The organism is Pectobacterium hainanensis, assembly GCF_046237015.1.
Classification (GTDB): Bacteria; Pseudomonadota; Gammaproteobacteria; order Enterobacterales; family Enterobacteriaceae; genus JBJYIN01.
The window spans coordinates 173,014-230,390 of sequence record NZ_JBJYIN010000004.1; the positions used below are offsets into that span (position 1 = coordinate 173,014).

General features: G+C 46.6%; 56 protein-coding genes, 1 pseudogene, 1 riboswitch and 1 other annotated feature (2 of these 59 only partly in view). Of the genes and pseudogenes, 27 read left to right on the forward strand and 30 right to left on the reverse strand.

Annotation, left to right across the window (positions count from 1 at the left end; genetic code table 11):
- From ACKPVM_RS05700 to ACKPVM_RS05725, 6 genes are all read left to right on the forward strand, one after another.
- Positions 1 to 671, forward strand: partial view of a sensor domain-containing phosphodiesterase gene (locus tag ACKPVM_RS05700; protein WP_409307662.1) — the 3' portion only. It extends 1,501 nt beyond the left edge of the window; the window shows 671 of its 2,172 coding nt (coding positions 1,502-2,172); its start codon lies off the left edge, out of view; the stop codon is at positions 669 to 671.
- Positions 672 to 927: 256 nt separating this feature from the next.
- Positions 928 to 1,809 (forward strand): protease HtpX, encoded by an 882-nt coding sequence (htpX, locus tag ACKPVM_RS05705; protein WP_409307664.1) that lies wholly within the window; start codon positions 928 to 930, stop codon positions 1,807 to 1,809.
- A 334-nt stretch (positions 1,810 to 2,143) separates the two neighbouring features.
- On the forward strand, positions 2,144 to 3,310 hold the full coding sequence (ogl, locus tag ACKPVM_RS05710; RefSeq protein ID WP_409307665.1) for an oligogalacturonate lyase: 1,167 nt from the start codon (positions 2,144 to 2,146) through the stop codon (positions 3,308 to 3,310).
- A gap of 216 nt (positions 3,311 to 3,526) precedes the next feature.
- The gene (gene kdgR / locus ACKPVM_RS05715; RefSeq protein ID WP_409307667.1) at positions 3,527 to 4,318 is read left to right on the forward strand and encodes a DNA-binding transcriptional regulator KdgR; all 792 of its coding nucleotides are present in this window, start codon (positions 3,527 to 3,529) and stop codon (positions 4,316 to 4,318) included.
- A gap of 224 nt (positions 4,319 to 4,542) precedes the next feature.
- Positions 4,543 to 4,797, forward strand: coding sequence for a YebO family protein (locus ACKPVM_RS05720; RefSeq protein WP_409307844.1), 255 nt, complete (start codon positions 4,543 to 4,545; stop codon positions 4,795 to 4,797).
- Between the two features lie 126 nt (positions 4,798 to 4,923).
- Entirely contained in the window at positions 4,924 to 6,303 is a 1,380-nt protein-coding gene (locus ACKPVM_RS05725; protein ID WP_409307669.1) for an amino acid permease, read from the forward strand.
- Positions 6,304 to 6,400: 97 nt separating this feature from the next.
- Here the strand turns inward: ACKPVM_RS05725 and ACKPVM_RS05730 are convergent, their stop codons facing one another.
- Positions 6,401 to 6,835, reverse strand: coding sequence for an FMN-binding protein (locus tag ACKPVM_RS05730; protein ID WP_409307670.1), 435 nt, complete (start codon positions 6,833 to 6,835; stop codon positions 6,401 to 6,403).
- A gap of 512 nt (positions 6,836 to 7,347) precedes the next feature.
- Between ACKPVM_RS05730 and thrS the strand changes: the two genes are divergently transcribed.
- From thrS to ihfA, 8 genes are all read left to right on the forward strand, one after another.
- Positions 7,348 to 9,276, forward strand: coding sequence for a threonine--tRNA ligase (gene thrS, locus ACKPVM_RS05735; RefSeq protein WP_409307672.1), 1,929 nt, complete (start codon positions 7,348 to 7,350; stop codon positions 9,274 to 9,276).
- 3 nt (positions 9,277 to 9,279) lie between these two features.
- Entirely contained in the window at positions 9,280 to 9,822 is a 543-nt protein-coding gene (gene infC / locus ACKPVM_RS05740; RefSeq protein ID WP_409307846.1) for a translation initiation factor IF-3, read from the forward strand.
- 114 nt (positions 9,823 to 9,936) lie between these two features.
- On the forward strand, positions 9,937 to 10,134 hold the full coding sequence (rpmI, locus tag ACKPVM_RS05745) for a 50S ribosomal protein L35 (RefSeq protein WP_109054964.1): 198 nt from the start codon (positions 9,937 to 9,939) through the stop codon (positions 10,132 to 10,134).
- Between the two features lie 43 nt (positions 10,135 to 10,177).
- Entirely contained in the window at positions 10,178 to 10,534 is a 357-nt protein-coding gene (gene rplT, locus ACKPVM_RS05750; RefSeq protein ID WP_009112987.1) for a 50S ribosomal protein L20, read from the forward strand.
- Between the two features lie 75 nt (positions 10,535 to 10,609).
- Positions 10,610 to 10,734 (forward strand) — a sequence feature (Phe leader region).
- Positions 10,615 to 10,659 (forward strand): pheST operon leader peptide PheM, encoded by a 45-nt coding sequence (gene pheM / locus ACKPVM_RS05755; RefSeq protein ID WP_106120997.1) that lies wholly within the window; start codon positions 10,615 to 10,617, stop codon positions 10,657 to 10,659. Its footprint overlaps the feature before it by 45 nt.
- 97 nt (positions 10,735 to 10,831) lie before the next feature.
- Positions 10,832 to 11,815: a phenylalanine--tRNA ligase subunit alpha gene (gene pheS, locus ACKPVM_RS05760; RefSeq protein WP_409307673.1), complete on the forward strand. Its 984-nt coding sequence runs from the start codon at positions 10,832 to 10,834 to the stop codon at positions 11,813 to 11,815.
- Positions 11,816 to 11,830: 15 nt separating this feature from the next.
- Entirely contained in the window at positions 11,831 to 14,218 is a 2,388-nt protein-coding gene (gene pheT / locus ACKPVM_RS05765; protein ID WP_409307675.1) for a phenylalanine--tRNA ligase subunit beta, read from the forward strand.
- Positions 14,219 to 14,222: 4 nt separating this feature from the next.
- Positions 14,223 to 14,519 carry an integration host factor subunit alpha gene (gene ihfA, locus ACKPVM_RS05770; protein WP_009112984.1) on the forward strand — a complete coding sequence of 99 codons (297 nt, stop codon included), beginning with the start codon at positions 14,223 to 14,225 and terminating at the stop codon, positions 14,517 to 14,519.
- Between the two features lie 71 nt (positions 14,520 to 14,590).
- Here ihfA and ACKPVM_RS05775 read toward each other — a convergent pair whose 3' ends face one another.
- The 4 genes from ACKPVM_RS05775 to nadE all read right to left on the reverse strand — a co-directional run bounded on the left by ACKPVM_RS05775 (position 14,591) and on the right by nadE (position 18,795).
- On the reverse strand, positions 14,591 to 14,968 hold the full coding sequence (locus tag ACKPVM_RS05775; protein ID WP_409307678.1) for a nitrous oxide-stimulated promoter family protein: 378 nt from the start codon (positions 14,966 to 14,968) through the stop codon (positions 14,591 to 14,593).
- Between the two features lie 123 nt (positions 14,969 to 15,091).
- Complete coding sequence (locus tag ACKPVM_RS05780; RefSeq protein ID WP_409307680.1) at positions 15,092 to 16,810, reverse strand: ABC transporter ATP-binding protein; 1,719 nt, start codon at positions 16,808 to 16,810, stop codon at positions 15,092 to 15,094.
- A 114-nt stretch (positions 16,811 to 16,924) separates the two neighbouring features.
- Positions 16,925 to 17,839 carry an aromatic amino acid DMT transporter YddG gene (yddG, locus tag ACKPVM_RS05785; protein WP_409307850.1) on the reverse strand — a complete coding sequence of 305 codons (915 nt, stop codon included), beginning with the start codon at positions 17,837 to 17,839 and terminating at the stop codon, positions 16,925 to 16,927.
- A 131-nt stretch (positions 17,840 to 17,970) separates the two neighbouring features.
- Complete coding sequence (gene nadE / locus ACKPVM_RS05790; RefSeq protein WP_409307682.1) at positions 17,971 to 18,795, reverse strand: NAD(+) synthase; 825 nt, start codon at positions 18,793 to 18,795, stop codon at positions 17,971 to 17,973.
- Positions 18,796 to 19,021: 226 nt separating this feature from the next.
- On the opposite strand from nadE, the gene osmE reads away from it, so the two are divergent.
- The gene (gene osmE, locus ACKPVM_RS05795; protein ID WP_409307683.1) at positions 19,022 to 19,354 is read left to right on the forward strand and encodes an osmotically-inducible lipoprotein OsmE; all 333 of its coding nucleotides are present in this window, start codon (positions 19,022 to 19,024) and stop codon (positions 19,352 to 19,354) included.
- A 91-nt stretch (positions 19,355 to 19,445) separates the two neighbouring features.
- On the opposite strand, the gene ACKPVM_RS05800 is transcribed toward osmE, so the two are convergent.
- From ACKPVM_RS05800 to ACKPVM_RS05845, 10 genes and pseudogenes are all read right to left on the reverse strand, one after another.
- A complete protein-coding gene (locus tag ACKPVM_RS05800; RefSeq protein WP_409307684.1) occupies positions 19,446 to 20,840 on the reverse strand; it encodes an L-cystine transporter in 1,395 nt (464 codons plus the stop codon).
- Positions 20,841 to 21,117: 277 nt separating this feature from the next.
- On the reverse strand, positions 21,118 to 21,705 hold the full coding sequence (locus ACKPVM_RS05805) for a metal-dependent hydrolase (RefSeq protein WP_409307686.1): 588 nt from the start codon (positions 21,703 to 21,705) through the stop codon (positions 21,118 to 21,120).
- 618 nt (positions 21,706 to 22,323) lie between these two features.
- Positions 22,324 to 23,043 (reverse strand): oligogalacturonate-specific porin KdgM family protein, encoded by a 720-nt coding sequence (locus ACKPVM_RS05810; protein ID WP_409307688.1) that lies wholly within the window; start codon positions 23,041 to 23,043, stop codon positions 22,324 to 22,326.
- Between the two features lie 245 nt (positions 23,044 to 23,288).
- Positions 23,289 to 24,578 carry an ABC transporter substrate-binding protein gene (locus ACKPVM_RS05815; protein WP_409307690.1) on the reverse strand — a complete coding sequence of 430 codons (1,290 nt, stop codon included), beginning with the start codon at positions 24,576 to 24,578 and terminating at the stop codon, positions 23,289 to 23,291.
- Between the two features lie 15 nt (positions 24,579 to 24,593).
- Positions 24,594 to 25,721 (reverse strand): ABC transporter ATP-binding protein, encoded by a 1,128-nt coding sequence (locus ACKPVM_RS05820; protein WP_409307691.1) that lies wholly within the window; start codon positions 25,719 to 25,721, stop codon positions 24,594 to 24,596.
- A gap of 13 nt (positions 25,722 to 25,734) precedes the next feature.
- Entirely contained in the window at positions 25,735 to 26,640 is a 906-nt protein-coding gene (locus ACKPVM_RS05825) for a carbohydrate ABC transporter permease (protein WP_409307693.1), read from the reverse strand.
- Complete coding sequence (locus ACKPVM_RS05830; protein ID WP_409307694.1) at positions 26,633 to 27,523, reverse strand: carbohydrate ABC transporter permease; 891 nt, start codon at positions 27,521 to 27,523, stop codon at positions 26,633 to 26,635. The genes ACKPVM_RS05825 and ACKPVM_RS05830 overlap by 8 nt, the downstream gene beginning before the upstream one ends.
- A gap of 46 nt (positions 27,524 to 27,569) precedes the next feature.
- Complete coding sequence (gene pelW / locus ACKPVM_RS05835; RefSeq protein ID WP_409307695.1) at positions 27,570 to 29,201, reverse strand: pectate disaccharide-lyase PelW; 1,632 nt, start codon at positions 29,199 to 29,201, stop codon at positions 27,570 to 27,572.
- A 278-nt stretch (positions 29,202 to 29,479) separates the two neighbouring features.
- The gene (gene kduD / locus ACKPVM_RS05840) at positions 29,480 to 30,241 is read right to left on the reverse strand and encodes a 2-dehydro-3-deoxy-D-gluconate 5-dehydrogenase KduD (protein WP_409307697.1); all 762 of its coding nucleotides are present in this window, start codon (positions 30,239 to 30,241) and stop codon (positions 29,480 to 29,482) included.
- Between the two features lie 82 nt (positions 30,242 to 30,323).
- Positions 30,324 to 30,464 (reverse strand): annotated as a pseudogene (locus ACKPVM_RS05845) (5-keto-4-deoxyuronate isomerase); the annotation flags it as partial.
- 341 nt (positions 30,465 to 30,805) lie between these two features.
- Between ACKPVM_RS05845 and ACKPVM_RS05850 the strand changes: the two are divergent.
- Positions 30,806 to 31,141 (forward strand): cupin domain-containing protein, encoded by a 336-nt coding sequence (locus ACKPVM_RS05850; protein ID WP_409307851.1) that lies wholly within the window; start codon positions 30,806 to 30,808, stop codon positions 31,139 to 31,141.
- A 141-nt stretch (positions 31,142 to 31,282) separates the two neighbouring features.
- On the opposite strand, the gene hxpB is transcribed toward ACKPVM_RS05850, so the two are convergent.
- On the reverse strand, positions 31,283 to 31,948 hold the full coding sequence (gene hxpB, locus ACKPVM_RS05855) for a hexitol phosphatase HxpB (protein ID WP_409307699.1): 666 nt from the start codon (positions 31,946 to 31,948) through the stop codon (positions 31,283 to 31,285).
- Positions 31,949 to 32,042: 94 nt separating this feature from the next.
- Between hxpB and ACKPVM_RS05860 the strand changes: the two genes are divergently transcribed.
- Positions 32,043 to 32,591: a YniB family protein gene (locus ACKPVM_RS05860; protein ID WP_409307701.1), complete on the forward strand. Its 549-nt coding sequence runs from the start codon at positions 32,043 to 32,045 to the stop codon at positions 32,589 to 32,591.
- Positions 32,592 to 32,662: 71 nt separating this feature from the next.
- On the opposite strand, the gene ACKPVM_RS05865 is transcribed toward ACKPVM_RS05860, so the two are convergent.
- The 5 genes from ACKPVM_RS05865 to ACKPVM_RS05885 form a co-directional block, all read right to left on the reverse strand.
- Positions 32,663 to 33,523 (reverse strand): fructosamine kinase family protein, encoded by an 861-nt coding sequence (locus tag ACKPVM_RS05865; RefSeq protein ID WP_409307703.1) that lies wholly within the window; start codon positions 33,521 to 33,523, stop codon positions 32,663 to 32,665.
- 393 nt (positions 33,524 to 33,916) lie between these two features.
- A complete protein-coding gene (locus tag ACKPVM_RS05870) occupies positions 33,917 to 34,768 on the reverse strand; it encodes a metal ABC transporter permease (protein ID WP_409307705.1) in 852 nt (283 codons plus the stop codon).
- Complete coding sequence (locus tag ACKPVM_RS05875) at positions 34,765 to 35,628, reverse strand: metal ABC transporter permease (RefSeq protein WP_409307707.1); 864 nt, start codon at positions 35,626 to 35,628, stop codon at positions 34,765 to 34,767. Before ACKPVM_RS05875 ends, ACKPVM_RS05870 begins: the two co-directional genes overlap by 4 nt.
- Complete coding sequence (locus tag ACKPVM_RS05880; RefSeq protein ID WP_409307709.1) at positions 35,628 to 36,518, reverse strand: manganese/iron ABC transporter ATP-binding protein; 891 nt, start codon at positions 36,516 to 36,518, stop codon at positions 35,628 to 35,630. The genes ACKPVM_RS05875 and ACKPVM_RS05880 overlap by 1 nt, the downstream gene beginning before the upstream one ends.
- Positions 36,515 to 37,429 carry a metal ABC transporter substrate-binding protein gene (locus tag ACKPVM_RS05885; protein ID WP_409307711.1) on the reverse strand — a complete coding sequence of 305 codons (915 nt, stop codon included), beginning with the start codon at positions 37,427 to 37,429 and terminating at the stop codon, positions 36,515 to 36,517. The genes ACKPVM_RS05880 and ACKPVM_RS05885 overlap by 4 nt, the downstream gene beginning before the upstream one ends.
- A gap of 1,025 nt (positions 37,430 to 38,454) precedes the next feature.
- On the opposite strand from ACKPVM_RS05885, the gene ACKPVM_RS05890 reads away from it, so the two are divergent.
- The 3 genes from ACKPVM_RS05890 to rlmA all read left to right on the forward strand — a co-directional run bounded on the left by ACKPVM_RS05890 (position 38,455) and on the right by rlmA (position 39,827).
- Complete coding sequence (locus ACKPVM_RS05890) at positions 38,455 to 38,571, forward strand: DUF2627 domain-containing protein (RefSeq protein WP_109054991.1); 117 nt, start codon at positions 38,455 to 38,457, stop codon at positions 38,569 to 38,571.
- A gap of 39 nt (positions 38,572 to 38,610) precedes the next feature.
- On the forward strand, positions 38,611 to 38,820 hold the full coding sequence (gene cspE, locus ACKPVM_RS05895) for a transcription antiterminator/RNA stability regulator CspE (RefSeq protein WP_005968829.1): 210 nt from the start codon (positions 38,611 to 38,613) through the stop codon (positions 38,818 to 38,820).
- A gap of 194 nt (positions 38,821 to 39,014) precedes the next feature.
- Positions 39,015 to 39,827 carry a 23S rRNA (guanine(745)-N(1))-methyltransferase gene (gene rlmA, locus ACKPVM_RS05900; protein WP_409307713.1) on the forward strand — a complete coding sequence of 271 codons (813 nt, stop codon included), beginning with the start codon at positions 39,015 to 39,017 and terminating at the stop codon, positions 39,825 to 39,827.
- A 114-nt stretch (positions 39,828 to 39,941) separates the two neighbouring features.
- On the opposite strand, the gene mntP is transcribed toward rlmA, so the two are convergent.
- The 5 genes from mntP to manX all read right to left on the reverse strand — a co-directional run bounded on the left by mntP (position 39,942) and on the right by manX (position 44,202).
- Positions 39,942 to 40,514 (reverse strand): manganese efflux pump MntP, encoded by a 573-nt coding sequence (gene mntP / locus ACKPVM_RS05905; RefSeq protein WP_409307715.1) that lies wholly within the window; start codon positions 40,512 to 40,514, stop codon positions 39,942 to 39,944.
- Between the two features lie 7 nt (positions 40,515 to 40,521).
- A riboswitch (yybP-ykoY riboswitch) is annotated at positions 40,522 to 40,724 on the reverse strand.
- Between the two features lie 196 nt (positions 40,725 to 40,920).
- Complete coding sequence (locus ACKPVM_RS05910) at positions 40,921 to 41,379, reverse strand: DUF986 family protein (RefSeq protein WP_409307717.1); 459 nt, start codon at positions 41,377 to 41,379, stop codon at positions 40,921 to 40,923.
- 112 nt (positions 41,380 to 41,491) lie between these two features.
- On the reverse strand, positions 41,492 to 42,334 hold the full coding sequence (locus tag ACKPVM_RS05915; RefSeq protein ID WP_409307719.1) for a PTS mannose transporter subunit IID: 843 nt from the start codon (positions 42,332 to 42,334) through the stop codon (positions 41,492 to 41,494).
- A gap of 13 nt (positions 42,335 to 42,347) precedes the next feature.
- On the reverse strand, positions 42,348 to 43,145 hold the full coding sequence (locus tag ACKPVM_RS05920; RefSeq protein WP_409307720.1) for a PTS mannose/fructose/sorbose transporter subunit IIC: 798 nt from the start codon (positions 43,143 to 43,145) through the stop codon (positions 42,348 to 42,350).
- Positions 43,146 to 43,242: 97 nt separating this feature from the next.
- Entirely contained in the window at positions 43,243 to 44,202 is a 960-nt protein-coding gene (manX, locus tag ACKPVM_RS05925) for a PTS mannose transporter subunit IIAB (protein ID WP_409307722.1), read from the reverse strand.
- Positions 44,203 to 44,823: 621 nt separating this feature from the next.
- Here manX and ACKPVM_RS05930 point away from each other — a divergent pair.
- Positions 44,824 to 46,377, forward strand: a complete 1,554-nt coding sequence (locus ACKPVM_RS05930; RefSeq protein WP_409307723.1) for a TerC family protein — start codon at positions 44,824 to 44,826, stop codon at positions 46,375 to 46,377.
- Positions 46,378 to 46,478: 101 nt separating this feature from the next.
- Here ACKPVM_RS05930 and sdaA read toward each other — a convergent pair whose 3' ends face one another.
- From sdaA to pabB, 3 genes are all read right to left on the reverse strand, one after another.
- The gene (gene sdaA / locus ACKPVM_RS05935; RefSeq protein ID WP_409307725.1) at positions 46,479 to 47,843 is read right to left on the reverse strand and encodes an L-serine ammonia-lyase; all 1,365 of its coding nucleotides are present in this window, start codon (positions 47,841 to 47,843) and stop codon (positions 46,479 to 46,481) included.
- 139 nt (positions 47,844 to 47,982) lie between these two features.
- The gene (locus ACKPVM_RS05940; RefSeq protein ID WP_409307726.1) at positions 47,983 to 48,573 is read right to left on the reverse strand and encodes a CoA pyrophosphatase; all 591 of its coding nucleotides are present in this window, start codon (positions 48,571 to 48,573) and stop codon (positions 47,983 to 47,985) included.
- A gap of 56 nt (positions 48,574 to 48,629) precedes the next feature.
- Complete coding sequence (pabB, locus tag ACKPVM_RS05945) at positions 48,630 to 50,012, reverse strand: aminodeoxychorismate synthase component 1 (protein WP_409307728.1); 1,383 nt, start codon at positions 50,010 to 50,012, stop codon at positions 48,630 to 48,632.
- Positions 50,013 to 50,136: 124 nt separating this feature from the next.
- Between pabB and ACKPVM_RS05950 the strand changes: the two genes are divergently transcribed.
- The gene (locus tag ACKPVM_RS05950) at positions 50,137 to 50,379 is read left to right on the forward strand and encodes a YoaH family protein (RefSeq protein ID WP_409307729.1); all 243 of its coding nucleotides are present in this window, start codon (positions 50,137 to 50,139) and stop codon (positions 50,377 to 50,379) included.
- A gap of 41 nt (positions 50,380 to 50,420) precedes the next feature.
- Here the strand turns inward: ACKPVM_RS05950 and ACKPVM_RS05955 are convergent, their stop codons facing one another.
- The gene (locus ACKPVM_RS05955; protein ID WP_409307731.1) at positions 50,421 to 50,765 is read right to left on the reverse strand and encodes a RidA family protein; all 345 of its coding nucleotides are present in this window, start codon (positions 50,763 to 50,765) and stop codon (positions 50,421 to 50,423) included.
- 188 nt (positions 50,766 to 50,953) lie between these two features.
- Here ACKPVM_RS05955 and yoaA point away from each other — a divergent pair, with 188 nt between their 5' ends.
- From yoaA to rnd, 5 genes are all read left to right on the forward strand, one after another.
- The gene (yoaA, locus tag ACKPVM_RS05960; RefSeq protein ID WP_409307732.1) at positions 50,954 to 52,873 is read left to right on the forward strand and encodes a DNA repair helicase YoaA; all 1,920 of its coding nucleotides are present in this window, start codon (positions 50,954 to 50,956) and stop codon (positions 52,871 to 52,873) included.
- A gap of 130 nt (positions 52,874 to 53,003) precedes the next feature.
- Complete coding sequence (tsaB, locus tag ACKPVM_RS05965) at positions 53,004 to 53,702, forward strand: tRNA (adenosine(37)-N6)-threonylcarbamoyltransferase complex dimerization subunit type 1 TsaB (RefSeq protein WP_409307733.1); 699 nt, start codon at positions 53,004 to 53,006, stop codon at positions 53,700 to 53,702.
- Positions 53,703 to 53,807: 105 nt separating this feature from the next.
- A complete protein-coding gene (locus ACKPVM_RS05970; RefSeq protein WP_409307735.1) occupies positions 53,808 to 54,425 on the forward strand; it encodes a Slp family lipoprotein in 618 nt (205 codons plus the stop codon).
- 286 nt (positions 54,426 to 54,711) lie between these two features.
- Entirely contained in the window at positions 54,712 to 56,400 is a 1,689-nt protein-coding gene (gene fadD, locus ACKPVM_RS05975) for a long-chain-fatty-acid--CoA ligase FadD (protein ID WP_409307736.1), read from the forward strand.
- A gap of 96 nt (positions 56,401 to 56,496) precedes the next feature.
- On the forward strand, positions 56,497 to 57,377 hold the 5' portion of the coding sequence (gene rnd, locus ACKPVM_RS05980) for a ribonuclease D (RefSeq protein ID WP_409307738.1). It continues 244 nt past the right edge of the window; the window shows 881 of its 1,125 coding nt (coding positions 1-881); the start codon lies at positions 56,497 to 56,499; its stop codon lies off the right edge, out of view.

The window sequence follows — 57,377 nt, forward strand, 5'->3', positions numbered from 1 at the left end:
CGCTATTGCGTTGGCGTCACCCCATCAAGGGGTTACTGGGGCCGGGTGATTTTCTGACCGCTCTGGAGCATGGTCCCTGGGCTGAACGTGTTGGCGATTGGGTAGTGAAAACGGCCTGTGAACAAGCCGTTCGCTGGCGTAACGCCGGTGCGGAGAATTTTCGTATCAGTATTAACCTGTTTAGCGCTCAGTTTCGTTCAGGAATGCTGGCGCAGAAAATCGCGGATGTACTGGCAGAAACAGGGTTGCATCCGAGTGCACTTGAGTTGGAAATTACCGAGAATATCATCCTGCGCTATGACGAAAATATGCTGCAACCATTGAATGAACTGCGAAGTGCTGGAATCGGGATCGCATTTGATGATTATGGTACGGGGTATGCGTCATTGAGTATGCTGAAAAATTATCCGGTCACACGACTCAAGATCGATCAGACATTTGTGCGTACGATGTGTGATTCGCCATCAGATGCTGCGATTGTTCGTGCAATACTCTATCTTGGCAAAAGTTTCGAATTAGGCGTGATTGCTGAAGGCGTCGAAACGCAGGAACAGTGCGAACGTTTGAGAAACAAAGGCTGTGAAGAAGCGCAGGGATATTTATTTGGTCATCCCATGTCAGCGGAAGATTTTACACATTTGTTAAAGCTTGATATTCCCACGTTGGAATAATTCCCATACGTTCAATTTATCGGCGGCAGGGCGAGTTTGTGTTAGAGAACAGTGTGTATAGCCAGGCCGTTGATGTTTTTTGATGAATGTGTATCACCTATCCTGAATGGGAATGTGAAGCCGCTTGCCTTTTGAAAAGTGTAAAGTTATGTGGATTTAGTAACTGAAAAGTTAAGAATGCTTGAAAATGCCACGGCAACCCATACGATGTAGGTGTTGCAAACTTTATCTTTCTGCGAGAGGAAATCAGACTTTTATGATGCGTATTGCGCTTTTCCTGATCACCAACCTGGCGGTGATGTTGGTTTTCGGGCTGGTACTCAGCCTGACGGGAATTCGGTCCAGCAGTGTCCAGGGTTTAATGATTATGGCTGGGCTGTTTGGCTTTGGCGGTGCGTTTGTTTCACTGCTGATGTCCAAATGGATGGCATTGCGCTCGGTGGGCGGCGAAGTGATAGAACAACCGCGTAATGAAACGGAGCGCTGGTTGTTGGAAACTGTCCGTTCACAGTCTCAGCAGGCCGGTATCGTGATGCCTCAAGTCGCTATTTATCATGCGCCTGATATTAATGCTTTTGCGACGGGAGCGCGCCGTGATGCATCATTAGTCGCTGTGAGCACTGGCTTATTGCAAAATATGAGTCGTGATGAGGCTGAAGCGGTGATTGCCCATGAGATCAGCCACATCTCTAATGGTGATATGGTTACGATGACGCTGATTCAGGGGATTGTGAATACTTTTGTTATTTTCATCTCCCGTTTAATTGCGCAGGTAGCCTCCGGCTTTCTTTCCGGCAATCGTGATGATGGCGAGAGCAGTAACGGTAATCCGTTGGTTTATTTTGCCGTGGCAACCATTTTGGAACTGGTGTTTGGCATATTGGCCAGCATTATCACGATGTGGTTCTCCCGTTATCGCGAGTTTCACGCTGATGCCGGTTCTGCGAAATTGGTGGGGAGAGAAAAGATGATTGCCGCACTACAGCGCTTGAAAACCAGTTATGAACCCCAGGAAGAAGGGAGCATGATGGCGTTTTGTATCAACGGTAAATCTAAATCTTTCAGTGAATTGTTTATGTCGCATCCACCGTTGGATAAGCGTATTGAGGCGCTACGTTCAGGGGAATACCTGAAATAAAGTCCCACAATATACTCACCAAAGGCCCTGATTAGGGCCTTTTTTGATCTATGCCATTTCTCATTGCTGCAATATCAATATACCCGTCATACTTCAAGTTACCTGTGCGTTGTTGCGCGTGTATGAAGTTGTCTATTGAATTTGAAACAGTGGGTGAAAATAGAAAGAATGTTTTATAAAATAAAACCGCGATCACGGAAAAATGAAACATTGTTTCTATAATGTCAAATTACTTGATAATTCGCATGAAAGCGTATAGTTGAAATGATGAATTTTTCTGGTTATACGCTCGTGCAACGTCAGATTATTCATGAAAAGCGCTAAGGATTTACGGATGGCTAAAGGTAACAAGTTCCCCCTAACATTTCATTCCTATCAGGATTCTGCAACCGGCACCGAAGTTGTGCGCTTAACTCCTCCCGATGTTATTTGTCACCGCAACTACTTTTACCAAAAATGCTTTAGCAATGATGGCAGTAAGCTGTTGTTTGGTGGCGCATTTGATGGTCCGTGGAACTATTATCTGTTGGACCTGAAAACGCAAGAAGCAACACAGTTAACCGAAGGAAAAGGGGATAATACCTTTGGTGGTTTTCTTTCTCCAGATGATGATGCGCTGTATTACGTGAAGAATGTGCGTAATTTGATGCGTGTGGATCTTGAAACGCTGGAAGAGAAAACGATTTACCAGGTGCCTGATGACTGGGTTGGTTACGGCACTTGGGTAGCGAATTCTGATTGTACCAAGATGGTCGGTATTGAAATTAAGAAAGAAGATTGGAAGCCATTAACTGACTGGAAAAAATTCCAGGAATTTTATTTCACGAATCCATGCTGCCGTTTGATTCGCGTTGATCTGCTTACCGGAAAATCTGAAACTATTCTTCAGGAAAATCAATGGTTAGGTCATCCTATTTATCGTCCAGGTGATGATAATACGGTGGCTTTCTGCCATGAAGGGCCACACGATCTTGTTGATGCGCGTATGTGGTTTATCAACGAAGATGGCACCAATATGCGTAAGGTAAAAGAGCATGCTGAAGGCGAGAGCTGCACCCATGAATTCTGGGTTCCAGACGGTTCTGCGATGATTTATGTTTCTTATCTGAAAGACGATAGTAATCGCTATATTCGTAGTATTGATCCGGTCACGCTGGAAGATCGTCAACTTCGCATTATGCCGCCGTGTTCTCACCTGATGAGTAACTATGATGGCACACTGTTGGTCGGTGACGGTTCCGATGCTCCGGTTGATGTACAAGACGATGGGGGTTACAAAATCGAGAACGATCCGTTCCTGTATGTTTTCAATCTGAAAACAGGCAAGGAACATCGTATCGCACAGCACAATACATCCTGGAAAGTGCTGGAAGGGGACCGTCAGGTAACGCATCCACATCCTTCTTTTACACCGGATAATAAACAGGTTTTGTTTACTTCTGATGTCGATGGAAAACCCGCGTTGTATCTGGCTAAGGTGCCTGATTCTGTTTGGCAATAATCATCGTTAATAAACTGTGCCGTTATACTAACGGCACAGTATTTCATCTATAAATTTACTTACATATTAATTAGTAAAGTTATTGATCCTGATATTTATCAAAGTTACTTGATTATCGTTGTTGCTCCATTGCCATAATCAAAGCGTTCCCTTTATACTAAAACCATTGTTCTATTTTTTTTAAAACAAGAAAAACTGAGTAGGGTAACCACAAAAATGGCTATTGCAGATTTAGATAAACAACCCGATTCCGTGTCGTCCGTTTTAAAGGTTTTTGGTATTTTGCAGGCATTAGGTGAAGAGCGTGAGATCGGTATTACCGAACTCTCTCAACGTGTAATGATGTCTAAAAGTACTGTGTACCGCTTTTTGCAGACGATGAAATCCCTCGGCTATGTGGCGCAGGAGGGGGAATCAGAAAAATATTCGCTAACGCTTAAGTTATTTGAACTTGGCGCAAAAGCGTTACAGAACGTTGATTTAATTCGTAGCGCAGATATACAGATGCGCGAGCTTTCGACACTCACGCGAGAAACGATTCACCTCGGCGCGTTGGATGAAGATGGGATCGTTTATATCCACAAGATTGATTCCATGTACAACCTGCGCATGTATTCGCGTATTGGGCGTCGTAATCCGCTGCACAGTACTGCTATCGGCAAAGTGTTGTTGGCTTGGCGCGATCGAGGGGAAGTAGAAGAGATCCTCTCCACCGTCGAGTTTACCCGCAGTACTCCGCACACGCTTTGTACTGCCGACGCACTGCTAACCCAGATCGATCTGGTGCGTGAGCAAGGGTACGGCGAAGATAATGAAGAGCAGGAAGAAGGGTTGCGTTGTATTGCTGTGCCTGTTTTTGACCGTTTTGGGGTGGTGATTGCCGGCCTGAGTATTTCATTCCCAACGATTCGTTTTTCTGAAGAGAATAAACTCGGATATGTTGAAATGTTGCACACCGCAGCGAGAAACATCTCTGAGCAATTGGGATACCATGGTTATCCGTTCTGATGTGGGATTGTTTTAAATGAGATTGTTTTGAATGAGATTATTTTAAATTAGCCTGTCCTAGTGACAGGCTTTTTTATGGCAAAGGTATCGTAATACCAACATGAGATATCAGCAGAGTCTCGAACTTGTTGGACGCTCAGTGTTAAGATGAGCTTGCTGGCGGTAATTGACCGCTAGTCATGTCGGTCAGAATGTAAAGTGGAGTTGGTGTGAACATGCTAGAAATGGTTTTTATCGCGTTGGTTGCGTTACTGATTATTCTTATCTGGTTTTTTATTAACCGGGCGAGTGTTCGAGCGAATGAACAGATCAAATTGCTACATACTGTTGTTGAGCAACAGCGTCAGCAGTTGGAACTGTTAGAACTGCTGGTACCGCAGGAAATGCGAGGAAAAACGACAGAAGAAACGAGTGCTATATCAATTCAAGACCGTGATGATGACACGCTAGCGTTTAAAAACGTCATACCTGAGCGTTGATTACGGCATATGGCGATAGCAAGTGATGTGCGTCTATTTAGCTGAATTGTCGGCACACCTGAAACTTGTTTGAAAATTTATCCCTACATATATTGAAAAAAGCTTCATCGGAAGCACGGAAATGCTATGGCGAGTGAGCAGCAGGAGTTAGTGTTAAAACGCGGGTTAAAAAACCGCCACATCCAATTAATTGCATTGGGTGGGGCAATTGGAACTGGCCTATTTTTAGGTATATCCCAGACCATTCAGATGGCGGGGCCGTCGGTGTTATTGGGCTATGCTGTTGCTGGCATGATCGCATTTTTAATCATGCGTCAACTTGGGGAGATGGTTGTGGAGGAACCGGTTGCCGGTTCATTCAGCCATTTTGCCTATAAATACTGGGGCGATTTTGCAGGGTTTCTTGCTGGCTGGAATTACTGGGCCATGTTCATTTTGGTCGGTATGGCTGAGCTCACTGCCGTTGGTATTTATATTCAATACTGGTGGCCGGAGGTTCCAACCTGGGTATCGGCTGCCGTCTTCTTTGTACTGATTAATGCTGTCAATTTAGTTAACGTCCGCTTGTTTGGCGAAACGGAGTTTTGGTTTGCCATCATAAAAGTTCTGGCTATTGTCGGAATGATTGTTTTCGGTGCGTGGTTATTACTCAGTGGTAATGGTGGTGAAGAGGCAACAATTCGCAATTTATGGATTCATGGCGGATTCATGCCAAACGGCGCGAATGGGCTGATCATGGCGATGGCGGTGATCATGTTTTCCTTTGGCGGATTGGAGTTGGTGGGGATCACAGCGGCTGAAGCAGCCGATCCGCGTCGTTCCATACCTCAAGCGACCAACCAGGTTGTGTACCGCATTTTGATTTTTTATATTGGCGCGTTGTCAATTTTGCTATCTCTCTACCCATGGGGAAATGTCGTCAGCGGAGGAAGTCCGTTTGTGCTGATTTTCCATGCGTTGAATAGCAATCTGGTGGCTAACATTCTTAATGTCGTTGTATTGACGGCCGCACTGTCAGTTTATAACAGTGGTGTATATTGTAATAGCCGGATGCTTTATGGCCTTGCAAAACAAGACAATGCGCCGAAAAGTCTGGCAAAAGTCAATGCTCGCGGAGTGCCGGTACGCGCTATCGTACTCTCTGCGTTGGCGACTTCTGCTGGCGTCGCGATTAACTATTTGATGCCGGGAAAAGCGTTTGAACTACTTATGGCGCTGGTAGTTTCTACGCTGGTCATAAATTGGATCATGATCTGCCTTGCTCATCTTCGTTTTCGTAAGGCAATGATACAAAAAGGGATTGAGCCTGGTTTCAAAGCATTTTGGTATCCGGTGGGGAATTACCTTTGCCTGATTTTCCTGGCAGCTATACTGGTTATTATGCTGTTATCGCCTGGTATTCGTATTTCCGTTATTTTGATTCCATTCTGGATTGCTGTTATTTGGGGAGGATTTCTATTTTTGCGTAAGAAAAAAGCAAAATCAGCAGCATTGCAATCAAACTAAAGTGTAATAATCCCTATCCTGCATTTAGAAAAATGCAGGATAGGGGCATTTCCTCTTTGCAATAAATGACATATCGCCATTGCGATAGTAATGAAATTTATTCTATTTTGGCTGTTTCCTGATTGCCTGCTTTGGCGTTCCTGATTGCTGCGCCGGCCAATATTTTAAAGTCTTCCGTTGAATGTGTTGCGCCAGTTACTCCATCAACTTCTGCAACATTTTGTTTTTCAATCAAAGATTGGGGAAGCTTGACTGTGTAGATATCAGGCGATGTTCCCGTCGTAGCGTGCATTTTTTTGATATATTCTTTATCGCTTGTTTTCAGATGACCGTCAGATTCACTCGTATAATCAAATTTAACGTCGGTAATTTTGCCATCTTTATAGGTGAGTTCGAGGAAAGGTTTCCAGCCATGCTCGTCAAAGCCAATGGCTTCGGCTTTATAGGTGCCATCTTTAATGGCACTATCCGCGGCGAATACACTGACAGCAAAAAATGCGGTTAAAATGACAGGCAGCAATTTCATTTTCATGCTTTATTTCCTCTCTGAACAATAGGGAAGCGCGATGATATGAAGTCATTAAGAAACGATAATTGACTCTCAGGATGAGAATAGTGTTACGTTTTTTAAATTCAGTGTGCGAACTAACAGATTTACATAAAAACCATGCTTTAGTTGTGGTTTTTATGTGGGAATGGTGACTGCCAGGGGAATAAAACGATAGAAAACGGGGGCAGGGGAAAGCATGCCACCTGCATACTGATTTGTGTTTTCATTTCAGAAGTGGTTCGTGAGCGGATAACAAAAGTGCGCTTCCCTCGTTCGGTCTGCTGAGTCCGACTTTAACACTCAGAATATACGGTGTAATATTGGCGCGACGTTAGCTGTGTCACGCTGGTGGGCATTTTGAAGTATGCGCATCCATGTGTACATATTTCGCAGAGTATAGAGGAATAGCACGGTTAACATTCTGATGTTCAATAGTTAAATAGTTTTGTATGTGATCTTTCGTGTGGGTCACCACTGCAAATAAGGGAATTCTAATGCCTGTTATTACCCTTCCTGATGGAAGTCAGCGTCACTATGACCATGCGGTTTCTCCCCTTGATGTCGCGCTGGATATTGGTCCCGGTTTGGCAAAAGCCTGTATCGCGGGCCGTGTTAATGATGAGTTAGTCGATGCCAGCGACAAAATAGAAGCTGATGCGCAGTTGGCTATCATTACCGCGAAAGATGAAGCCGGTCTGGAAATTATCCGCCATTCCTGCGCTCATTTATTGGGGCATGCCATTAAACAACTGTGGCCGGATACTAAAATGGCAATTGGCCCGGTTATCGACAATGGTTTTTACTATGATGTTGATATCGATCGTACTCTGACTCAGGAAGATATCGATCTTCTCGAAAAACGGATGCACGAACTTGCTGACACCGATTACGACGTGATTAAGAAAAAGGTCAGTTGGCAGGAAGCGCGCGACGCGTTTGTGGCACGCGGTGAAACTTACAAGATTGCTATCTTGGATGAAAATATAAGCCATGATGATCGTCCCGGCTTATATCACCATGAAGAATATATCGATATGTGCCGTGGTCCCCATGTGCCGAATATGCGTTTCTGCCATCATTTTAAGTTGCAGAAAATATCCGGTGCTTACTGGCGTGGCGACAGCAAGAATAAGATGCTACAGCGCATCTATGGTACGGCGTGGGCAGATAAAAAACAGTTAGCGTCTTATTTGCAACGTCTTGAAGAAGCGGCTAAGCGCGATCACCGTAAGATTGGTAAACAACTTGATTTATACCATATGCAGGAAGAAGCGCCTGGGATGGTGTTCTGGCATAATGACGGTTGGACAATTTTCCGTGAGCTGGAAGCATTTGTACGCATGAAATTGAAAGCGTACCAATATCAGGAAGTGAAAGGTCCATTTATGATGGACCGTGTGCTGTGGGAAAAAACGGGTCACTGGGATAACTACAAAGAAGCGATGTTCACGACTTCCTCGGAGAACCGTGAATACTGCATTAAACCGATGAACTGCCCAGGGCACGTGCAGATTTTCAATCAAGGATTGAAATCATATCGCGATCTGCCGCTGCGTATGGCTGAGTTCGGTAGCTGTCATCGTAATGAACCATCGGGTTCTCTGCATGGTTTAATGCGCGTGCGTGGTTTCACTCAGGACGATGCGCATATCTTCTGTACGGAAGAACAGGTTCGTGATGAAGTAAACAGTTGCATCAAGATGGTGTACGACATGTACAGCACCTTCGGTTTTGAAAAAATCGTGGTGAAATTGTCTACGCGTCCTGAAAAACGTATCGGCAGCGATGAGATGTGGGATCGTGCTGAAGAAGATTTGGCCGCCGCATTGACCGAAAATGAGATTCCATTTGAATATCAACCCGGTGAAGGGGCGTTCTACGGACCAAAAATTGAATTTACCTTACATGATTGTTTGGATCGTGCCTGGCAGTGTGGTACGGTGCAACTCGACTTTTCGCTACCGGGCCGCTTAAACGCGTCCTATGTTGGGGAAAGTAACGAACGTCAGGTACCGGTAATGATTCACCGTGCCATTCTGGGATCAATGGAGCGTTTCATCGGTATTCTTACCGAAGAATTTGCTGGTTTCTTCCCAACTTGGTTGGCACCGGTACAAGCGGTGATTATGAATATCACCGATAGCCAGTCTGAATATGTCAGCGAATTGACCAGAAAACTGCAAGAAGCAGGCATTCGTGTAAAAGCAGACTTGAGAAATGAGAAGATAGGCTTTAAAATCCGCGAGCACACTTTACGGCGTGTTCCCTATATGTTGGTCTGTGGCGATAAAGAGGTGGAAGCAGGAAAAGTTGCTGTCCGTACTCGTCGTGGTAAAGACTTGGGGAGCCTTGATGTCAGTGAAGTGATCAGTAAGCTGCAGCAAGAGATTCGCAGCCGTAGTCTTCATCAATTGGAGGAATAAGGTATTAAAGGCGGAAAACGAGTTCAACCGGCGCGTCCTAATCGCATCAACAGAGAAATTCGCGCACATGAGGTACGCCTGACAGGCGTCGAAGGCGAACAGCTTGGCATTGTCAGTCTGAATGAAGCATTAGAAAAAGCCGAGGAAGCAGGTGTTGATTTAGTTGAAATCAGTCCGAACGCCGAGCCGCCGGTTTGCCGAATCATGGATTACGGCAAGTTCCTCTATGAGAAGAGTAAGGCCACAAAGGAACAAAAGAAGAAGCAAAAAGTTATTCAGGTCAAGGAAATCAAATTCCGGCCTGGTACCGATGATGGCGACTATCAGGTCAAACTACGCAACCTGATTCGCTTTCTGGAAGATGGTGACAAAGCCAAAATCACCCTGCGTTTCCGTGGTCGTGAAATGGCGCACCAACAGATTGGTATCGAAATGCTTAATCGCGTTCGTGACGATCTGAGTGAATTGGCAGTCGTCGAATCCTTCCCAACGAAGATCGAAGGCCGTCAAATGATCATGGTGCTCGCACCGAAGAAGAAACAGTAAGGCATTCAAGTAGCAAAACCGTATCGGTTTTATTTGGTGTTAACTGATAAATCCATGCGGTTTTTGTTCGCCTTATCTGATTCGTTTTATTAACAATGCGAAGTGGAAATAATAATGCCAAAGATTAAAACAGTACGCGGCGCCGCTAAACGCTTCAAAAAAACTGCTAAAGGCGGTTTTAAGCGTAAGCATGCTAACCTGCGTCATATTCTGACCAAAAAAGCGACTAAACGTAAACGTCATCTGCGTCCGAAAGGCATGGTCTCCAAAGGAGATTTAGGTCTGGTCGTAGCATGTCTGCCTTACGCATAAGTAACCTTTTTTTAATTCAGAATAAGACTTTAGGAGAGAGCATATGGCTCGCGTAAAACGTGGTGTAGTTGCCCGTGCACGTCACAAGAAAATACTGAAACAAGCGAAAGGTTACTACGGTGCTCGTTCGCGTGTTTATCGTGTTGCCTTTCAGGCAGTAATCAAAGCTGGTCAATACGCTTACCGCGACCGTCGTCAACGTAAACGTCAATTCCGTCAGCTGTGGATTGCACGTATCAATGCGGCAGCTCGCCAAAATGGCTTGTCTTACAGCAAATTCATCAATGGCTTGAAAAAAGCTTCTGTTGAAATTGATCGTAAGATTTTGGCTGATATCGCAGTATTCGACAAAGTTGCGTTCAGCGCACTGGTTGAAAAAGCGAAAGCAGCACTGGCGTAAGTCAGTTGAGAAAGGGAGCATTGGCTCCCTTTTTCGTCGGTTAAAACATCCTTTATTGATTACAGCAAGGTAATGCAAGCATGAATGCTGCTATTTTCCGTTTCTTTTTTTACTTTAGCGCCTGATATCCAGGGGGCTTTGCGCGTAAGAAAAGAAACGAAAAGTAGCGCTTAAGCCTCCCTAAGGGAGGCTTTTTTGTTTACAACGTTCGGTTTTTACTCCCGTTTTTAGTATGTTGGTAAAACGACATGCTTCAATCATGACCGTTGGCTGCATAGGCAGAAAAAGAGGAACACAATGCCACATCTCGCAGAGCTGGTTGCTAAAGCCAGAACAGCTATAGAAGAGGCCCAGGACATCGCCGCACTGGAAAACGTGCGCGTTGAGTATCTTGGCAAAAAAGGTCACTTAACCCTTCAGATGACCTCGTTGCGCGAGTTGCCGGCTGAGGATCGCCCTGCGGCTGGTGCCGTGATTAATCAGGCGAAGCAAGACGTGCAGGAAACGCTGAACGCACGTAAACAGGCCTTGGAATCTGCTGTATTGAATGCTCGTCTGGCAGAAGAAACCATCGATGTTTCATTACCTGGACGCACTATTGAAAACGGTGGTCTACATCCGGTCACTCGAACTATCGATCGCATTGAAACATTTTTCGGTGAGCTGGGCTTTTCTGTCGCGACGGGGCCGGAAATTGAAGATGATTATCATAACTTCGATGCGTTGAATATTCCGGGGCATCATCCCGCGCGTGCCGATCATGATACGTTCTGGTTTGACGCAAAACGGTTGCTCCGTACTCAGACTTCCGGCGTACAAATTCGTACGATGGAAAACCAACAGCCACCGATTCGTATTATTGCTCCTGGTCGTGTCTATCGAAATGACTATGATCAGACGCATACCCCAATGTTCCATCAGATGGAAGGGCTGATTGTTGATAAAAATATCAGCTTTACCAACCTGAAGGGAACGCTGCATGACTTTTTGCGTAATTTCTTTGAGGAAGATCTACAGGTTCGTTTCCGTCCATCCTATTTTCCGTTTACCGAGCCGTCCGCTGAAGTGGATGTGATGGGTAAAAATGGGAAATGGCTGGAAGTGCTAGGCTGTGGCATGGTGCACCCGAACGTTCTGCGTAACGTCGGTATTGACCCGGAAGTGTATTCTGGCTTCGCGTTCGGCATGGGAATGGAACGCTTAACCATGCTGCGTTATGGCGTGACAGACTTGCGCGCATTCTTCGAAAACGATCTGCGTTTCCTCAAACAGTTTAAGTAAGGCGGGTATATCATCATGAAATTCAGTGAACTCTGGTTACGCGAGTGGGTAAACCCGGCGGTTGATAGCGAAGCATTATCTGAACAGATCACAATGGCTGGTCTGGAAGTCGACGGCGTAGAGTCGGTTGCGGGGGCGTTCAACGGTGTCGTGGTTGGTGAAGTCGTTGAGTGTGCACAGCATCCTAATGCGGATAAATTGCGAGTCACAAAAATTAATGTAGGCGGCGATCGCTTGCTGGATATTGTCTGTGGCGCACCGAATTGTCGTCAGGGGCTGAAAGTCGCAGTGGCAACCATTGGGGCAATACTCCCCGGCGACTTCAAAATTAAGGCTGCCAAGCTGCGCGGTGAGCCGTCCGAAGGCATGTTGTGTTCATTCTCAGAATTGGGCATTTCCGACGACCATAGCGGCATTATCGAATTGCCACTGGATGCACCGATTGGCACGGACATTCGTCAGTATCTGCAACTGGACGATAAGGCGATTGAGATCAGTGTGACGCCAAACCGTGCGGATTGTCTGGGAATGATTGGTATCGCACGCGATGTAGCGGTATTGAATCAGTTACCGCTGATCGAACCTGAGATTCAACCGGTTGTAGCAACCATTCAGGATACTTTCCCAATCCATGTCGAGGCTCCTCAGGCCTGCCCTCGCTATCTGGGGCGCGTGGTTAAAGGCATCAATGTCAAAGCAGCCACACCGCTATGGATGCGTGAGAAGCTGCGTCGCTGCGGTATTCGTTCTATCGACCCGGTTGTGGATGTGACTAACTATGTTCTGTTGGAGTTAGGACAACCGATGCATGCGTTCGATCTTGATCGGTTAGAGGGCGGAATTGTCGTGCGTCAGGCGACAGACGGTGAAACGTTGACGTTATTAGATGGCAATAAGGCCAAGCTGAACACGGATACGTTGGTCATTGCCGATAAACAAAAAGCCTTGGCGTTAGGGGGGATTTTTGGCGGTGAGCATTCAGGTGTGAATGAAAATACACAGAATGTTCTGCTGGAATGTGCCTATTTTAATCCTCTCTCCATTACGGGGCGTGCCCGTCGTTATGGTTTGCATACCGATGCATCACATCGGTATGAGCGTGGTGTTGATCCTGCGTTGCAGTTTAAAGCGATGGAACGTGCAACCCGTTTGTTGATCGATATTTGTGGAGGGAACGTTGGTCCGGTCATTGATGTGACCAGTGAAGCCGATTTGCCTGCACGTGCGACCATTACGTTACGTCGTGAAAAACTGGATCGCCTGATCGGACATGTTATTGCGGATGAGCAAGTGATGGATATCTTGCAACGTCTTGGCTGTAGCGTGACTAAAATGGATGCGGGCTGGCAAGCGACAGCGCCAAGCTGGCGTTTCGATATGGAAATAGAAGAAGATCTGGTTGAAGAAGTTGCTCGTATTTACGGCTACGACAATATTCCGAATATTGCCACACTTGCTCCATTGACCATGACGTCTCATCGTGAGGCTTCGCTTTCTCTCAAGCGCGCTAAGACGCTATTAGTGGATCATGGTTATCAGGAAGCAATTACTTACAGTTTTGTTGACCCGAAAATTCAGTCGCTGATCCACCCAGGAGAGGACGCGTTAATCCTGCCTAGCCCGATCTCAGCTGAAATGTCAGCTATGCGTCTTTCCTTGTGGAGTGGTCTGCTGGGGGCGGTAGTTTACAATCAAAATCGGCAACAAAGCCGTTTACGTCTGTTTGAAAGCGGCCTGCGTTTTGTGCCGGATGCCAGTGCTGACCTGGGGATCCGCCAAGATTTCATGCTGGCGGGCGTGATTACGGGGACGCGCTATGAAGAGCATTGGGATCTGGCGCGCCAGGCTGTTGACTTCTATGATTTAAAAGGCGATTTAGAAGCCGTGTTGGCGCTGACAGGTAAGTTGTCCGATATTGAGTTCAACGCCGAAAGCAATCCAGCATTGCATCCAGGGCAAAGTGCTGCTATTTATCTGTGCGGGGAACGTATTGGATTTATTGGCGTTATTCATCCGGAACTGGAGCGTAAGCTGGACCTGAATGGTCGCACAGTGGTGTTCGAATTACTGTGGAACAAGGTTGCAGACCGCATTCTGCCTGATGCGAACGACATTTCTCGCTTCCCTGCAAACCGTCGCGATATCGCCGTGGTGGTGGCTGAAAATATCCCTGCGGGTGATATTTTAGCCGAGTGTAAGAAAGTTGGCGCAAATCAGTTAGTTGGCGTAAACTTATTCGACGTGTACCGAGGTAAGGGCGTAGCAGACGGCTATAAGAGTCTGGCTATTAGTCTGATATTACAAGATACCTCACGTACACTGGCAGAAGAGGAAATTGCCGCTACCGTTGCAGAATGTGTAGCAGCATTAAAACAGCGATTCCAAGCATCCTTGAGGGATTGAACCTATGGCGCTTACTAAAGCTGAAATGTCAGAATACCTGTTTGAGAAGCTTGGGCTGAGCAAACGGGATGCCAAAGAGCTAGTCGAGCTGTTTTTTGAAGAAGTTCGTCGCGCTTTGGAAAATGGTGAGCAGGTTAAATTGTCTGGTTTTGGCAATTTTGATTTGCGAGACAAAAACCAACGTCCGGGACGTAACCCAAAAACTGGCGAAGATATTCCGATTACGGCGCGCCGTGTGGTCACGTTCCGTCCGGGGCAAAAGCTAAAAAGCAGGGTAGAGAACGCCTCTCCCAAAGAGTAAATGTGATAACTAAAAAGGCCGCGTAAGCGGCCTTTTTCTTGTCGATGCCCCGTCCTGGGTAGAACATCTTGCTATTCGGTCGTTTTTCTTATGTTTTTTGATACTTTCTCTTTCTTTTCTGGACAATCGGGGACTGGACGATGATCGTCAATCAAATGACGGATCGCTAATATCGGGTGGTGAAGTAACATCCTGGGGCCAGACCAACGCATAATCGCCTTGATTTCGTCGCGTCTGACGGGCTGATAACAATGGATGGGACAATGTTTACATGCAGGCTTATCTTCCCCAAAATAGCAACGTTCGAGGCGATTGGTAGCATAATCAGACAGGCGCTTGTATTTATCAGGATCACCCTCTACGGGGTGGTGTTTTTCGTATAATTCGATCATTAATCCAACGGTATGGATTTCTCGTCGTCTGTATTTCCCCAGCGGTTTTCTAGCCATAGTCATCATTTATAATGAATTGGTAATTGATGTATTTTAAATGCAATTTATTTGGGTTGAAACCATTAACATCACATCCAGGAAAAATAGGAGGCGGCGAGGGGAGATCCCCCGCCCAAAACACTATACGTACCCGAACTGGGCTTGGTGGAGTTGGGCATAAACGCCACTATGCGCCATTAATGCTTGATGGCTACCTTGTTCAAGGATACCTCCGTTATCAACAACGACGATGCGCTCTGCGTTTTGAATCGTCGCCAGTCGGTGTGCAATAACCAATGTCGTGCGCCCAGCTGAAAGTTCGCTGAGGGATTGTTGGATAGCCTGCTCGGTTGCGGTATCCAATGCAGATGTGGCCTCATCGAGAATGAGAATAGGCGGATTCTTCAGGAAAATTCGGGCAATCGATAGCCGCTGTTTCTGCCCACCTGAAAGCTTAACGCCTCGCTCTCCCACGATCGTATCCAGACCGTCAGGTAACGTCTCAATCAATTCATCTAATTTGGCTCGCTGAGCTGCTTGCATAATTTCTTCGTCGCTCGCGCCCAGTTTTCCATAGGCAATATTTTCACGAATTGTGCCACCAAAGAGGAATACATCCTGTTGTACGATGCCGATTTGGCTACGCAGAGATGACTGGGTCATATTGCGGATATCAATACCGTCGATAGTGATACTGCCACCGGTTAAATCATAAAAACGAGGGAGTAGCGAGCAAAGCGTTGTTTTTCCTGCGCCGGAGGGACCGACAAAGGCAATGGTTTCGCCCGATCGAATCGATAAATCAACACGATGAATGATCGGGCGATCGGGAGAATAACCAAAACTCACCTGATGGAATTGAATATCACCTTTAAGTGCACTCACGTCGCATGCATTGGGCGCATCTTTAATGTCAGGAACCGTATCGATCAACTGAGTAAAACGCTTAAAACCGGCAATACCTTTCGGATAACTTTCCAGCACAGAGGTGATTTTTGCCACAGGACGGAAGAATACTTCGATCAATAATAAAAAGCCGATGAAACCGCCGTAGGTTAGCTCACCGGCAATGACGTACCAAATACCTGCCAACATCACGATTAATTGAATCAGACGCGTGCTGAGATAACTGAGCGTCAAGCTAGCCGTCATAATGCGATAGGCTTGCAGTTTGGTACGACGATAGTTCTCGTTATCATGAGCAAACAATCGCTGCTCATGTTCTTCATTGGCAAATGCCTTAACGACGCGAATTCCTCCCACGCTTTCTTCAATACGAGCATTGAAGTTGCCGACCTGACCAAATAACTGACGCCAGGTCTCGGTCATCCGTGCGCCATAGCGGCTGACTAAAAATGTCATAAAAGGCACGATAACAATCGTGAGCATCGCTAATGGCAGGTGCACGGTGGCCATCAGAATAAATGCGCCAATGAAGGTCATTATGGCGATAAAAAGATCTTCCGGGCCATGGTGGGCAATTTCTCCCACTTCTTCCAGATCTTTGGTCACGTGGGTAATAATATGCCCGGTTTTCATATTGTCGTAATAACGAAAAGGCAATTTTTGCAGATGTTCAAAAGCCTGACGTCGCATATCTGTTTCAATACCGACACCCAATGCATGGCCCCAATAGTTCACGATGGCCATTAACCCGGTATTCAGTAAATACACCGCCAATAATGCGACTGAGGCCAATAAAATCAATGACCAGTCTTGTTCCGGCAATAGCTTATCGATAAACGCTTTAATTGCCATTGGGAAGCCGAGCTCAAGCAGGCCTGCGATGATCGCGCAGCCAAAATCGAGGATAAAGAGCCCTTTATAAGGGGAATAGTAAGAGAAGAAGCGCCGTAACATGCCGTTGATTTTTGAGTTAAATAAATGTGAAATCCACTATAACAGGTAATGGCTCGGTTCGGGACTATCCGAAGTGAACAAACATGAAGACATATCGCATAGTGTATTGAACACTCATGGCTGATTAATAGGGCATTTATGCCTTCTAGTTGATGCGCGGGTCGCCCACCAACACAGTAACGAACCTACCGTTACCATCATAACCCCTTGCCAAAACGAGACGGCTGGCGTGATCCTCAACCATAACGCCGCCAACAGTGTCGAAAGAACCGGGGTAAAATAAGACGCCGTTGCTAATAACGTCATATTCCCTTGCTGTATCCCCGCGTTCCAGGCGGAGTAAGCCAGGGCGGTGGATGCCCCCATAAACATGAGCTCCAGAGTAACGGGGAGTGTCAGGTTCATCGGTGCTTCCGTGCTTGTGACGTACTTGATCCACAAGATCATCGAGACGACCACAAAGAATAACGACACACCACTTTTCCCCTGAGCGTAGCGTTTGGTGATATTACAATACAGCGCCCAGGTTATTGCGGCGGAGAAAGCCAAACAGTAGGCGACCGGGTTTGTCAAAATATTGTGCCATAACACGATCGGGGACCATTCACCGTCGCCTTTCATAATCCAGATAATGCCGGATAAAGAGAGCGCGAGTCCCGGCCAAAGTAAGAGGCGGCTTTTTTGTTGATTGATGAAAATAGAAAAAAAGATAGTCAGACTCGGCCACAAGTAGTTAATCATCCCGAGTTCCATCGCCTGTAAACGGTTATCCGCCAAGCCGATAGAAAGCGATAAAAAGATTTCGTAACTGACAAATAATATGCCACCAAGTAACAGATAGACTTTCGGTAAACTTTTAACGTCGGGAATATCATAGAATAAGAGCAAACATAACGCGCTGGTTGAATAAATCATCGCGGCCCCGCCAGTAGGCCCCAGTGCTTCTGTCAGACTACGGATTAAACCAACAGAGGTGCTCCACAAGATAATAGCCAGCAAACCGACAAGAGTTGCACGCTGCGGTGTCATCTTCATATTACGTCTTATACATTAGAGAATAAAAAACTGCTGTGAGAGCACCAACATGGCCGATTATTGGAAATCTCTGCCATAAAAAATGGATGCCGGTATCTACCAGCATCCATTAACGCATTGGATGATTAACGCCAGAAATCGTCGAAAACAGTGACTGGAGGTCGACGTTTGTGTTCCGTTTTGCGATACCAATTTTCAATGGTTGCTGCATTGTCAGCATCAATCTGTTTGCCTTCAAGATAATCATCAATCATCTCATAGGTTACCCCTAGCGCGACTTCATCGGGTAATGAAGGGCGGTCTTCTTCCAGATCGGCGGTGGGGGCTTTTGTATAAAGATGTGCAGGGCAATTCAGTTCGCGCAATAGCGCTTTCCCTTGACGTTTATTCAAACGAAATAGCGGGTTGATGTCCGTACCGCCATCACCATATTTGGTGAAAAAACCAGTGACCGCTTCAGCCGCATGATCTGTGCCAACAACCAGCCCGGAGTTCATCCCGGCAATACTGTATTGTGCTTTCATGCGTTCCCGTGCTTTTTCATTGCCTTTCACAAAATCGGAGAGCGCAATGCCAATGGCTTTCAACGTCGCTTCGCTGGCTTCAACGGCGGACTTAATGTTGACGGTTAACACACGATCGGGCTTGATGAAAGCAATCGCATCCTGACAATCGGCTTCATCGGCTTGTACTCCATAAGGAAGACGCACGGCGATAAATTGGTAACGTTCATCGCCTGTTTCACTGCGCATTTCAGTGATGGCTGTTTGGCAAAGCTTGCCTGCTAAGGTTGAATCCTGACCACCACTGATCCCGAGTACCAGCGATTTCACAAACGGATGGGAATTCAGATAATTCTTTAAAAAATCAACGCTAACGCGAATTTCTTTCTTTGGGTCGATGACGCTTTTGACTCCCAGCGCAGCGATAATGTCCTGCTGTAATGACATGATATCCCCTCCTGAACTTATTGATCCTGCAAAATAATTGTCTCTATTACGCAGAGTGTAAAACGAATTGGCATGAAGAAAAAGAGTAAGTGGCCTGCTAATCGTTTTACCTATGGTTGATGCCTTTTCCCTATCAATATGAAGTCGATGAAACATGGTGTCATTTGAAAAAGTATCTGTAGCCATCTAGTCTTATTCATGACCCATGTATAAATGAGGTAATGTAATGAAAAATAATCGACTAATGTTGTGTATTGCGGCAGCGGGTGCTGTCTTGCTTTCTGGGTGTTCGGCTTATAACAAAGCAGAAAGTTATGTTAATGAGCCGGTGGTGAAAGACGTTAAGGTCGGAATGACGAAGCAGCAAGCGCATCAAATTGCCGGTTCTGGCGGCGTGGAAAAACGGCTGGTGAATGCGAAAGGTACGTGCAGTGACTATCTCTTGAAGAACCGAGACGGCACGGCTCAAAACTATTTTGTCAGCTACGATGAAACAGGACACGTTCGTAATAAAGGGTTCCAGAGTTGCCAGGCTTATGACACTAACCCGCAACGCTAAATTCCCTTTATATTGAGCGTCATTCTCTTGATTAGCAGACTTGATAAACATAGTAACAATGCCGGAATATTTTCCGGCATTGTTTTGTGTGCTATCGATGCGTCAGTTCTGCGTCTTCCTGAGCATTAAATACGGTTTTATCCGTTTGTTTGAGTAACTGGCTGGTTACCGTACCGGCAGTCATCGAACCACTTACGTTTAATGCTGTTCTGCCCATATCAATCAGTGGCTCAATGGAAATTAATAACGCAACAAGCGTAATGGGGAGCCCCATTGCCGGCAGTACAATCAACGCAGCAAAGGTGGCACCGCCACCGACACCCGCTACACCGGCAGAACTGATGGTTACAATGCCAACCAGCGTGGCAATCCAGACGGGATCGAGTGGGTTGATGCCCACGGTTGGGGCGACCATAACTGCCAACATAGCCGGATAAAGTCCGGCACAGCCATTTTGTCCGATAGTGGTACCAAATGATGCAGCAAAGCTGGCGATGGAATCCGGTACGCCGATACGGCGAGTTTGAGCTTCGATACTTAACGGAATGGTCGCGGCGCTGGAGCGACTGGTGAACGCAAATGTCAACACTGGCCAAACTTTACGGAAGAATCGAGCAGGGTTGATACCGGTGATGGACAGAATGAGGGCATGCACACCGAACATGATAGCTAACCCCAGGTAGGAAGCGATGACAAAGCTGCCTAGTTTTAGGATGTCTTGCAGATTGGAGCTGGCCACCATTTTTGTCATCAGCGCCATGACCCCATAAGGTGTCAACTTCATGACCAGACGGACCAGTTTCATCACCCAGAATTGCAATGTGTCAATCGCAACCAAAACACGTTCGCCCTTTGTATGGTCATCTTTTAGTAACTGTAGCGCAGCAACACCAATAAACGCGGCAAAGATAACGACGCTGATAATCGACGTGGGGTTAGCCCCCGTTAATTCTGCGAAGGGGTTTTTAGGGATAAATGACAAAATAAGCTGTGGAACATTCAGATCGGCGACTCTGCCCGCATAGTTATTTTCAATTGCAGTCAGACGAGCGCTTTCCTGTGCTCCCTGAACCAAACCCGTAGCCGTCAGGCCAAATAAATTGGTAACGAAAACACCGACCAGTGCAGAGATCAGCGTGGTGACCAGCAGCGTAGTGAGCGTCAATACGCTAATTTTTCCTAATGAAGACGCGTTATGCAGTTTCGCGACTGAACTGAGAATAGAGACAAAAACAAGCGGCATAACGATCATTTGCAGGAGTTGGACGTATCCGTTCCCAACGATGTTAAACCAACTGATGGATTGTTTGATGATGTCGGTATTGTCACCATAAACGAGGTGAAGTGCTAATCCAAATAACACACCAACGACAAGCCCAAGCAGAACTTTTTTCGCCAGGCTCCAGTTACGGCCTTTGCTGCTATAGGCCAGCATGATAAGCAAACCAGTAAACACCAATATGTTTAATAACAGAGGAATACTCATCCTCATTTCTCCCTAATCGTTAGTCCGCCATCTTTCAAGCTACAGGTAAGTTGGCTGCATTTAATCACTTGCCGCCAGCGTCAAATTATTGCGTTGTTCAACACGATAACGTTTTGCCTTGTCACTCGAAATCTATTGGGAATATCTGTCATATTTCAAATCGCAGACAAGGATATCAGGTCTTTTATAATCATGTTATAGACGTTTACGTTATAACTACATCAAACGGCTATATACCCTGGCTACCATCATGCTGGCTGGCTGGGCGATCTCATGTTCAATGGGATCGATCCTTTAGCAGAAGTGCAATTTGCGTTTGGATGGATTCAAATAACTGGAAGGATTGTGCATAAGTACAACAGTCCAGGTTCTTTTGTGGTTGATACAGTGAAAAACCGATAAAGATGAGGCAAAGAACACGTTCTAGCTGATTCCCTTTTTGGCTATTTAACAACGGTAGACAAAATCGCCAACGGCAAGGCCAGAGTAAAGGGACGCCAGCCGATGTCATCATATCTGCCGCAATATGACTGAGATAACCGATGATCATTGCATGATAAGCATCCGTGGGGATTGGCCAGTTCGCAGGGAGTTTTGTTTGAATGAAGTAAATTCCCGCAGCAATAGCCAGCAGGCTGTGTGTGAATCCTCGGTGCCCAAAAGCGCGGGCAATCGGTGAGGAGATCCACTTTAAACGCTGCCCTAATAGTGATTTCGGGTGATCAATATCCGGTAAGAGAGAAGTCAATAGGGCACCAGGAATGATATGCCACCAGTCTCCTGTTGCCAGTTCGGGTGAAAGCTCCAACTTTTTGGCAAGAATGGCACAGGCCACAGAAAATAGGAGGTGTCCTTCCGCAGTCATGAAACTTCTCAAAGAAAACTGTTATTTTATACAGTATAGGCGATTGTTCCGAGCGGCGAAAGCAGTTACAACGTAACGATTTGTGACGCGAGGATAGAGAACACGACTTTCTGGTGCGTTATATACCCTAAATAATTCAAGTTTCAGGAAGGCGGCAAGCGAAGGAATCCCGATGAGCTTACTTGAGTAAGTGATTCGGGTGACAAATCTGCCGGGAGCAGATTTGAACGCTGCTTGCAGCGGCCCCAACGGGGCGAGGCTCATGGATGAGCCGAGTAACGAATGCAGCCAACGTACATGCAACTTGAAGTATGACGGGTATAGGCGTTATCTTTCACATCGAATGGTAACTACATCAGGCAGGTTTGAACCAAAAAAAGAGGGTGACCATGATATCGGAGAGAATATGATCACCCTGAACCAAAAAATAAATAACATTCATACACGAAGAGGGTACTTCAGACACAGGACTTAAAAAACAAGCGTTCATACAACAGAAATAAAGAATATTGACTAACTGGGTTAACTAAAAAACTAATAAAGGGATGTTAAATCGTAAATATAAAGATTCACCGATTTGTTCTAACATCCCTTATTAAGGAAAAGCCTTTTTAAAAATTAGAAGCTATATTGTACACCAACACGGAAACGGGTTTGACGGTGATCAGATGTTCCGCTTTCTGCTACGTTACCAATTGCAGTGTAGGGTTTCCAGTTTTTATCTAATTTATAAGATAATTTTACGTCATGATCAAAGTTGTCATTGTCATTATCGTAAAGTGTTTTTCCTGCTTTATTAGCTTTTTTGTAATCCAGTTCATAATCGATTTGGAAGTCTTTTAAGAATTTATAGCTAACAACAGCAGTTAGATTATACCCATTTTCCTGAGTGCTCTCGGTTGTACCAATTTTATTGCTGTTACGCAGATAGTATGGGCGATAACGCAAAGAGGTTGACAAATCTGGAGTAATATTTACTTTACCGCGCAGGTAAGGACGATAATTGTTAGAGTTAGAACTTGAATCTAAAGAGAAACCTGGTTCTAAAGAGAAAGTCTTGTTGAAATTATAAACATAGCTGGCGACGACCTCAGTACCATTACTTACTTGTTCATGATACGGCTTATTTGGCGTGGTTTCTTTGGATGGCTCACCATTTTTCCATTTTGCTTCAACAGATAAACCAAAGCCATTAGCAAAACGGTGTGAAACAGATAAACGATCGCGGTGATCATTCTTCGGGGTGTCTTTCATTTCATGACGATAATCAATCGTTACAGCCATTGCATTAACACTAATTAATGACGTAACAGCCAGAGCTAATAATTTAAATTTCATTGTTATAGTCCCATTGGTTAGGATGAGGTTTAATTCAAAAGACGCATTACTCTTTTTAAGACAAGTTCTATTTTATTTATTATTAAACTGTATTCTGTGATCAGGATCGTCTTGAGTAACAAAAAGTAAAATTGAGTTTCAAAATGTGAATTGGATCGGATTGAATATAAGAGTTGTTTTAGTTTTTATGAAAAATCTCTGCCACGTAAGTGGCAGAGAAGGGAAGGTTAAATATTTATGAAGTATTATTTCATTGCGCGTTTCAAAATACGTTCAGATTGACGCTGGAAGTATTTCGCTGCGTCTTCCACTGATTTCTGACCGTAATCGATAGACTGAATGGTATCACCAAACAGAGAAACGATTTGCGGATCGTCGAAATAAGGAGAAACCGCGACGTCATGTGGTAACTCAAGCGCCAGTTTCAACCCAGCAACCGCAGGTGCATCATCTTTGATGACGCCATCAGCAGTTAACTGAGCGACAGCCGCTTTACTCAATGGTACGCCACGCTCTAAGCCCAGAGCCTGTGCACCTTCTTTGCTGTTCAGCAGGAAGTTAATCAACTGAGCAGATTCTTTAGGATGCTTGGTTGACTTACCGATAGACAGCATTTGCGCAGGTTTAAAGAACAAACCGGCGTCTTTCGCACCTGGCAGCATCGGGTAGTTACCCAATTCCAATTTTGCTGGTGGTTGCAGGTTGTCAGAGTACTTAGTGATGGTGGAGTTCCACATGTAAGTACCAGACCACTCACCATTGATCCACGGTTTCATTTCATACATGTTGCTCTTGCCGAAAGAGGCATAGTACTTCGCATCAGGCATGACATGGCTGTCGATCAGCTTTTTATACATACCAAAGAATTCAGCCCATTGTGCATCGGTATAGGCGAATTTCTGACCTTTTACATCAATCGCTGGAATATTGTATTTCTGCACCATGTAAGAATTTAACAGTGCTAAAGAATCCTGGTGTTCCAATACGATAGGGTAGTATTGGTCGCCCAGTTTTTCTTTAAATACTTTGCCAGCGTTCAGCAGATCTTCCCACGTTTTCGGGTATTCTAGCCCTGCTTTTTTCCAGGATTCCGTGTTGAAGTAGAACACACGTGCGGTAACGGAAATTGGAATACCGTTCAGTTTGCCGTTGACCGTGGTGCTTTGCAGTTCTTTTGGATCGAACTGTGTCAGATCCAGCGTATCTTTCACTTTGTTCAGGTCATAAAAACCCGTACCGTTTTTAGAGAAAATCGGCAGCCAGTTCCAGTTAGTCTGCATCACATCTGGCTCGGTGTTACCGGCAATCTGTGTAGTCAGACGGGACAGGTGACCATCCCAACCAGTGTATTCCGCTTTCACCGTGATGTTCGGATGCTGTTTGTGGAACTCTTCAATGGCCTTGAGCGTCTGCTGGTGACGGCTGTTGCCGCCCCACCAGGACATTCTCAATTCAACATTATCAGCGGCTAAAGAAGGCATTGCCACTAATGCCAGGGATGAAACTATCAACGTGTGTAGGATCGCTTTTTTCATCGGTTACTACTCCTGTTAAAGAGAGATATTTTTTTCTGTTTTTGCATCAAAAATATGGCATTTTTCCATGTCGAACTGGAAATACACCTGACGATGCAGGCCCTTCTCGATAATCAACCGACCTTCGTCATAAGGAATGCGGCTGGTTAATTCAAAGCCATCGACTTTAATGTACATAAAGAATTCGTGACCCATGTTTTCTACGCGAACCAACTCACCCTGTGAGTGGCTGTCTTCAAATGGCGTATCTGACACGGAAACATAGTCTGGGCGAACACCGAAGAATACGTCTTGTCCGATATAACTGCGCACTTTATCTTGTTTTTCAGCACTTAACACCAGCGCGTTATTACCCACAACAACGCCAACCTGACCGTCTTTCTCGACCAGTTTGCATGGCTTGATGTTCATTTCTGGTGAACCAATGAAGCCAGCAACGAACATGTTGACAGGGAAGTGGTACAGGTTATCCGGCGTATCGACCTGCATGATGTGACCGAGTTTCATCACGCAGATACGGTCACCCATGGTCATTGCTTCAGTCTGATCGTGGGTAACATATACGCTTGTCGCTGCTTTACCGCTTTTCTTCAACTGCTTATGCAGGTCGGAAATACGGATACGCATGGAAGCACGTAGCTTGGCATCCAGGTTAGACAACGGTTCATCGAATAAGAACACATCTGGTTTTTTAACGATGGCGCGGCCTACGGCCACACGTTGCGCCTGACCACCAGACAGTTGGCGCGGCAGACGATCTAGCAAATCTTCCAGTTCCAGAATTTTGGCCGCTTCGGCTACCTGCGCTTCAATTTGGTCTTTCGGCATTTTGCTCAGCTTCAGGCCAAACGCCAGATTTTCTTTTACCGTCATGTGAGGGTAGAGGGCATAGTTCTGGAACACCATCGCAATCCCACGCTCTTTTGGCGCCAGATTGTTAACAACGCGTTCACCAATGCGAACTTCACCGCCGCTAATGGTTTCCAAGCCTGCCAGCATGCGCAGCGTGGTGGATTTCGCACAGCCAGACGGGCCGACGATAACCATGAACTCACCGTCTTTAATCGTGAGATCGATACCGTGAACCGCTTTGAAACCGTTGGAATAGACTTTTTCCAATTTATTGAAAATGACTTCAGCCATGATAAATCCTCTATTAACCTTTAATTCCGCTGCTGGTCACGCCTTGTACGAAGTAACGCTGTGCCAGGAAGAAAACAATGATGGATGGTAGAATGGAGATGCTGGACATCGCCAGAATTTCATTCCACGGTGCGCCTTCGGTGACGTCGATAGACATTTTCAACGCCAGTGCAATCGGATATTTATCCACGCTGTATACATAAATCAGCGGACCGATAAAGTCGTTCATTGACCACATGAACTGGAACAATGCAACCGAGATGATGGCGGGTTTCAAAATCGGCACGACCACATACCATAATACTTGCCAAGAATTACAACCATCGATCTGAGCGGCTTCTTCCATATCACGTGGTACACCACGCAGGAACTGGATCAGCATGAACACAAAGAAGCCTTGTGTCGCAAATGCCAGTGGTAAATACAATGGCAGATAGCTGTTCAGCATGCCCATTTCACGGAACATGAGATACTGCGGAATCAGCAACACGGTGCTTGGTAGCAGCATGGTGGCAATCAGTGTAGCAAACCAAAAATTCTTCCACGGAATGTCAAAGCGAGCGAAACCATAAGCCACAATCACCGAAGAGATGACGGTCAACACCACTTTCGGAATCACATACTGGAAAGTGTTGATCATGTAGTGACCGAAATTGTATTCCGTACCGGTTTTCCAACCGTTAACGAAACCATCCCAGGTGGCGTGAGCCGGCCACAGACCCAACGTGGTGAAAATCTCATGGTTCGGTTTGAACGACGCCGAAAACATCCATGCCAGCGGATAAAGCATCAGTAAGCCAACAAACAGCAGTATCACGTAGCGGATAGCGGCACTGAATTTTTCTTTACGCAGGGTGCGACGGACTTCTGCTGCGGCAATTTCCTGTGCAGCGGTCAGGTTTGAATGCATGTCAGCCATTTTTTCCTCCTTTATCGGCGGAGTAGAACACCCAGTATTTCGACGACTTAAAGGAGATAGACGCAAATACCGCAACAACCAGGAACAACACCCATGCTAACGCAGCACCGTAACCCATATCGAAGTACTTGAACGCCGTATCATAGATATAAAGCGAGAACAGATAGGTGTAATGCGTTGGACCGCCGCCGGTAATGACGTAAGGTGCCGTAAACTCCTGGAACGCCTGAGTGGTCTGCATGATAAAGTTAAAGAAAATCACGGGGGTAATCAGCGGTACCGTCACTTTCAAGAACATTTGCCATTTGGATGCACCGTCGATCATGGCCGCTTCATACTGCGATTGCGGAACGTTCTGCAATGCGGCGAGGAAGATAACCATGGCAGAACCGAACTGCCATACGCGCAGCAGGGTAACGGACATCAGAGCCAGCGAGGGTTCGCCCAGCCAGTTGATAGCGTCGAAACCGAATACGCCGAGGAAGCTGTTCAGGAGGCCATCAATAGCAAACAGGGCTCGCCACAAGACGGCGATCGCCACGCTGCTGCCCAAAATAGAAGGCACATAGTAAGCCGTACGAAAGAAACCGATCCCACGTAATTTGAAATTAAGTACAAACGCAATTAACAGTGCGAAAATTAATTTCAATGGAATGGTCAGAAAAACATAGGCAAAGGTCACGCCCATGGATTTCCAGAAAAGGTCATCCTCCAGGAACATACGGTGGTAGTTATCAAGCCCCGTAAATTCAGGTGGATTTATCAAATCATACTCAGTAAAACTGAGAAAAAATGATGAAACGAAGGGGAAAGCGGTAAAAACTATCAGCCCTATAATATAGGGGGAGATATAGGCTAACCCCAGCATTCTGTTTTCATTCATAATGCTTACCTATTTAGTAATTGTGAATCATTAAAAAAATATAAAATTAAGCGGTTAATAACGTCGGGTAAATTAGCTCCACGTCGTAAACAATTTTATTTTCCCCGTTAAGGTGAAAATCACCGTGAACATAGCCACCTTGCGTCAAAAACGGTGGAATATCATTTAATCTGTCGCGACAGGCTGCAACGAAAGTCAATAGTGCTAATGGGAATGGATCATCCAGACGAACATAACGATGTTGATCCGAACGAACAAACAAACCGCGATGAAAATGCTTTTCAAATAATACCGTTGCCATCTGCCAGGCGTTTTCCACCCATTCTTCTGACTGTTGTTGCTCCGCCAGTTCAATGATGGCGAGTAATAACATCGGGCTGGCGACGTTTCGAATATTTTCATTATTTAAACGTGTCAGCATCGCCTTGATTAAGGCATATAAATCTTCGTCTCCGCTGAGACGATAGGCCCGAACCAGTGGTAATAAATAATCGCCCTCCAAAACGAATGGTTTTAATTCCGTACCCGCTTTCCCGTAATAGCCATCACGTTTGAAACGGTAACCTGTCATATCATGACCATTATTCCACATAGGACGGAGTGTATTTGTCACAACGTCATAGGCGTATTGGTAATAATTTTTTAATCCAGAAATCACCCAGCCAAGCATTTCATCATCAGGCTGGCGACGAAGAATATCCAGTATAGCCAATGGATTATCAATTAATAGCGGACGCATATCACGAAATAATACATTTGCTTCCCGAGCTATTTCACCAAATTCCGGGCCAAATTGACGTTGAGCACGATCGCCAAACCAGGATTGTGTCTGATTATCATCTTCAGGCACGGGTTCTCGTTGCAAAGGAGAACTGAACTGATAAACCGGCATACCTGTTTCAGGGTTACGCGCCAGTACATATTGACGATATAAATGTTTACCCCAGTCAGCAGCATATTGATCGCCAGTGTACTCAGCATATTTAAATGCAGCATAAATTAAATCAGTACCGGCATTCACAAAGGTTAACCCTTTGGTCAATGGTAGCGTGGGCCATTGCGCAGGGTTGACCACGTCACGCCGGGTGTGACGGAAAACCTGAGGATCGCGGATTTTGGTGTAATCGCCATGGCGACCTAAATCCAGCGTCTCCCAGTTTTCTACGTGCGCATGCCAAAAGCCTTGCAGGAAATTCAGCGTCTTTTCCGCACTAACATTGTGTAATAGTTCGTAGTAGGGCAAATGATGCTTTAATTCATGCACCTGAGCTTTTGACTCCGGCCCCTCGCTTGCCAGCGTATCCAGATTGATAAAACGGTGCCCGCCCCAGTAAAACAGACCGCTCGTCTCATCAACAAAGTGATCCAGAAAATAGCGACTCAAGAATGTTGCTTGTTCCTGATAAGTCTTTTCTCCCGTGACGACGCTCATTGCGCAAAGCGTTCTCAACCAGTTTTGTTGGCTGGCAAAGTTGGAAATAGGGGCACAATGCCCGTCAGGGAATTGCCATACAACAGGTTCCTGACTCAATACGTCAAAGCCATCGGCCAACAAGGGCGTTGGGTTGACGCGGCTGTGAGCGACATTCTGAACCGTATCGATATGAAGGCGCAGTGCATCAATCCATTCATCCAGCTTTGCTTCATTGCTGGTGTGTAACCTTTTAAAAATACTCATGGAGTACCTTCTTATAGAACTGAGTGACAGTTCCTTATAAATAGAAACACTGTTTTGATTGATTATATTGCGCTATTAACGTTGCCGTCATGCACGCAATATCGAAAGTGTGATCAAAGTCGGAACGTTGTTTTGATTTTTTTTAAAGCAAGATTTAAGTGAAGGGGAATAAGAGACGAAAATGAGTAACAGACTGAAAAAAAAGAAAAAGGCACAATCAACGTTGTGCCTTTTACATCGCGATATGCAAAAAAATGCTGCCGTTTGCTAAAAAAGCATTAACGTGCCAGCCAGCCACCGTCAACGGCAATGGTGTAGCCATTGATATAATCGGATGCGCTGGAAGCCAGGAATACGGCTGGCCCCATTAAGTCTTGTGGTAAACCCCAACGGCCAGCAGGGATACGGTCAAGAATTTCTTTACTGCGATCTTCATCGGCACGCAACTGCTGGGTATTGTTGGTTGCCATGTAACCTGGGGCAATCGCGTTGACGTTGATATTATGTTTTGCCCATTCGTTCGCCAGCAAGCGAGTTACACCCATGACTGCGCTTTTTGATGCGGTATAAGAAGGAACACGGATACCGCCCTGGAAGGAAAGCATAGAGGCGATATTGATGATTTTACCGCCGTTACCTTGCTTGATAAATTGGCGAGCTACGGTCTGAGACATAAAGAATACGCTCTTAATGTTCAGGTTCATGACGTCGTCCCAGTTCTTTTCGCTGAATTCGATCGCATCTTCACGGCGGATGATACCCGCGTTGTTGACCAGAATGTCGACTTTACCAAATTCGGCAACGGCTTTTTCTACCAGTTCAGCGTGACCCGCGATATTGCTCATATCCGCTGTCAGGCTGAGGAAACGACGACCTAAGGCAGTGACTTTCTCGATAGTCTCTTTAGGTTCAACAATGTTGACACCGACAATGTCACAACCTGCTTGTGCCAAGCCGATAGCCATACCCTGACCTAACCCCGTATCACAACCGGTGATAAGCGCAACTTTACCCTGCAAATCAAAGGAATTTAAAATCATAGACTTAATCTCTCTATAAGCGACAATAACTTAGTCGTTAGCTGTTACAGTAGGGAACACCGGTCATTCCGGTTGAAAGCGATTAACGTAACTCGCTGACCTTGACGCGATCCATGTCACCGAAAACCTGATTCTCGCCAACCTTGCCCCAGATAAAGGTGTAGCGTCTGGCGCTCACACCGGAATGGATCAACCCGCATGGAGACACCATTGCGAGTCGGTTTGTACTGCTATTTCCACGCTTCTCATTGGTATCAATAAAAAGCGGCGATCATGCATGAATGAAAGCACCGGGTGGAGCAAGCGTGTTGCGTGGCAGTGACAACGTCACCTGAGTCTCCTTACCCGGTTCCTTCTTGTTATGGTGGGATGATAGTTTGGTTGGGATATGAATTCAATAAAAATGAAATAATGTTTTATTTATTTCTTGAGGGCCGTCATGGTTTTGCTTCTTTTCTGTTTTATCTGGCGTAGATGTTACTAGAATGTCTCATACCTGAAGTGACGTACTCATCTTAAGTTATACGTATAGGTGAGACAGAGAAATGTAGCGAAGGAGAGATGATGAGAAGGTATTTTATTGATGATGAAACTCCATGGGAAGAGTTGGGCGGCGGAATTAAACGCAAGATCATCACCTGGAGTGATGAGTTGATGATGGTCTGCGTTCACTTTGAGAAAGGTGCGATCGGCACACCGCATAAACACGATATTCACGATCAGATCGCTTATGTCGCAGCAGGCAGTTTTGAAGTCGTGATTGAAGGCGAAAAACGGATTTTAAAAACTGGCGATGCCTATATGGCAGTGAAAAATGAAATGCATGGTGTGGTTTCTCTGGAAGAAGGAAGCGTACTGATCGATACGTTTTCTCCCAAGCGGGCTGACTTCCTGTCATAATCACCGACATGGGCCGATCAGTCTGATCGGCCCATGTTTCATTACTGAAGAAATGTTTCATGCCTGAAGAATAGTTCTTTTCCCTGCTGATATCGGCACTACGCTTTTTCTTTCCCACCAGTATTTCGCTGCAATACCATGTTATGCGATATGTCTAACCGTCAATTGTTGCAATGAATCCAATCTATGTTCAGCTAAGGACCAACGAGGATCCTGACTGAATTCAATTTGTGGAACGACAATGGAGCGCATCCGAGCCGCTTTCGTTGCAATCATACCGTTTACTGAGTCTTCCAGCGTAACGCAATGTAACGGTGAAACGCCTAATCCATCGGCCGCATTCAAATAGACCTCCGGGTGGGGCTTACTGTACGGTAATTTTTCTGCGGAAACTAAAACGTCAAAATACGTCTCAAGGTGAAACATGTGGAGTACGCGTTGTAGCATGTGCAGCGGGGATGCCGACGCCAGTCCGATTTTGAGATTCTGCTGACGACAAAGCTGCAAGGCGTGTTCAACGCCTGGCAGTAAAGGGCGTCGTTCATCGACTAGCTCGATGGCACGCTCAATAATGCGGTTAACAACGGCTTCTTTGCTGGGTGTTTTCCAAGGGGAGAGACGATACCAGAGATCAACAACCATATCGATGCGTAGCCCCAGCGTATCCGTCATGGACTGGCGAAGTGACGTATCAACGCCCAGCGAAGCGATGACTTCAATTTCAGCCATATCCCATAGGGGTTCTGAGTCAATCAGTAAGCCATCCATATCAAAAATGGCAGCGCGGATAGAAGAGTCAGTGGTCATGCCAATCAGCTCCGTCATTAAAGAAAAGTAAGAAATCGACTACAATGGTCGTTCATTATAAGCTAAATCATTGCTTATAAAAGAAGGGGAACTCATGACGTATCAACAAGCCGGCCGTATTGCCGTGGTTAAACGTATCGCGGGATGGATAATTTTTATTCCGGCTTTGCTGTCCACTCTCATTTCACTGGCTAACTACTTGTATACCTATACGCAGAAAAAACAGGGCATTGATGCGGTGCTGCTGGATTTTCTGCATCTAATGATCGATATGGTTCGATTCAATACGCCTTTTCTAAATCTTTTCTGGTACAACTCGCCAGTACCAGATTTCACGCGTTTTTTTAACATCGCAACGATGATGTTCTGGCTAATTTATATCCTGATGTTTGTCGGTCTGGCTTTGCAGGTTTCTGGTGCCCGAATGTCTCGTCAAACGAAGGTTATTCGGGAAGGCATTGAGGATCAATTGATTCTGGAAAAGATGAAAGGGAGTGAGGGGCACTCACGTGAAACGTTAGAATCACGAGTGTCTGTACCCAGGCATTCAATTTTTCTACAGTTTTTCCCGCTCTACATTTTACCGGTGATCATCGCCGGGCTGGGGTACATGGTTTTACGTTTATTGGGGATGCCGGTGTAATCGTGCCCATGTGATTAAAGAAAGCCGCTTAGGCGGCTTTACGCTGACTAAATCTGTGTTACCCCTTGATTTTATACGTTGAGCTGTTCTTCTATAATCTGCTGAGCATCTACGATACTTTTCCCACCAAACAGATTAGCCCGATTAAGCAGATAATAAATCTGATAGATGGGCTGACGTTCAATAAACCCTTTATCGAGCGGCCATACGCTCTGATAGCCGTCGTAAATTTGTGGTGGTAATTCGGGATAAAGCGGCAACATCGCGAGATCACACTCACGATCGCCCCAGTAGCTGGCTGGATCGAACAGATAGCATCCCCTATGACTATTTGCACAATTATCGGGCCATAAATCGCCGTGAAGCAACGAGGGTTGAGGTTGATGGCCTGCCAGCCGTTCTTCAGTACGTGAAATCAATGTTTCGATGTGTCCAAAATGCATTCCTTTTTCTGCGGCTAACTGAAGTTGCCAGCCAACGCGTTGTTCTGCAAAAAAGGAAGACCACCGACGCTGCCAACAGTTTGGCTGAGGGGTTGTAGAGAGATCGCTGTCAAAATCTAGTCCAAATTGGGGCTGATCGCTCCATTGATGCAGATGAGCAAGTTGTTCGCCAAGACACCAGGCACTATGAGCATCCAGCGGTTTCACCGGCAGGTATTCCAGCAGTAGAAAGCTGTTATCTCTGGCGCTTCCAACACCGTAAACCTCTGGGACATTAACAGTATTGCTGCGGGCTAATAACGTAAGTTGGTCGGCTTCGGCTCTGAATTTGGAGAGCATTTCTCGAACGTCACATTTTACGAAAATCTCGTGGGCACCATATCGGATATACCAGGCTGGGTGAATCTCACCACCGGACAGTTCCTGACGATCCTGAATGTCCGCAGCACCAAGGTGTTCTTCCAAAAGTCGGCTGATTGCTTGCCACATAAAGTCATCCTCCCGTTGATGTCGCCAGATACCCAGAATGCTTATGTCAGCTATCCAACAATGGATAACTATGAGTACGGTAACTCATTGAGCACGATAAAAAATGGACCTATGACACAGTGATGATGGATGACGCGAGAAAGTGCTCAGCAGAAAAGTATAGACGTAGTTGAAAAATAGCGCCGTTTCTCTATACCCATCATACTTCAAGCTGCTTGTGCGTTGGCTGCCCTTACTCACCCCAGTCACTTACTTGAGTAAGCTCCTGGGGATTCGTGCGGTTGCCGCCTTCACGCAACTTGAATTATTTTGGGTATATGCCATCGGCTTTTGTAGTGGTGTTGCAGGGAGGGCGTTACTCCCTGCATCTTTAATAGTCAGAAAACGTCTGTTTTATGCCGGTGTGGCCGCGATGGTGCTTTTTCGTAGTTTCCACTGGTGATAAATCAATGCCAAAGTGAAGAACAATGCCTGAACCAGGACGATACAAGGGCCGGTCGCCCCATCAATATGGAAACTGATTAACGTCCCTGCAATACAAGACACCACTGAAACCAAGGTTGCTAATAGCAACATACGATCGAAACGTTTACAGATCATGAAGGCAATAATGCCCGGTGCGATGAGCATAGCGATGACCAAAATCACCCCGACTGCCTGTAGGGAAGCCACGATGGTCAAAGCCAACAGGCAGAGTAATCCATAGTGCAGCAATTTCACGGGAAGGCCGATAACACGAGCATGATTGGGATCGAAACAGTAAAGCATGAAGTCACGACGTTTCAGCAGAATGATGGATAAAGTGACGCCAGCGATGAATAGGATTTGCGTCAGTTCCTGCCCCGTAATTCCCAGAACGTTACCAAAAAGAATATGGTTTAAGTGCTGATCGGTATCGATTCGGGCGAACATGACTAAACCCAATGCAAACATGCCGGAAAAGATAATTCCCATAACGGTGTCTTCTTTTACCCGGCTGTGTTCTTTTACATAGCCGGTTGCGATGGCGCAGAAAATGCCGGAAACGAACGCCCCGATGACCAGTGGAATGCCAAGAAGAAATGCTAAAACAATACCGGGTAGTACGGCATGAGAGATGGCATCTCCCATCAGCGACCAACCTTTTAACACTAGATAGCATGACAAGATGGCACACACCGTTCCAGTGACAATGGCGGCGATGAGTGCACGTTGCATAAATGGATAGGCAAGCGGTTCCGTTAACCAACTCACAAGTATGCTCATAGTGCGTCTCCGGCCTGATCTTGCCGCCTGGCATGGCGTGAGGCGAGTAGACCATGCTTAGGTGCGAATAAAAACGCCAACAGGAAGACAAGCGTTTGTAGTGTGACAATCACACCGCCAGTGGCTCCGTCGAGGAAAAAACTCAGATACGCCCCCGTGGCGCTCGTAATAGCCCCTAAAGCGATGGCAATGAGCACTAAGCGTTCAAATCGGTCGGTGAGAAGATAGGCGGTCGCACCGGGGGTAATGACCATCGCAATGACCAGTATTGCCCCAACCGTTTGCAAGGCGGCGACAGTACAGGCACTCAGAAGGGTAAAAAATAGAATTTTCAGTTTCAGTGGCGACAATCCAATCGATCTTGCGTGGTTTTCATCGAAAAACACGGCTAACAGATCCTTCCATAACAGGCACAGAATGACGAATGTGATACCAATGATGATTTCGACCTGAAGCACATCTTCATCGGCGATACCAAGGATGTTACCGAATATGATGGATTGAACGTTCACCGACGTCGGGTTGAGAGAAATAATTAACAAGCCAACGGCAAAGAATGTGGAAAAAATAAAGCCAATAATCGCGTCTTCGCGCAGTCGGGTAATATGCCGAATCAGCGTCATGGCTAATGCGGCCAGCATACCGGTGAAAAACGCACCAGCAGCATAGGGTAAGCCAAGCGCATAAGCACCTGCCACACCAGGGACCACCGAGTGTGATAACGCATCGCCCATTAACGACCAGCCTTTCAGCATGAGATATGCTGAAAGAAAAGCACATACGCCGCCTACAATCGCGCTGACCCAGATAGCTTTAACCATGTAGTTATAGCTAAACGGTTGCAATAAAATGTCGACCATTAGTCTTTCTTCTCCTCACTGGCAGAACGCAAAGCAGGAGGATCGCTCTTGGTTGAACCATAGAAAACAGCCGGGCGTTCATCGTCGGTCAGCACTGTCACGGAGCGGACATCGTCATCATCGTGGAGGTGAGGGCCACCAAGGTTGATGTGGCGCAATACACCACCAAAGGTTTTTTCCAAATTGCTTTGGGTGAATGTGCTGTGTGTCGGTCCTGCCGCCAGTACAGTTCGATTAACTAAGATCACGTTATCGCAAAATTCAGGTACGCTCCCAAGATTATGAGTGGCCACCAGAATCAAATGTCCTTCATCACGCAGCGTGCGAAGCAGATCGATAATGGCATTTTCGGTTTTGACATCCACGCCGGTAAATGGCTCATCCAGAAGCAGGACGCTACCTTGTTGCGCCAGAGCACGAGCAAGGAATACGCGTTTTTTCTGCCCCCCGGATAATTCACCTATCTGGCGCTGGCGTAGGGCAGAAAGCCCTACGCGTTCTAATGATTCGGCAACGATAGCGCGATCCTGCTGGCTTGGGATCCGTAGAAAATTCATCTTCCCATAGCGACCCATCATGACGACATCGGAAACCAATACTGGGAAGTTCCAGTCCACGTCTTCGGTCTGTGGAACATAAGCAACCAGATTTTGTTTTAATGCCTGCAAAATGGGCTTCTGATTAAGAAGAACCTGTCCGGTGGTAGGCTTAACTAGCCCCATAATACTTTTGAATAGCGTGGATTTTCCGCTGCCGTTGACGCCAACCAACGCACAAATTGTCCCGCCATTCAGCGAAAATGAGGCATGGCGTATCGCCTGATGCCCATTGCTATAGGTGACAGAGACATCATTGACATCTAACGATTGTGATGCTGCCTGACTACTCATTGATCAAATCCCTTGGCGATGGTTTCTACCGTGACATTTAGCAAATCAATGTAGGTAGGAACCGGGCCTTTTTCATTTGACAACGAGTCAACATAAAGGACGCCGCCATATTTGGCACCAGTCTCTTTACTGACTTGTTTTGCTGGTTTGTCTGACACCGTGCTTTCGCTAAATACCACGGGGATCTGCTTTTCACGCACGGTATCGATCACACGACGAACCTGCTGTGGTGAACCTTGCTCATCCGCATTAATGGGCCACAGATACACTTCATTAAATTGATAATCTTTCGCCAGATAGCTGAAGGCACCTTCACTGGTTACCAGCCAACGGTGTTGTTCAGCGATGCGAGAAAGGCGTTCACGCAACGGCGAATCGATCGCTTTGATTTTTTCTGCGTAGGCTTTCGCATTGCGATTATAGGTTTCGGCATTGGCGGGATCGTATTTCACCAACCCGGCACGAATATTCTCAATGTAAATTAATGCATTAGAGGGTGACATCCAGGCGTGAGGATTAGGATTCCCGTTGTAAGCGCCTTCTCGGATAGGGAGTGGCGTAATGCCTTCGGTGACAACGACGGCAGGGACATCCTTGACGTTTTCAAAGAAACGCTCAAACCAACGCTCCAGGTTCATACCATTCCACAGTATCAATTGGGCAGACTGTGCTTTGACGATATCGCGTGGCGTCGGTTGATAATCATGGATCTCTGCGCCCGGTTTGGTAATCGATTCTACCGTCGCGGCATCACCGGCAATATTTTGTGCAATGTCCTGAATAATCGTAAAGGTGGTGACGACTTTGAGTTTTTCTGCTGCTTGCGTATAGCTACTGGCGAATAGGAATAAAGCGCACGGCAAGGCAATACGTCGCAGGAGGGGAGAGAGAGAGACCTGGAAACCGATCATGCAAATATCCTTACAAAGCGTGAATGTGTTATATGAGAATAATTATCAATATCATTTAAGTCAAGGGGCAGATAAGCGTAACGAAGGGGTAAGGTGTCCGGCGACATGAGTGATGGCTGTTTGTAGGCCTGTGCTGCTGAGCAAAGCGCTCATAATGTTCCTCTGATAACAAATAACGCATTCTAATTTAAAGAATAACAATCAACATTGCAACGTAGCGATAACACTAATGAAGATAATTCACGCTTTTGTGGAGCCAGAGACTAATCAGTATAGACGATGACATAAAAACGGCACAAAACATAGGGAGATAAACTAACGAAACACTCAAACCTGCCGATAAATGGTAGGTAAAGTAAATACGCGACGTATTTTATCAGGAAGAAGGTATAGGAAAGTTATGAGCACAAAATCAGAGCGCCGCTGGAAACTGGCGAGCATAATTTTACTGGTCGTGTTGGCTGTGTTATTTGTGGTGATGTTGCAAGTTGATTAATTAAGGATGTAATAACGAACGTCGGCATGAAAATAATTTTCATTTCTTATTTGGTATGAAACCAGAAATCTAAAAATGAGCGTGATAATAGGAATCGATAGCTGATATTTCTATAAGGTATGGTTATGCTGCCGCGATACTTGGTTCCCATCACCAATATGTGTAAAACCCAACAGTGATAATAATTATTAACTGTTATTTAAACGAACAGATATTGTACTAAACCATTCAAGTTGCCGATGTTCGTTACTCGCCCCGTTGGGGGGCGTTGCTAGGTGAGCTCAACGCTGCCCGTCTGATTTGGTCACTTGAATTATTTTGGGTATATACCAAAAAATGATGAATTGGATCCATGAAATGAAGATGTATTTAATCTCATCAATAGAACAGTTTAGCGTGTCATTGTCTGTTCCTAAGCCGTTGAGGACTCGGATCTGTGCGGCATGTCCATGACTGATAAAAAATGGCTTGCCATCGATTACATAGTGTGTAATAACGCTTCTGGGTAAAACGAGGTACAGTTCTGTATATGAATGGCATTTTCAGTAAAGAAGACTTGAGTACAAACGTTAGCGTTGAATACCGCTTCTCTGCCGATCCTTATCTTAGTGCCTCAAGCAGTAACGACTTTGGTTTGTCTGTATAACGCCTCTGGCGGTTTAAACAATTAAAGGAAATATTTGAAATGGCAAAGATTAAAGGTCAGGTTAAGTGGTTCAATGAGTCTAAAGGCTTCGGTTTCATCACTCCGGCTGACGGTAGCAAAGATGTATTCGTACATTTTTCTGCAATTCAAGGTAATGGCTTCAAAACCCTGGCTGAAGGCCAAAACGTAGAGTTTGAAATTCAAGATGGTCAGAAAGGCCCATCTGCAGTAAACGTGACTGCACTGTAATTTACAGCTCCCGTTGCAAAACCCGCCATGGTGCGGGTTTTTTGTTCTCTGTAATTTCGGATAGTGAGTATTACGCGCTGTTATAGGCTTAATGCCAAAAGTTTCTCCCGAAAATAATGTGTTGTGTACCTTGAGATATTTTTGGTAATGAAAATCCAGAATGATGAGATGTGGTGGATAAGGATGGGAGACTAATGTCTTACCAGTGTCCACTTTGCCAACTGCCGTTATTCCGGCGTGCGCGTCAATGGTCATGTGGCCAGCACAGTTTTGATTGTGCAAAAGAAGGCTACGTTAATTTACTCCCAGTGCAATTCAAACGTTCCAGACAACCGGGCGACAGTGCTGAAATGATGCAAGCACGCCGGATGTTTCTGGATGCCGGGCATTACCACCCATTAAGAGAGTGGGTTACACAGCGTCTTGACGATAAATTATCAGTCGAAGCAACGGCACTGCTTGATATCGGTTGTGGGGAAGGGTACTACACGGCGGATCTGGCTTCACGCCTGATGCAACGCAGAAAGATGGCTGTTTATGGGCTTGATGTTTCAAAAGCCGCTATTCTGAGGGCGGCAAAGCGCTATCGGAACGTCGATTTTTGTGTGGCGTCAAGCCAGCGTTTGCCATTTAATGATGGTTCGCTTGATGCCATATTAAAGATTTATGCGCCTTGCAACGACACGGAATTATTGCGAACGGTGAAAATGGGTGGATGGGTGATGACGGTATCGCCTGGGCCACGCCATCTGTATCAGCTCAAGGCTGAAGTTTATGATGAGGTGCAATTGCACCCCGTAAAAAATGAAAAGCTGGATGGTTTTGATATGGTGGAACAACACTCGCTGGCTTATCCGATGAGACTGTCTGGTCAGGAAAGTGCCGCTTTGTTACAAATGACGCCGTTTGCCTGGCGGGCTACGCCGCAGGTTAGTCAGCGTTTGCAGTCGTTGGCGGAGTTTACCTGCGAAACCGATTTTATCATCCGACTACACCAGCGTGTTTAGCGATACCCGTTAACTCGAAATATGACGTGTATCGTTTTTATGATGGGAGCGTTTTAATGTTAAATAATGGGCAGATATGAATGAATCGGCCCATTATTTAAATGCTCAGGAACGTTAGGCCACGTTGCCTATGTGCTCATAAAGGATATTACAGCCGATGCCGATGAGTACCACACCGCCTATAATTTCAGCTTTTTTGCCCAACAGCGGTCCGATATAGCGCCCAATCAACATGCCTAGTGTCACCATCACCATCGTAGCCATGCCAATCACCATAGCGGTATGGAAAATATTGACCTGCAAAAAAGCGAGCCCAACACCAATTGCCATCGCATCAAGACTGGTGGCAACGGCTGTGCAAATTAAAAGCGCCAGACTGTGTTTCTTAATTTTTTCGCAGTGGCAGGTATCGACTTTTTTAAAGCCTTCCTGGATCATCCGTCCGCCAAGAATAACCAATAGAGTAAAGGCAACCCAATGATCCCATTCAAGGATATATTGGCTGGCAAAGAAGCCTAGAGCCCAACCAATTAATGGTGTAATAGCCTCGATAATGCCAAAAATCAGGCCAGTACGAATAGCGTCTCGAAAACGGGGTTTATGTAGCGATGCACCTTTACCAATAGAAGCGGCAAAAGCATCCATAGACATACCAAAAGCAAGAATAAGTGTTGCTGAAAAGTTCATTTTAAATAGCCTCGGCTGGACGGTTCTCCATATCCACGTAGATCACCCCCAACCAGATGATGATCCCCGTGTCTATGGTCTCGCCTGCCCATCGGCCGCCCGCACCACGTCTAAGCTACCTTGAGGTAGATCGAAAACGAGTATGTTGATACGAGCATTTCTGACAAATAATTATTTATCAGAAACCGGCTACTCCCCAATGACGGCGCAACCTTAACATATTATTTATGGATTAAACAACAATAAAAGTTTTATGGGTTATTGATGCAATTGATAATTATTTTCATTTAAATAAACCCTATCGAAAAATGTATAAAATAACGTCAGGGTTGATAAGGTTAAAATACCATCGATTTGTTATGGATATCGTTAATGATTATTATCATCCTCTTTATCTTTTTTTAACTTATTGATTCTCAATCATGAAATGATATATTTTTTCCAGATCATCGATTTGACTTACATGAATAAGTAATCGTCTTTTCTCTAAATCAATAACCAGAACGCCATCTTCAGATAAATTCATACCTTTAATGCGGTTATAATAAATAAAAATATTGGCATAAAAGAACCCCGTGGATTTAAACAATAATTTGGGGCGTCGAATATAAGCGAGATAAAACGCCATGAAAGCTAAAAAAAGTAAAAGCGAGGTTGTGATTACCGCACCATTATTGATGATGTTTTGATAAATAAGTATTCCCACCAGACCGATAAAAATGAGTGTATCTAATCGACTGGTTCGTCTAAGGATAACGCGTAGTTGCGTTTTGCCTTTTAATCGATCCATGATGAATTCATCGTAGATGGCATAAAGAATGGCTAATCCGATCAATATCACCAAAACAATATCCGTAAACGACATGAAAAACTCCATCAGTGATTATTTGTGTTGAGAGGTTGTAGGGATATAAACTCGGTTGCACACACCGAGAACGAGAGAAATGCCGGAGGTCTTCCCTCCGGCATTCGATGGATTATACGCCAAGCAGACCGATCCAATAACCGAATATGCCAATGGCGAAGAACCCGACAATCAGCCATAGCGCGTTCACTTTTCGCCTGAGCAGCCACATACAGCCGAATGTCAGCAATAAAGGTATTAAGCCTGGCATGAGCTGATCGAGAATCGACTGAACGGTAGTTACCGTTGTTTCTCCATTTTGGTTAGTCACTCTGGAGACGACAAGCGGTATGTTAACGTGAGTCCATTTGTTAACCAGCGCCCCCATAACAAACAAGCCCAGGATGGAGGCCGCTTCTGTCATCTTCTGCAAGAAACCGCCGCCCATGTCATTAACGATATCCACACCTTTCCGATAACCGTAAGCGACACCGTAGTAACGGACCAACAGGCGAACCAGATTAAACAGCACAAAGAACAGTATTGGTCCTAACAAGCTGCCGCTCATCGCGATTCCAGCCCCCAGCGCTGCAAATACCGGGCGTGCGGTTCCCCAGAATATGGGGTCGCCCACACCAGCCAATGGCCCCATGAGACCGACTTTAAGGCCGTTAATGGCACCGTCATCAATGGGTGCACCGTTGGCTCGCTGTTCTTCCATGGCCATGGTGACGCCAAGAACTGGCGCAGCCACGAAAGGTTGAGTATTGAAAAATTCCAAATGGCGTTTAATCGCCTGCTTACGTTCTTCCGAGTTTTCAGGGTAAAGACGGCGGATGACTGGCACCATGGAAAAACAGAATCCCAATGCCTGCATACGTTCGAAGTTCCATGACCCCTGGAAAAGGTTAGAGCGAATAAATACCGCGCGAATATCGCTGGCTGTGAGCTTTTTCACTTCAGTTGATTGACTCATTTCTCTCACTCCCTTAATCCAGTTCGTTATCAAGATCGTTGTTGCTGGCAGCGACGGTCTGTCCCTGAGTCTTGTTGTATTTCGGACTCAGTTGGATATACAGCACGGCCATCACAATACCAATCACGCCCAGTGCAACCAGGTTGAAATTCGTGAATGCAGCGGTAACGAAACCGAGATAGAAGAACGGCATCAGGTAGCCTGCGCGCATCATATTGATGACCATGGCATAACCGACGACAACAATCATGCCACCCGCAATATTCAGGCCGCTAGTGACGACTTCTGGAATCGAATTTAGCATGGCGTGAACCGCATCAGTCCCCACGGAGACCGCGACAATAACGGCTGGAATCGCGATACGCATTGCCTGAAGCAGCAGGGCTGAGACATGAAGCCAACTGATGGCGCTTAAACTGCCTCGTTCAGCGGCGCTGTCTGCCGCATGTTGAAAGGCAACGGTGATCGTACGTACGATAATGGTCAGAACCTGACCGGCAGCGGCCAATGGGATAGCGAGTGCGATCCCTGCGCCGACACTTTGTCCACCAGCAATGACCAGGATGGTTGATATGATAGAAGCCAGAGCCGCATCCGGTGCGACGGCTGCACCGATATTCATCCAACCTAAGGCGATCATCTCCAATGTCCCACCGATAATAATCCCGGTTTTTAAATCGCCCAGAACCGCGCCGATGAGCGTACAGGCAATTAATGGACGATGGAACTGGAACTCATCCAGAATTGATCCCATCCCCGAGATACAAGCTACGATAAATATCAGCACAATTTGAAGTGTTGTAATCTCCATTGTACTTCTCCTATGGAAAACGTTTCTGAGTAAAAATCGTTACACAGCGATATTTATTGATCATGCTAACTCATGATTGCATTAAGCAATGATGACGTTAACGCGGCATTTTATTAATCAAGTCCATCATCTTAAGTTTAGTATCTGTTGATACTTTCCTGACTTCTAATTCAATTCCTCGTTTATCCAGTTCTTTGAAGGCGACAATATCTTTTTCATCGATAGAGACCGCATTATTTACCTGGGTTTTCCCCTGACGAAATGCCATTCCTCCAATATTAACCGAAGTTATTTTCACGCCATTTTCAACCAGCGTTAATACATCGGTCGGGTTGGTAAATAAAAACATGACGCGGTCAGAGGCATATTTAGGGTTGTCGTAAACGCGAATGGCTTTAGCGACATCAACAACATGCGCGGTTACCCCAGGAGGCGCGACCTGAGTTAATAGCGTTTTACGAACATGATCGGCGGCGACTTCATCGCTGACAACGATAATACGCCCGACATTGGTTTCTTTGGTCCAACGGGTAGCGACCTGACCATGGATTAAACGGTCATCAATGCGAGCTAAGCCGATTTTCATGTGTTCGCCTGTGCCGCTAATGGGCGCGGCAGCTTTTGCTACTGGTGCAGGAGGGGTTGACGGTGAGGCTGTCGCCTGCTGTTTGAGTGCTTTTACGCCATCTCTGCCCGCCTCAAGGGCAATGGCGACCAAATCAGTGAAGGTCGGGTTGTCATCACGGGCCATAAAGGTTTCCGCTAACATCGGAATATTAACCCCGGCGATCACTTCATAATTTTCTTTGTCGGTGACTAGGCGACTGGCGGCGTTGAACGGGCTGCCTCCCCAGGTATCGACCAAGAACAAGACACCGTTTGACGTGTCTAAATGGGATAGTTTCTCCTGATATTTTTCTATTAGCGTTTCAGCGTTTTCTCCGGGGACGAAATCAATCCAGCCAACGTTACTTTGTTCGCCAAGGATCATTTCAGCCGTTTTTAGCAGCGGCCCCGCAGTGGCTCCGTGAGTGCATAACATTATCGCAATACTCACTTGCTACCTCCTCATTATTCACGATCAAATTGAATGTGTAATGTGTCAGGAAACAGGGTTGACGATCATGAACTGAAAGTTAACCGTCGCGGTATCAGTATGGTCGTAAGAAGCTAACTTGCTTACTTAATCCAGAAAATAATGTCACCGTTAATTCAGCATATTCAGCGAGTGAACACTGGCAACCAAACGTAACACTACGGTTTGACAGATTTATTTTAGTCATCGAAAAAATAAATAGTGTGATGTTGCTCTAATGTTGATTAGTTAAAAACGCTTATGTCTGAAATGGATAGATATCTCCTGAGGGAAGCGTTATCACAGGGGGCGGATGCTTATTATCCTCAAAAAGGGTGTAAGAAAATCTTTGTGAAAAAGTCTAACAACCTGTTAAAGTAATCTTCTGTTTAATCACTTAGGAGCACTGGGCATCAGCCCTTCCCATGGACTGTCACCGACAAAACGTTAACTGTTTACCCGCTTATGCTGGTGGTTTTCTGGACTCGGTTGGTTTCTCTGACCACCCTCTGAGTTATTCTGATTCATCCCAATTCTTTTTATTGCCATTCAATGTAAATAACACATTGAAGTCATCTGCTCGTTCATTTTTCGGAGTCTGACATGGAATTTTTGCTGGATCCTTCAATCTGGGCAGGCTTGTTGACGCTGGTGGTACTTGAAATTGTTCTGGGTATCGACAATTTGGTGTTTATCGCCATCCTGGCCGATAAATTGCCGCCAAAGCAGCGAGACAAAGCCCGTCTTATTGGTTTGTCATTGGCTTTGTTAATGCGTCTGGGGTTGCTATCGCTTATTTCCTGGATGGTCACGCTGACTCGACCTTTGTTCCACGTAGGCGAGTTCAGTTTCTCTGGGCGCGATCTTATTTTGCTTTTCGGGGGGCTATTCTTGCTGTTTAAGGCAACCATGGAATTGCATGAACGGCTTGAAAATAAATCGCATGATGATAACGGGCCTCGCGTACATGCTAATTTCTGGGCGGTAGTCGCACAAATTGTCGTGCTGGATGCGGTGTTCTCACTGGATGCTGTGATCACGGCCGTGGGAATGGTTAATCACCTTGGCGTCATGATGACGGCTGTCATCATTGCGATGGGGGTGATGTTGATTGCCTCCAAACCGTTGACCAATTTTGTTAACGCTCATCCAACCGTGGTTGTTCTGTGCCTTAGTTTCTTGTTGATGATTGGCTTGAGTTTGGTAGCAGAAGGTTTTGGTTTCCATATTCCTAAAGGCTATCTGTACGCTGCAATTGGTTTCTCTATCTTAATTGAGTTGTTTAACCAGATTGCGCGACATAACTTCATGAAACATCAGTCGCGCCGTCCTTTACGGGAGCGCACGGCCGAAGCGATCTTACGGCTGATGGGAACTCGGAAAACGGCGGATGAGGAAGATACCGAGCCGCAAAAAGTTATGCCGGAGACGTTTGCAGAAGAAGAACGCTACATGATTAGCGGCGTGCTGACGTTGGCATCCCGTTCACTGCGTAGTGTTATGACGCCGCGAACAGAGATCTCCTGGGTTGACAGCGAACGTTCTATTGAAGACATTCGCCTGCAATTGCTGGATACGCCACATAGTCTATTCCCGGTTTGTCGGGGTTCTCTGGATGAACTCGTCGGTGTGGTACGTGCCAAAGATTTGTTGGTTGCGCTTGAATCTCACTCTGACGTGGAAAGCTTTGCTGCGGCGAACCAGCCGATTGTCGTACCGGAAACGTTGGATGTGATTAATCTGCTTCCTGTATTGCGTCGAGCCAAAGGGAGCCTGGTCATGGTGAGTAATGAATTCGGTGTGATTCAAGGGGTTGTGACGCCGTTGGACGTGCTGGAAGCGATTGCCGGTGAATTCCCTGATGAAGATGAAACGCTGGATATTGTGGCGGAGGGAGACGGCTGGCTGGTTAAGGGGGGGACAGATTTGCACTCCTTGCAGCAAGTGCTTAACAGTAGCGATTTGGTCAGTCCGACAGAGGATTACGCATCATTGGCCGGGTTGCTGCTGGCGCATAGCGATGAATTTCCCAAAGTCGGTGAAATCATCGAATTGCATCAGCTACGTTTTCAGATCCTTGAAGTATCGGAATACCGTATTGAACTGGTGAAGGTAGCAAAAATCACCGATCAGACGGAGGAAGAAGACACATTGTAACGCGGTGTGTGCTTCTGCCTCAGGTGATACCGTGGTGAATGAATACGGCTTGCCCAATGGGCAAGCCGTATTTTTATCTATTTGGGGGAGATAAGGCACGGTTAATCGCACTGAACCTTAATTGCCAGACCACCACGTGACGTTTCACGATACTTGGCATTCATGTCTTTACCGGTTTCGTACATCGTTTCGATGACTTTATCCAGAGAGACGCGGGGTTCGCTAGTACGGCGCATCGCCATGCGGGATGCGTTAATGGCTTTCACCGAGGCGATCGCATTACGTTCGATGCAGGGGACTTGAACCTGGCCCGCTACGGGATCGCAGGTGAGACCAAGGTTGTGCTCCATCCCGATTTCTGCCGCGATGCAAACCTGTTCAGGACTGGCGCCCATCAGTTCAGCCAACCCTGCTGCCGCCATTGAGCAGGCAACACCGACCTCTCCCTGACAGCCTACTTCTGCGCCAGAAATTGATGCGTTCATCTTGTATAGGATACCAATCGCGCCGGCCGCAAGAAAATAGCGAATGTAGATGCCAGGTCCTACGGGCTCGATAAAGTGATCATAATAGGCTAATACAGCCGGAACGATGCCACATGCTCCATTTGTCGGGGCGGTTACCACGCGCCCCCCGGCAGCATTCTCTTCATTGACTGCCAGTGCAAACATGTTTACCCAATCGACCACATTCATCGGATCGTTGGAGTTTTTATCCGACGAAACCAGTATACGGCGTAGTGCCGAAGCACGACGAGGAACTCGCAATGGGCCGGGCAGGACGCCTTCGGTATTGATACCGCGGTCAATACAAGCACGCATGGTTTGCCAGATATCTGAAAAGTAGTTTTCGATATCCTGACGGCTGTGCAAGGCGAGTTCATTGCGCATGACCATACCAGACAGAGAGAGCCCGCTTTGCTTGCAGTGTGCCAACATCTCTTTTGCAGAATGGAAAGGGTAAGGAACGGTAACGTCAGTGAGTGATGATTGACCAAAATTTTCTTCATCAACAATAAACCCACCGCCAATTGAATAATAGGTTTTACGATAAATCGCGTTGCTTGCAGCAAAGGCGGTAATCGTCATGCCATTTTCATGTAACGGCAGATTCTCGCTGCGAAATACCATACCGCCTTCGCGTGGGAAATCCACTTCATGTTGACCTGACGCCAACAATAAACGCTCGCGCTGTTCAACATCACGGATAAAACCCGGTATAGCATCAATATCCACGGTATCGGGCATATTTCCAGCCAGCCCCATAATGATAGCGATATCGGTATGGTGACCTTTTCCCGTTAGTGACAGTGAACCGTAGACATCGACAGCGATACGCGTAGTCGAGTCCAGCAGCCCCTGATGTATTAATTCATCGACAAATTGTTTACCGGCTTTCATCGGGCCGACCGTATGAGAGCTGGAGGGGCCAATACCGATTTTAAACATGTCGAAAACGCTGATCACGCGGGAACTCCTTAAAAGCGCAGGTTATACCTGAAAGGTAGAATAAAACTCGTTAAACGACGCTATTGTAGTGTGGCATATGTCGTAAAATTTTATTTTTCGCATGAAATAAACTTATGCTAACGCACAATATAACTTATTAAGTATTGTGCGAAACATGCAGAGCGAGTTGACGGATAATGGCGGCCGTTAATCCCCATACAAACTGCTGGCGATACCAGGAAAGGTAGACGCGATGACGTTTTTCCTGTCTCTCGATGTCCAGTGGGTAATAGCGAGCCAGCGCTAAAGCATCTTCCATCGGCATTTCAAACCATTCGGCGACTTCACTCTCGTTGGCATGAAAACGCGTTTGGGGCGATATCAACCCGATCACCGGGGTAACCTGAAAACCGCTGACGCTATCGGCCGGTGGCAATGTACCCAGAATGTGTACATTTTGAGGCGGAATCGCGACTTCCTCCTGTGCTTCTCGCAGCGCCGTGACGATTAACGAGCTATCTTCACGATCGGCGGCCCCGCCAGGGAACGCGACCTGACCAGCATGCTTTCGCATGCCTGATGCGCGTCGAGTTAACAGTAACGTGGGAGACTCGCGGCAAACGATCGGCACCAGCACAGCGGCCTGGCGCGATTGATATGCTGGGAAACAGGGCTGCAATGTTTGTAACTGAAAACGTGTAATAAATTCCGCTAAATTAAACGGTGCGGATATTTTTTCTCTGTCCATTGTCGAATGACTCACGAATTGCTGAATGGTTCACGATACGCTGCCTGAGTGTTTGGCTAATGATCTAATAAAGGTAAAATACGACCAAGTTTATCAAACGTTTCCTGATATTCCGCTTGTTCCTGACTGTCGGCCACAATACCTCCGCCAGCCCAACAGTATATCTTTCCCCGCTCGGTTAATAATGTGCGGATGGTGATGTTGGTGTCCATCGTTCCGCAGAAACTAAGATAGCCAATACTGCCACAATAGGCATTACGGCGTTGAGGTTCTAATTCTTCAATAATTTGCATCGCCCTGATTTTTGGCGCGCCAGTAATGGACCCGCCGGGGAAACAGGCTCGCAGTAGTGTACTGGCATGGCAGGTCCGTGGTAGTCGTGCTTCAATCGTACTCACCAGATGATGAACCGCAGGAAAAGGCTCAACTACGAACAATTCTGGTACATGGACGCTACCGGGCTCAGCGACGCGGCCGATATCGTTGCGCAGTAAATCCACGATCATGAGGTTTTCTGAGCGATCTTTTTCCGAACGAGATAGACGATCCGCCTGCAATGTATCTTCATCTTTGTCGGCCAGACGGGGAAGTGTCCCCTTGATGGGTCTGGTTTGAATATGATGATTCTCTAGCCATAGGAAACGTTCAGGAGAAACGCTGATGACGGTATTGTTTGGTAGACGGATGAACGCAGAAAAAGGAGCCTGATTACCAGCCGAAAGTTGCAGAAATGCTTGCCATTCATCCCCTTCATAATCGGCGCTAAATCGTTGCGCTAAATTGACCTGATAGCAATCTCCCGCCAGCAGATAATCCTGTATCTTGCGGAATTTCTCACCGTATTCTTCGCGGGACATATTGGCATGCCAAGGGGTACTGAGCCGAAATGCCGTCCTATAAGCATACTCTGGCGGTGAAAATAACCACGCCAGACGCGCCTGAAGGGAACCGTGAACGATCAAGGTTAAAGTTTGCTGATGATGATCGGCGACCAACGCCCAGTCATAAAGGCCAACGGCCATGTCGGGTAAGGCGATGTCCTGTTCTGCCTGCACGGGAAGAGCTTCAATACAACGACCCAAGTCGTAACCAAATAGGCCAAGTGCGCCTCCCTGAAAGGGAAGGTCGGAATGTGTTTCTACTGAAATATCTAGGCGATCCAATTCTTGCTGCAAGAGCATGAACGGATCGCCCTCCGTTAACTGTGTGTTTCCCGCTCGCGTAATCGCGGTTTGTTTTCCATGAGTAGAAAGCGTAACTCGCGGATCGGCAACCATAATGTCAAAACGGTTGTGTGGATGATCGGCAAATCCTGAATGTAATATCATCGCCCATGGCTGTTGAGAAAAAGGCGCAAAGTGCGTCAGTAGCGCATCGGGTTGATAAGGGAGTGAATGATAGACACAGGTCGAGCTTGAGCTATTTTTATATGATTTCATGCTTGGCAGGTGATGTTTACGTCGTTTTTATTTGTTTGGTTAGCGTATCACAATCCATAACTGCTGGTGTATGGCTGAGACGACATGCGATGATACGCGACACATTAGCGACCAGGAACTTATCATGATTGCAGGCATGCCCGCATTAACACATCAACAGCAACAAGACGCGGTAGAACGTATTCAGGAACTGATGTCTCAGGGATTAAGCAGTGGAGAAGCCATCGCGCTTGTTGCAGAAGAGATTCGTGCAACGCATAAAGGTGACAACGTCACGGTGATGTTCGATGATGATGATACCTCCGACAATGCTTCAGAGGAGTGCAACAGTACGTTTGACGACGGTGAAGAAGAGGAAGAACGCTGAGCGAACTTCCCCCAGTATGCGGTAAAACGGTTATTCCAGGTTTATACTGCCGCAATGGCTTTGATTTCGATTTTAAATTTTGGATTCATCAATTTTGCCTGGACGGTGCAACGCACGGGGGCGCTACCCGCAACGACCCAGGCGTCCCATGCGGTATTCATCGCAGCAAAATCATTGGCGTCGGCTAAAAAGATCGTGACATCCAAAAGTCGGCTTTTGTCCGTTCCCGCCTGTGCCAGAATGGCATCCAGCGTAGCCAGCGCATTTTCTGTTTGGGCGTGCGCGTCACCATCCAAATTTTCCGGCACGCTGGTGTAATACAGCGTGTTGTTGTGGATCACGGCATCTGACCAACGGTCTTCAGGTTGAATTCTCTGAATTGACATGAAAGAGGAGTCTCCATTTTTGGGGAAATGTGGAGGCTAAGCGTAACATAATCTTTAATAACCCACGGGTTTCTCTGAGGATGCTGAGTCAGATTTAGGGTGGTAGCAATACGGGAGTCTTGGCATAATCAGCCCGGCGGCGTCTTGGGATAGCGCTGGTAGTCTGAACTTGATTAAAGAGAGACAGCGTGACAAGCGATCGTGTAATAGATGATTTTGCAACCGATGGGGCCCTGGCCAAGGCGATTAGCGGGTTTAAACCGCGTGAGCCACAGCGACAAATGGCACAGGCGGTTCTACATGCCATTAACCGTAAACAGGCGTTAGTAGTAGAAGCAGGAACCGGTACCGGGAAAACCTATGCGTATTTGGCTCCGGCCTTGCGGTCAGATAAAAAAGTGATTATTTCGACGGGGTCGAAGGCCTTACAGGATCAGCTTTATAGTCGGGATTTACCTACCGTCGCTCAGGCGCTGAAATACAAAGGTAAACTGGCGCTGCTAAAAGGTCGCTCCAACTATCTGTGCCTTGAACGTCTCGATCAGCAATCGTTGGCGGGAGGCGACTTACCCGCGGAGTTGCTCAGTGAATTAGTTCGGCTAAGGGGCTGGTCTTCCGAAACCACGGAAGGCGATGTGACAACCTGTGCTGGGGTAGCCGAAGATAGCCAAATCTGGCCTTTGGTTACCAGCACGAATGACAATTGTTTGGGCAGTGATTGTCCCCGTTATAAAGAATGCTTTGTGGTTAAAGCTCGGCGTAAGGCGATGGATGCGGATGTGGTGGTGGTGAACCATCATCTTTATCTGGCCGATATGGTGGTAAAAGAGAGTGGGTTTGCCGAGCTGATTCCGGAAAGTGATGTTGTTATTTTCGATGAGGCACATCAGATCCCTGACATTGCCAGCCAGTATTTTGGTCAACAACTTTCCAGTCGCCAACTTATGGATCTGGCAAAAGACATCATTATCGCTTACCGCACGGAAGTGCGGGATGCCGCACAGTTACAAAAAAGCGCCGATCGTCTGAGTCAGAGCGCACAGGATTTCCGTTTGGCGCTCGGCGATCCTGGTTTTCGAGGCAATTTGCGGGAAGTGCTTAATCAGCCAAATGTTCAGCGTGCGCTTGTGCTGTTGGATGATGCGCTGGAACTCTGCTACGACGTTGCCAAACTTTCATTGGGGCGATCTGCGCTGCTTGATGCCGCTTTTGAGCGAGCCACGTTATATCGTAGTCGGTTAAAACGCTTACGGGATGTTCAACAACCGGGTTACAGCTACTGGTACGAATGTCATTCCCGCCATTTTATATTGGCACTCACGCCACTTTCTGTTGCCGATCGCTTTCGTGATTTGATGAAAGAAAAACCGGGGGCATGGGTATTTACCTCCGCGACGCTATCCGTTAACGAGCAACTCAAGCATTTTACTGACCGACTCGGTCTGGATGCGGCAGATACATTATTGTTGCCAAGCCCGTTTGACTACGCCAGTCAAGCGTTGCTTTGTGTGCCTCGCTATTTGCCGGAAACGAATCAACCAGGTGCCGCGCGTAAATTGGCAGCCTTATTGTGTCCTCTGATTGAGGCCAATCAGGGACGCTGTTTTATGTTATGCACATCGCACCAAATGATGCGCGATTTAGCCGCTGAATTTCGTGCCGCGCTGACATTGCCCGTATTGTTGCAGGGCGAAACGGGGAAAGCTCAGCTTTTGTCACAGTTTGTGTCGGCAGGTAATGCGCTTCTGGTGGCAACCAGCAGTTTTTGGGAGGGAGTTGATGTCCGTGGTGACACATTGTCCTGTGTCATCATTGACAAGCTGCCTTTCACCTCACCCGATGATCCGTTATTAAAAGCGCGTATTGAAGATTGTCGTTTGCGTGGCGGAGAGCCATTCGATGATGTTCAACTTCCCGATGCCGTGATTACCTTAAAGCAGGGCGTTGGTCGGCTGATTCGTGATACTGACGATCGTGGCGTATTGGTTATTTGCGATAGTCGGTTAGTGATGCGACCTTACGGCTCAGTCTTCCTTAATAGTCTGCCGCCTGCGCCTCGGACGCGAGATATCACACAGGCCATTGAATTTCTTACACGCAAAGCGTAGCGGAAACAGAGACACAATAGGCAACGCCATGTGATGAACCTCGGCGTCAGCGGCTGAAAAATGATGAGGGGGCTGGTGCATATGTTATTATGCGCGCCGTTGTGATTTTTTTATCCCGCCTGAGGTTGGCATGTCTACGCGAATTCTAGCGCTTGATACGGCGACGGAAGCTTGTTCTGTCGCTCTCTGGAATGATGGTGAAATTCATTCTTTATTTGAAGTTTGTCCCCGTGAGCATACCCAGCGTGTGTTGCCGATGGTTCAGCAAGTGCTGGCCGAAAGCGGTTTAACACTGAACGCGCTCGATGCGATAGCATTTGGTCAGGGGCCGGGGAGTTTTACCGGTGTACGAATTGGCATTGGTATTGCTCAGGGGCTGGCGTTAGGGGCTGAACGGCCAATGATCGGAGTTTCTTCATTGGCCACGATGGCGGAGGGTGCCTTTCGTCGTACCCATTCTTCCCAGGTGTTGGCGGCGATTGATGCCCGTATGGGGGAAGTTTACTGGGCACAGTACCAACGTGATATCGAGGGATATTGGCGAGGGGAATCTTCTGAAGCTGTTTTAACGCCAGAACAGGTACACTCGTTGGCTGGGTCATTGCAGGGAGAATGGGTTACGGTAGGCACAGGATGGAAAACGTATCCGAATTTGCTAGAACAAGCCACGTTGACCTTGCGTGACGGCGATATCCTATTGCCACAGGCGGAAGATATGCTGCCACTGGCGTTACAGTTTTGGTCTGAGGGAAAAGCGGTAAGTGTTGAGTTGGCTCAGCCCCGTTATCTACGGAATGACGTCGCCTGGAAGAAACTGCCTGGACGTTAACTTCTTGATGCCACTGATTAAGGCACGGTTTGCAGGATAAAACGGCAACTTATTCGATACGGTATAGTCTAATTATCGGATCTTAAAAAGATAAAGGTGGATGTCATGATGATAAATACAAGGCATGCTAAACCACGAAACTTGTCGATAAAGTCGGTTTGGCGCGGAATCGCCGTTGCGGCGGTTCTGGTGTTGTCTGGCTGTGTCAGCGTGCCTGATGCCATTAAAGGGACATCGCCCACTCCGCAGGACGATCTCGTGCGAGTCATGAATGCGCCACAACTCTATGTTGGCCAAGAGTCTCGCTTTGGTGGTCGGGTCGTAAACGTCCACAATGATGCCAATCGAACTCGGTTGGAAATAGTCAGCTTACCACTCGATAATGGTGCCAGACCGTTACTTAATCACCCTTCAGAAGGACGATTCATTGCCTATGTGAATCGCTTTTTGGAACCGGTCGATTTTCAGGATCGATTAGTGACCGTTGTCGGGCCGATTACCGGCTCGGAACAAGGCATGATTGGCAATAAGCCTTACCGTTTTGTGGTGGTAGACGTTCAAGGTTATAAACGCTGGAATGTGACTCAACAGGTGATGGTGCCACCTGGCGCGTACGGCCCATGGGGATGGGAAGGGCGTTATGGTCGAGGCTGGGGGCCAGGATGGGGTTTTGGTAGTACCTGGTATGGCCCTATGCCGGTTGAAAATGTGGTAACCGAATAAAATGTGATAACGGAATAAACCGTATTGCGGGGAAAGAATCAGGCGGCGTAGGCCGCCTGATTCTTTGTGGACTATTCCTGACGATTACGCGGTAGACCCATGATCCCTATTGTCAAAAATGCTCTCGGGGTTTTTTGATCAAATTCATAACATTAAATAAGTGATCGCTCTCGCAACCTTGACATTGTTTATGAGCTAACTGGTAAGCTGAGTTAAAATAATGTTAATTAATAAGCCGATGTTGAGGTGAGCGATGCCACTAAAAAAATATCTCGGGAGTGAGGTTTTGGAAAAGATTTGGTTATCACGCTATCCGACTTCGGTGCCGGCAGAGATCGACCCCGATCGTTTTACCTCGTTGATCGATATGTTCGAAAGGACGGTCACACGTTACGCTGATCAAACTGCGTTCATTAACATGGGCGAAGTGATGACATTTCGCAAGCTGGAAGAACGCAGCCGGGCTTTTGCCGCTTATTTGCAAAACCAGCTTGGATTGAAAAAGGGTGACCGCGTTGCCCTGATGATGCCTAACTTGTTGCAATATCCAGTGGCATTGTTTGGTGTTTTGCGGGCGGGGATGGTTGTCGTCAATGTCAACCCGCTCTACACACCACGCGAATTAGAACATCAACTTAAAGATAGCGGTGCCAGTACCATTGTTATCGTATCCAATTTTGCACATACCTTGGAAAAGGTGGTGGCGAATACGCCGATAAAGCATGTGATCCTCACGCGCATGGGCGATCAACTCTCCACGGCAAAAGGAACGATAGTCAATTTTGTTGTTAAATATATCAAACGGTTGGTGCCAAAATATCATTTACCGGGCGCGATCTCATTTCGTCGCGCCTTGCAGCAAGGGCGACGCCTGCAATATGTAAAACCCGATATCATCAACAGCGATCTGGCTTTTCTGCAATATACCGGAGGAACGACGGGTGTTGCCAAAGGCGCTATGCTGACCCATCGTAATATGCAGGCGAATCTTGAGCAATGTAAGGCGGCCTATGGGCCAGTTTTACGGGAAGGGCAAGAACTGGTCGTGACTGCATTACCGCTATACCATATTTTTGCACTGACGGTGAATTGTCTCCTGTTTCTTGAACTGGGCGGAAAGAATCTGCTGATCACCAATCCCCGGGACATTCCCGCTGTCGTGAAAGAGTTGAAACAATATCCCTTTACGGCGGTTACCGGTGTGAATACGTTATTTAATGCTCTGTTAAATAACAAAGAGTTTCATGATCTCGATTTCTCTACTCTGCGATTATCTGTCGGGGGGGGGGCATCGGTGCAGCAGGCGGTTGCAGAGCGTTGGGAAAAACTCACGGGTAAACACTTGCTGGAAGGCTATGGATTGACGGAAAGTTCTCCTTTAGTGTCAGGCAATCCTTATGATATGAAACATTATAACGGTAGTATTGGGTTACCTGTACCGTCTACGGATGTCAGAATTATTGATGATAATGGGAATGATGCCGGGCCAGGTGAATCTGGTGAATTATGGATCCGTGGTCCGCAGGTCATGTTGGGGTATTGGCAGCAGCCTGCCGCAACTGACGAGGTGCTGAAAGATGGCTGGCTGGCAACCGGTGACATTGTCACGGCCGATGATGAAGGTTTTCTGCGAATTATTGACCGTAAGAAAGATATGATTTTGGTGTCCGGGTTTAACGTTTATCCCACGGAAATTGAAGATGTACTTGCCCGCCATCCAAAAGTGTCCGAGTCTGCGGTGATCGGTGTACCGAGTGAACTCTCCGGCGAAGCGGTAAAGGCTTTCGTTGTTCGTCGAGATCCATCCTTAACAAAAGATGAATTAATTACGCATTGCCGTCGTAACCTCACCGGGTATAAAGTGCCCAAAGAAATTGAATTCTGCGAAGATTTGCCAAAATCAAACGTGGGAAAAATATTGCGTCGGGAATTGCGTGACGGGAAGCCAGAGGCAGAAAAAACGGCAAATGCCTGAATTTTTGAATACGAGTATTTCCCGGTAAAACGTCTGCCAGAAATGGGCAATCCGGCGTTACTTTTTATATTAATAAATCATCAAGAGAATGCTGTTTTGAATTATCAGTTGATCACCACCGACACCGGGTTAGAGCAAGTTTGCACACAGGCACGTCAGTATCAGCAGGTTGCACTGGATACGGAATTTGTCAGAACGAGAACGTATTACCCACAATTAGGGTTGATTCAATTGTACGATGGCGAACAGCTTTCGCTCATTGATCCACTTGCGATCACCAACTGGCTCCCTTTTCAGGAATTATTGCGCGATCGGCATGTGATTAAGTTTTTACACGCTGGCAGTGAAGATCTGGAAGTCTTTCTTAATGCGTTTGAATTGTCTCCTGAGCCATTTGTTGATACCCAGATTCTGGCTGCGTTTTTAGGTAAACCACTCTCCTATGGCTTTGCCGCATTGGTCGCTGAGTATATGGGGGTGACGCTGGATAAAAGTGAATCTCGTACCGATTGGTTGGCTCGCCCATTAAGCGAAAAACAATGTGACTATGCTGCCGCAGATGTGTTTTATCTGTTGCCGATGGCGCTCAAACTGGTTGAAGAAACGGAAGCGGCAGGCTGGACATCTGCTGCACAGGATGAGTGTCGGTTCCTCTGTCAACGTAAACGGGAAATATTGGCTCCGGAAGTGGCGTATCGTGAGATAGGTAATGCCTGGCAACTTCGTGGTCGCCATTTGGCTTGTCTGCAACGCCTTGCTGACTGGCGTTTGCGCAAGGCCCGTGATCGAGATAGCGCGGTAAATTTTGTTGTTCGTGAAGAAAATCTTTGGCAGGTTGCTCGTTTTTTACCCTCGTCATTAGGAGAGCTTGATGCTTTAGGGCTGAGTGGCCCGGAGATCCGCTACCATGGTAAAACTTTGTTGTCTTTGGTGGCGCAAACCAGCGATATCGCCGATGAAGATTGTCCGGCACCAGT

Excerpts from the sequence above, each read along its gene's own strand:
- htpX (WP_409307664.1), top strand. The coding sequence starts at position 928 with ATGATGCGTATTGCGCTTTTCCTGATCACCAACCTGGCGGTGATGTTG.
- ogl (WP_409307665.1), top strand. The coding sequence starts at position 2,144 with ATGGCTAAAGGTAACAAGTTCCCCCTAACATTTCATTCCTATCAGGAT.
- kdgR (WP_409307667.1), top strand. The coding sequence starts at position 3,527 with ATGGCTATTGCAGATTTAGATAAACAACCCGATTCCGTGTCGTCCGTT.
- ACKPVM_RS05720 (WP_409307844.1), top strand. The coding sequence starts at position 4,543 with ATGGTTTTTATCGCGTTGGTTGCGTTACTGATTATTCTTATCTGGTTT.
- ACKPVM_RS05725 (WP_409307669.1), top strand. The coding sequence starts at position 4,924 with ATGGCGAGTGAGCAGCAGGAGTTAGTGTTAAAACGCGGGTTAAAAAAC.
- ACKPVM_RS05730 (WP_409307670.1), bottom strand. The coding sequence starts at position 6,835 with ATGAAAATGAAATTGCTGCCTGTCATTTTAACCGCATTTTTTGCTGTC.
- thrS (WP_409307672.1), top strand. The coding sequence starts at position 7,348 with ATGCCTGTTATTACCCTTCCTGATGGAAGTCAGCGTCACTATGACCAT.
- rpmI (WP_109054964.1), top strand. The coding sequence starts at position 9,937 with ATGCCAAAGATTAAAACAGTACGCGGCGCCGCTAAACGCTTCAAAAAA.
- rplT (WP_009112987.1), top strand. The coding sequence starts at position 10,178 with ATGGCTCGCGTAAAACGTGGTGTAGTTGCCCGTGCACGTCACAAGAAA.
- pheS (WP_409307673.1), top strand. The coding sequence starts at position 10,832 with ATGCCACATCTCGCAGAGCTGGTTGCTAAAGCCAGAACAGCTATAGAA.
- pheT (WP_409307675.1), top strand. The coding sequence starts at position 11,831 with ATGAAATTCAGTGAACTCTGGTTACGCGAGTGGGTAAACCCGGCGGTT.
- ihfA (WP_009112984.1), top strand. The coding sequence starts at position 14,223 with ATGGCGCTTACTAAAGCTGAAATGTCAGAATACCTGTTTGAGAAGCTT.
- ACKPVM_RS05775 (WP_409307678.1), bottom strand. The coding sequence starts at position 14,968 with ATGGCTAGAAAACCGCTGGGGAAATACAGACGACGAGAAATCCATACC.
- ACKPVM_RS05780 (WP_409307680.1), bottom strand. The coding sequence starts at position 16,810 with ATGTTACGGCGCTTCTTCTCTTACTATTCCCCTTATAAAGGGCTCTTT.
- yddG (WP_409307850.1), bottom strand. The coding sequence starts at position 17,839 with ATGACACCGCAGCGTGCAACTCTTGTCGGTTTGCTGGCTATTATCTTG.
- nadE (WP_409307682.1), bottom strand. The coding sequence starts at position 18,795 with ATGTCATTACAGCAGGACATTATCGCTGCGCTGGGAGTCAAAAGCGTC.
- osmE (WP_409307683.1), top strand. The coding sequence starts at position 19,022 with ATGAAAAATAATCGACTAATGTTGTGTATTGCGGCAGCGGGTGCTGTC.
- ACKPVM_RS05800 (WP_409307684.1), bottom strand. The coding sequence starts at position 20,840 with ATGAGTATTCCTCTGTTATTAAACATATTGGTGTTTACTGGTTTGCTT.
- ACKPVM_RS05805 (WP_409307686.1), bottom strand. The coding sequence starts at position 21,705 with ATGACTGCGGAAGGACACCTCCTATTTTCTGTGGCCTGTGCCATTCTT.
- ACKPVM_RS05810 (WP_409307688.1), bottom strand. The coding sequence starts at position 23,043 with ATGAAATTTAAATTATTAGCTCTGGCTGTTACGTCATTAATTAGTGTT.
- ACKPVM_RS05815 (WP_409307690.1), bottom strand. The coding sequence starts at position 24,578 with ATGAAAAAAGCGATCCTACACACGTTGATAGTTTCATCCCTGGCATTA.
- ACKPVM_RS05820 (WP_409307691.1), bottom strand. The coding sequence starts at position 25,721 with ATGGCTGAAGTCATTTTCAATAAATTGGAAAAAGTCTATTCCAACGGT.
- ACKPVM_RS05825 (WP_409307693.1), bottom strand. The coding sequence starts at position 26,640 with ATGGCTGACATGCATTCAAACCTGACCGCTGCACAGGAAATTGCCGCA.
- ACKPVM_RS05830 (WP_409307694.1), bottom strand. The coding sequence starts at position 27,523 with ATGAATGAAAACAGAATGCTGGGGTTAGCCTATATCTCCCCCTATATT.
- pelW (WP_409307695.1), bottom strand. The coding sequence starts at position 29,201 with ATGAGTATTTTTAAAAGGTTACACACCAGCAATGAAGCAAAGCTGGAT.
- kduD (WP_409307697.1), bottom strand. The coding sequence starts at position 30,241 with ATGATTTTAAATTCCTTTGATTTGCAGGGTAAAGTTGCGCTTATCACC.
- ACKPVM_RS05850 (WP_409307851.1), top strand. The coding sequence starts at position 30,806 with ATGAGAAGGTATTTTATTGATGATGAAACTCCATGGGAAGAGTTGGGC.
- hxpB (WP_409307699.1), bottom strand. The coding sequence starts at position 31,948 with ATGACCACTGACTCTTCTATCCGCGCTGCCATTTTTGATATGGATGGC.
- ACKPVM_RS05860 (WP_409307701.1), top strand. The coding sequence starts at position 32,043 with ATGACGTATCAACAAGCCGGCCGTATTGCCGTGGTTAAACGTATCGCG.
- ACKPVM_RS05865 (WP_409307703.1), bottom strand. The coding sequence starts at position 33,523 with ATGTGGCAAGCAATCAGCCGACTTTTGGAAGAACACCTTGGTGCTGCG.
- ACKPVM_RS05870 (WP_409307705.1), bottom strand. The coding sequence starts at position 34,768 with ATGAGCATACTTGTGAGTTGGTTAACGGAACCGCTTGCCTATCCATTT.
- ACKPVM_RS05875 (WP_409307707.1), bottom strand. The coding sequence starts at position 35,628 with ATGGTCGACATTTTATTGCAACCGTTTAGCTATAACTACATGGTTAAA.
- ACKPVM_RS05880 (WP_409307709.1), bottom strand. The coding sequence starts at position 36,518 with ATGAGTAGTCAGGCAGCATCACAATCGTTAGATGTCAATGATGTCTCT.
- ACKPVM_RS05885 (WP_409307711.1), bottom strand. The coding sequence starts at position 37,429 with ATGATCGGTTTCCAGGTCTCTCTCTCTCCCCTCCTGCGACGTATTGCC.
- ACKPVM_RS05890 (WP_109054991.1), top strand. The coding sequence starts at position 38,455 with ATGAATGGCATTTTCAGTAAAGAAGACTTGAGTACAAACGTTAGCGTT.
- cspE (WP_005968829.1), top strand. The coding sequence starts at position 38,611 with ATGGCAAAGATTAAAGGTCAGGTTAAGTGGTTCAATGAGTCTAAAGGC.
- rlmA (WP_409307713.1), top strand. The coding sequence starts at position 39,015 with ATGTCTTACCAGTGTCCACTTTGCCAACTGCCGTTATTCCGGCGTGCG.
- mntP (WP_409307715.1), bottom strand. The coding sequence starts at position 40,514 with ATGAACTTTTCAGCAACACTTATTCTTGCTTTTGGTATGTCTATGGAT.
- ACKPVM_RS05910 (WP_409307717.1), bottom strand. The coding sequence starts at position 41,379 with ATGTCGTTTACGGATATTGTTTTGGTGATATTGATCGGATTAGCCATT.
- ACKPVM_RS05915 (WP_409307719.1), bottom strand. The coding sequence starts at position 42,334 with ATGAGTCAATCAACTGAAGTGAAAAAGCTCACAGCCAGCGATATTCGC.
- ACKPVM_RS05920 (WP_409307720.1), bottom strand. The coding sequence starts at position 43,145 with ATGGAGATTACAACACTTCAAATTGTGCTGATATTTATCGTAGCTTGT.
- ACKPVM_RS05930 (WP_409307723.1), top strand. The coding sequence starts at position 44,824 with ATGGAATTTTTGCTGGATCCTTCAATCTGGGCAGGCTTGTTGACGCTG.
- ACKPVM_RS05940 (WP_409307726.1), bottom strand. The coding sequence starts at position 48,573 with ATGGACAGAGAAAAAATATCCGCACCGTTTAATTTAGCGGAATTTATT.
- pabB (WP_409307728.1), bottom strand. The coding sequence starts at position 50,012 with ATGAAATCATATAAAAATAGCTCAAGCTCGACCTGTGTCTATCATTCA.
- ACKPVM_RS05950 (WP_409307729.1), top strand. The coding sequence starts at position 50,137 with ATGATTGCAGGCATGCCCGCATTAACACATCAACAGCAACAAGACGCG.
- ACKPVM_RS05955 (WP_409307731.1), bottom strand. The coding sequence starts at position 50,765 with ATGTCAATTCAGAGAATTCAACCTGAAGACCGTTGGTCAGATGCCGTG.
- tsaB (WP_409307733.1), top strand. The coding sequence starts at position 53,004 with ATGTCTACGCGAATTCTAGCGCTTGATACGGCGACGGAAGCTTGTTCT.
- ACKPVM_RS05970 (WP_409307735.1), top strand. The coding sequence starts at position 53,808 with ATGATGATAAATACAAGGCATGCTAAACCACGAAACTTGTCGATAAAG.